Annotated in this window: 51 protein-coding genes and 1 pseudogene (1 of these 52 running past the window's edge); 33 read left to right on the plus strand and 19 right to left on the minus strand. The window is 65.5% G+C overall.

Translation table 11 applies throughout. The annotated features are described in order from the left end of the window. Positions 1-118 precede the first annotated feature (118 nt). Positions 119-922, minus strand: a complete 804-nt coding sequence (locus K5S26_RS09595; RefSeq protein WP_221857770.1) for an SDR family NAD(P)-dependent oxidoreductase — start codon at positions 920-922, stop codon at positions 119-121. Between the two features lie 99 nt (positions 923-1,021). On the opposite strand from K5S26_RS09595, the gene K5S26_RS09600 reads away from it, so the two are divergent. After that, complete coding sequence (locus K5S26_RS09600; protein ID WP_221857771.1) at positions 1,022-1,633, plus strand: TetR/AcrR family transcriptional regulator; 612 nt, start codon at positions 1,022-1,024, stop codon at positions 1,631-1,633. 654 nt (positions 1,634-2,287) lie between these two features. On the opposite strand, the gene K5S26_RS09605 is transcribed toward K5S26_RS09600, so the two are convergent. After that, positions 2,288-2,638, minus strand: coding sequence for a MerR family transcriptional regulator (locus tag K5S26_RS09605; protein ID WP_221857772.1), 351 nt, complete (start codon positions 2,636-2,638; stop codon positions 2,288-2,290). A gap of 93 nt (positions 2,639-2,731) precedes the next feature. Here K5S26_RS09605 and K5S26_RS09610 point away from each other — a divergent pair, with 93 nt between their 5' ends. The 3 genes from K5S26_RS09610 to K5S26_RS09620 all read left to right on the plus strand — a co-directional run bounded on the left by K5S26_RS09610 (position 2,732) and on the right by K5S26_RS09620 (position 4,318). Next, positions 2,732-3,439: an SDR family oxidoreductase gene (locus K5S26_RS09610; RefSeq protein ID WP_221857773.1), complete on the plus strand. Its 708-nt coding sequence runs from the start codon at positions 2,732-2,734 to the stop codon at positions 3,437-3,439. 52 nt (positions 3,440-3,491) lie between these two features. Then, the gene (locus tag K5S26_RS09615; protein WP_221857774.1) at positions 3,492-3,653 is read left to right on the plus strand and encodes a hypothetical protein; all 162 of its coding nucleotides are present in this window, start codon (positions 3,492-3,494) and stop codon (positions 3,651-3,653) included. Between the two features lie 239 nt (positions 3,654-3,892). After that, positions 3,893-4,318, plus strand: a complete 426-nt coding sequence (locus tag K5S26_RS09620) for a site-specific integrase (protein WP_246603863.1) — start codon at positions 3,893-3,895, stop codon at positions 4,316-4,318. Here the strand turns inward: K5S26_RS09620 and K5S26_RS09625 are convergent. Further along, positions 4,287-5,484, minus strand: a pseudogene (locus K5S26_RS09625) (IS3 family transposase). The gene K5S26_RS09620 and the pseudogene K5S26_RS09625 sit on opposite strands and share 32 nt — an antisense overlap. A gap of 295 nt (positions 5,485-5,779) precedes the next feature. Next, positions 5,780-6,562, minus strand: a complete 783-nt coding sequence (locus tag K5S26_RS09630; RefSeq protein ID WP_221857775.1) for an SDR family NAD(P)-dependent oxidoreductase — start codon at positions 6,560-6,562, stop codon at positions 5,780-5,782. A gap of 129 nt (positions 6,563-6,691) precedes the next feature. On the opposite strand from K5S26_RS09630, the gene K5S26_RS09635 reads away from it, so the two are divergent. Continuing rightward, positions 6,692-7,270: a TetR/AcrR family transcriptional regulator gene (locus K5S26_RS09635; RefSeq protein WP_221857776.1), complete on the plus strand. Its 579-nt coding sequence runs from the start codon at positions 6,692-6,694 to the stop codon at positions 7,268-7,270. 598 nt (positions 7,271-7,868) lie between these two features. On the opposite strand, the gene K5S26_RS19300 is transcribed toward K5S26_RS09635, so the two are convergent. Then, positions 7,869-8,237, minus strand: coding sequence for a zinc-binding dehydrogenase (locus K5S26_RS19300; RefSeq protein ID WP_221857777.1), 369 nt, complete (start codon positions 8,235-8,237; stop codon positions 7,869-7,871). Further along, complete coding sequence (locus K5S26_RS09645) at positions 8,131-8,772, minus strand: TetR/AcrR family transcriptional regulator (protein WP_221857778.1); 642 nt, start codon at positions 8,770-8,772, stop codon at positions 8,131-8,133. The genes K5S26_RS19300 and K5S26_RS09645 overlap by 107 nt, the downstream gene beginning before the upstream one ends. A gap of 83 nt (positions 8,773-8,855) precedes the next feature. On the opposite strand from K5S26_RS09645, the gene K5S26_RS09650 reads away from it, so the two are divergent. The 10 genes from K5S26_RS09650 (at position 8,856) to K5S26_RS09695 (ending at position 27,055) form a co-directional block, all read left to right on the plus strand. Further along, a complete protein-coding gene (locus K5S26_RS09650; protein WP_221857779.1) occupies positions 8,856-9,791 on the plus strand; it encodes an ABC transporter ATP-binding protein in 936 nt (311 codons plus the stop codon). After that, a complete protein-coding gene (locus K5S26_RS09655; RefSeq protein ID WP_221857780.1) occupies positions 9,781-10,560 on the plus strand; it encodes an ABC transporter permease in 780 nt (259 codons plus the stop codon). The genes K5S26_RS09650 and K5S26_RS09655 overlap by 11 nt, the downstream gene beginning before the upstream one ends. Before the next feature lie 2 nt (positions 10,561-10,562). After that, positions 10,563-11,297, plus strand: coding sequence for an ABC transporter ATP-binding protein (locus K5S26_RS09660; RefSeq protein ID WP_221857781.1), 735 nt, complete (start codon positions 10,563-10,565; stop codon positions 11,295-11,297). Beyond that, a complete protein-coding gene (locus K5S26_RS09665) occupies positions 11,294-12,001 on the plus strand; it encodes a hypothetical protein (RefSeq protein ID WP_221857782.1) in 708 nt (235 codons plus the stop codon). Before K5S26_RS09660 ends, K5S26_RS09665 begins: the two co-directional genes overlap by 4 nt. Before the next feature lie 734 nt (positions 12,002-12,735). Next, a complete protein-coding gene (locus tag K5S26_RS09670) occupies positions 12,736-14,025 on the plus strand; it encodes a hypothetical protein (protein ID WP_221857783.1) in 1,290 nt (429 codons plus the stop codon). A gap of 666 nt (positions 14,026-14,691) precedes the next feature. Then, positions 14,692-15,267: a hypothetical protein gene (locus K5S26_RS09675; protein WP_221857785.1), complete on the plus strand. Its 576-nt coding sequence runs from the start codon at positions 14,692-14,694 to the stop codon at positions 15,265-15,267. Further along, positions 15,264-16,739, plus strand: a complete 1,476-nt coding sequence (locus tag K5S26_RS09680; RefSeq protein ID WP_221857788.1) for a hypothetical protein — start codon at positions 15,264-15,266, stop codon at positions 16,737-16,739. Before K5S26_RS09675 ends, K5S26_RS09680 begins: the two co-directional genes overlap by 4 nt. A 796-nt stretch (positions 16,740-17,535) precedes the next feature. Next, positions 17,536-20,391 carry a hypothetical protein gene (locus K5S26_RS09685; RefSeq protein ID WP_221857789.1) on the plus strand — a complete coding sequence of 952 codons (2,856 nt, stop codon included), beginning with the start codon at positions 17,536-17,538 and terminating at the stop codon, positions 20,389-20,391. Continuing rightward, positions 20,388-21,473 (plus strand): Druantia-type antiviral defence protein DruD, encoded by a 1,086-nt coding sequence (druD, locus tag K5S26_RS09690; RefSeq protein ID WP_221857790.1) that lies wholly within the window; start codon positions 20,388-20,390, stop codon positions 21,471-21,473. The genes K5S26_RS09685 and druD overlap by 4 nt, the downstream gene beginning before the upstream one ends. After that, complete coding sequence (locus tag K5S26_RS09695) at positions 21,470-27,055, plus strand: DEAD/DEAH box helicase (RefSeq protein WP_221857791.1); 5,586 nt, start codon at positions 21,470-21,472, stop codon at positions 27,053-27,055. The genes druD and K5S26_RS09695 overlap by 4 nt, the downstream gene beginning before the upstream one ends. A gap of 43 nt (positions 27,056-27,098) precedes the next feature. Here K5S26_RS09695 and K5S26_RS09700 read toward each other — a convergent pair whose 3' ends face one another. From K5S26_RS09700 to mobF, 5 genes are all read right to left on the minus strand, one after another. Then, positions 27,099-29,057, minus strand: coding sequence for a Druantia anti-phage system protein DruA (locus K5S26_RS09700; RefSeq protein WP_221857792.1), 1,959 nt, complete (start codon positions 29,055-29,057; stop codon positions 27,099-27,101). After that, entirely contained in the window at positions 29,054-30,511 is a 1,458-nt protein-coding gene (locus K5S26_RS09705) for an ATP-binding protein (RefSeq protein ID WP_221857793.1), read from the minus strand. Before K5S26_RS09705 ends, K5S26_RS09700 begins: the two co-directional genes overlap by 4 nt. A gap of 666 nt (positions 30,512-31,177) precedes the next feature. Further along, positions 31,178-32,149 (minus strand): tyrosine-type recombinase/integrase, encoded by a 972-nt coding sequence (locus tag K5S26_RS09710; protein WP_246603864.1) that lies wholly within the window; start codon positions 32,147-32,149, stop codon positions 31,178-31,180. Between the two features lie 359 nt (positions 32,150-32,508). Continuing rightward, complete coding sequence (locus tag K5S26_RS09715) at positions 32,509-32,862, minus strand: hypothetical protein (RefSeq protein ID WP_221857795.1); 354 nt, start codon at positions 32,860-32,862, stop codon at positions 32,509-32,511. 166 nt (positions 32,863-33,028) lie between these two features. Next, complete coding sequence (mobF, locus tag K5S26_RS09720) at positions 33,029-36,541, minus strand: MobF family relaxase (protein ID WP_246603865.1); 3,513 nt, start codon at positions 36,539-36,541, stop codon at positions 33,029-33,031. Positions 36,542-36,789: 248 nt separating this feature from the next. On the opposite strand from mobF, the gene K5S26_RS09725 reads away from it, so the two are divergent. Further along, positions 36,790-37,674: a serine hydrolase domain-containing protein gene (locus K5S26_RS09725; protein ID WP_221857797.1), complete on the plus strand. Its 885-nt coding sequence runs from the start codon at positions 36,790-36,792 to the stop codon at positions 37,672-37,674. On the opposite strand, the gene K5S26_RS09730 is transcribed toward K5S26_RS09725, so the two are convergent. Then, entirely contained in the window at positions 37,671-38,138 is a 468-nt protein-coding gene (locus K5S26_RS09730; RefSeq protein WP_221857798.1) for a thiol-disulfide oxidoreductase DCC family protein, read from the minus strand. The genes K5S26_RS09725 and K5S26_RS09730 overlap by 4 nt on opposite strands. A gap of 164 nt (positions 38,139-38,302) precedes the next feature. On the opposite strand from K5S26_RS09730, the gene K5S26_RS09735 reads away from it, so the two are divergent. Further along, positions 38,303-38,551 (plus strand): hypothetical protein, encoded by a 249-nt coding sequence (locus tag K5S26_RS09735; protein WP_221857799.1) that lies wholly within the window; start codon positions 38,303-38,305, stop codon positions 38,549-38,551. A 72-nt stretch (positions 38,552-38,623) separates the two neighbouring features. On the opposite strand, the gene K5S26_RS09740 is transcribed toward K5S26_RS09735, so the two are convergent. The 7 genes from K5S26_RS09740 to K5S26_RS09770 form a co-directional block, all read right to left on the minus strand. Continuing rightward, a complete protein-coding gene (locus K5S26_RS09740; RefSeq protein ID WP_221857800.1) occupies positions 38,624-39,223 on the minus strand; it encodes a response regulator transcription factor in 600 nt (199 codons plus the stop codon). Between the two features lie 7 nt (positions 39,224-39,230). Further along, positions 39,231-39,989: a class I SAM-dependent methyltransferase gene (locus K5S26_RS09745; protein WP_221857801.1), complete on the minus strand. Its 759-nt coding sequence runs from the start codon at positions 39,987-39,989 to the stop codon at positions 39,231-39,233. Beyond that, entirely contained in the window at positions 39,986-40,537 is a 552-nt protein-coding gene (locus K5S26_RS09750) for a hypothetical protein (RefSeq protein ID WP_221857802.1), read from the minus strand. Before K5S26_RS09750 ends, K5S26_RS09745 begins: the two co-directional genes overlap by 4 nt. A gap of 3 nt (positions 40,538-40,540) precedes the next feature. Continuing rightward, the gene (locus K5S26_RS09755; RefSeq protein ID WP_308122876.1) at positions 40,541-41,428 is read right to left on the minus strand and encodes an alpha/beta fold hydrolase; all 888 of its coding nucleotides are present in this window, start codon (positions 41,426-41,428) and stop codon (positions 40,541-40,543) included. Between the two features lie 6 nt (positions 41,429-41,434). Further along, positions 41,435-42,238: an HTTM domain-containing protein gene (locus tag K5S26_RS09760; protein ID WP_221857804.1), complete on the minus strand. Its 804-nt coding sequence runs from the start codon at positions 42,236-42,238 to the stop codon at positions 41,435-41,437. A gap of 74 nt (positions 42,239-42,312) precedes the next feature. After that, positions 42,313-42,942 carry an ABC transporter permease gene (locus tag K5S26_RS09765; RefSeq protein ID WP_344779216.1) on the minus strand — a complete coding sequence of 210 codons (630 nt, stop codon included), beginning with the start codon at positions 42,940-42,942 and terminating at the stop codon, positions 42,313-42,315. A gap of 97 nt (positions 42,943-43,039) precedes the next feature. Continuing rightward, on the minus strand, positions 43,040-43,921 hold the full coding sequence (locus K5S26_RS09770; RefSeq protein WP_221857806.1) for an ABC transporter ATP-binding protein: 882 nt from the start codon (positions 43,919-43,921) through the stop codon (positions 43,040-43,042). A gap of 170 nt (positions 43,922-44,091) precedes the next feature. Between K5S26_RS09770 and K5S26_RS09775 the strand changes: the two genes are divergently transcribed. The 16 genes from K5S26_RS09775 to K5S26_RS09850 all read left to right on the plus strand — a co-directional run. Continuing rightward, a complete protein-coding gene (locus K5S26_RS09775; protein WP_221857807.1) occupies positions 44,092-44,340 on the plus strand; it encodes a hypothetical protein in 249 nt (82 codons plus the stop codon). Beyond that, positions 44,337-45,446 carry a sensor histidine kinase gene (locus K5S26_RS09780; RefSeq protein ID WP_221857808.1) on the plus strand — a complete coding sequence of 370 codons (1,110 nt, stop codon included), beginning with the start codon at positions 44,337-44,339 and terminating at the stop codon, positions 45,444-45,446. Before K5S26_RS09775 ends, K5S26_RS09780 begins: the two co-directional genes overlap by 4 nt. Continuing rightward, positions 45,443-46,045 carry a response regulator transcription factor gene (locus K5S26_RS09785; RefSeq protein ID WP_221857809.1) on the plus strand — a complete coding sequence of 201 codons (603 nt, stop codon included), beginning with the start codon at positions 45,443-45,445 and terminating at the stop codon, positions 46,043-46,045. Before K5S26_RS09780 ends, K5S26_RS09785 begins: the two co-directional genes overlap by 4 nt. Positions 46,046-46,912: 867 nt before the next feature. Continuing rightward, complete coding sequence (locus K5S26_RS19305; RefSeq protein ID WP_372454399.1) at positions 46,913-47,413, plus strand: helix-turn-helix transcriptional regulator; 501 nt, start codon at positions 46,913-46,915, stop codon at positions 47,411-47,413. A 275-nt stretch (positions 47,414-47,688) separates the two neighbouring features. Then, complete coding sequence (locus tag K5S26_RS09795; protein ID WP_221857811.1) at positions 47,689-48,765, plus strand: DNA-methyltransferase; 1,077 nt, start codon at positions 47,689-47,691, stop codon at positions 48,763-48,765. A 68-nt stretch (positions 48,766-48,833) separates the two neighbouring features. After that, the gene (locus K5S26_RS09800; RefSeq protein ID WP_221857812.1) at positions 48,834-49,178 is read left to right on the plus strand and encodes a hypothetical protein; all 345 of its coding nucleotides are present in this window, start codon (positions 48,834-48,836) and stop codon (positions 49,176-49,178) included. Further along, positions 49,175-49,321, plus strand: a complete 147-nt coding sequence (locus K5S26_RS09805; protein ID WP_221857813.1) for a hypothetical protein — start codon at positions 49,175-49,177, stop codon at positions 49,319-49,321. Before K5S26_RS09800 ends, K5S26_RS09805 begins: the two co-directional genes overlap by 4 nt. Positions 49,322-49,525: 204 nt before the next feature. Beyond that, positions 49,526-50,881, plus strand: a complete 1,356-nt coding sequence (locus K5S26_RS09810) for a hypothetical protein (protein WP_221857814.1) — start codon at positions 49,526-49,528, stop codon at positions 50,879-50,881. Between the two features lie 249 nt (positions 50,882-51,130). Further along, the gene (locus K5S26_RS09815; RefSeq protein ID WP_221857815.1) at positions 51,131-52,024 is read left to right on the plus strand and encodes a bifunctional DNA primase/polymerase; all 894 of its coding nucleotides are present in this window, start codon (positions 51,131-51,133) and stop codon (positions 52,022-52,024) included. Next, on the plus strand, positions 52,021-52,803 hold the full coding sequence (locus K5S26_RS09820) for a DUF2637 domain-containing protein (protein WP_221857816.1): 783 nt from the start codon (positions 52,021-52,023) through the stop codon (positions 52,801-52,803). Before K5S26_RS09815 ends, K5S26_RS09820 begins: the two co-directional genes overlap by 4 nt. Beyond that, positions 52,796-53,233, plus strand: coding sequence for a hypothetical protein (locus K5S26_RS09825; protein WP_221857817.1), 438 nt, complete (start codon positions 52,796-52,798; stop codon positions 53,231-53,233). Before K5S26_RS09820 ends, K5S26_RS09825 begins: the two co-directional genes overlap by 8 nt. A gap of 251 nt (positions 53,234-53,484) precedes the next feature. After that, complete coding sequence (locus K5S26_RS09830; protein ID WP_221857818.1) at positions 53,485-54,315, plus strand: hypothetical protein; 831 nt, start codon at positions 53,485-53,487, stop codon at positions 54,313-54,315. Continuing rightward, positions 54,312-55,430: a ParB N-terminal domain-containing protein gene (locus K5S26_RS09835; protein ID WP_221857819.1), complete on the plus strand. Its 1,119-nt coding sequence runs from the start codon at positions 54,312-54,314 to the stop codon at positions 55,428-55,430. Before K5S26_RS09830 ends, K5S26_RS09835 begins: the two co-directional genes overlap by 4 nt. Further along, positions 55,417-55,905, plus strand: coding sequence for a hypothetical protein (locus K5S26_RS09840; RefSeq protein WP_221857820.1), 489 nt, complete (start codon positions 55,417-55,419; stop codon positions 55,903-55,905). The genes K5S26_RS09835 and K5S26_RS09840 overlap by 14 nt, the downstream gene beginning before the upstream one ends. Before the next feature lie 39 nt (positions 55,906-55,944). Beyond that, positions 55,945-56,634, plus strand: a complete 690-nt coding sequence (locus K5S26_RS09845; RefSeq protein ID WP_221857821.1) for a hypothetical protein — start codon at positions 55,945-55,947, stop codon at positions 56,632-56,634. 13 nt (positions 56,635-56,647) lie between these two features. Further along, on the plus strand, positions 56,648-57,368 hold the 5' portion of the coding sequence (locus K5S26_RS09850) for a M23 family metallopeptidase (protein WP_308122879.1). The gene runs 443 nt beyond the window's last position; the window shows 721 of its 1,164 coding nt (coding positions 1-721); the start codon lies at positions 56,648-56,650; its stop codon lies beyond the right edge, outside the window.

Below are 57,368 nucleotides of genomic sequence, written 5' to 3' on the forward strand. Positions count from 1 at the left end.
AACCCGACCCGCCGGCACACCGCGCTCGGCAACCTCAGCCCCGTGGAGTTCGAACGACTTCACATCCCCGCCGCAACCGCGGCATGATCAACACAGAGAAACCGTCCGGGAAACCGGGTCACGCTCCCTCTGCCCATTGCTCCCAGGTGGAGATCCGGTCCGCGTAAACGCCCTTGAATCTGTCGAGAACCCAGTCGCCGAGGATGAGGCGCAGCGGCGGCGTCTGTGAGTCGACGACAGCCAGGATCGCCTGAGCGGTGGCGCCGGGGTCGCCGGTGGTGTCCGGACTGAACGACGCGTAGATCGCATCGCGGACGGCGTCGTACTCGGGGCTCTTCGGTGCGGACTTGACGTTCGAACTGAAGTTGGTGCTGTAGCTCCCGGGCTCGATGATCGTGACGTGGATGCCGTGACATGCGACTTCGCCGGCGAGGGATTCGCTGAGCGCTTCGACCGCGAACTTCGACGCGACATAGGCACCCCCGGTCGGGAAGCTCGCGATACCGCCGATGCTCGACACGGTGAGGATGTGCCCGCTCTGTTGGGCGCGGAGGTACGGAAGGGTGGCCTGGATGACCGAGAGGGTGCCGAACACGTTGGTGTCGAAGTTCGCCTTGGCGTCATCGAAGTCAAGCTCTTCGATCGCTCCGGTGTAGCTGTAGCCGGCGTTGCTCAGGATCACATCTAGCCGGCCGAAGCGCTCGTGAGCGGTCTTGACGGTGGCGAAGACGGCAGCACGATCGGTCACATCAAGGCTCGCTGTCGCTACCAGGTCGCCGAAGCGCTCGGTGAGGTCGTCGAGGGCAGAGGCGTTCCTGGCAGTAGCGAAGACCTTGTCGCCGCGGTTCAGGGCGGCCTCGGTCCAGATGCGTCCGAAGCCGCTGGATGCTCCTGTGACGAACCAGGTCTTGTTGTCAGCCATGACAGTCCTTTCAAGTATTTACACTCAGTGCAAGACGCCAATGTCGCACTGGGTGTAATCTTGTCAAGCGCGGGTCACCGGCCCTGCAGGGAAGGCGTCATGAAACAGCCAGAGAGCCGTCGTCAGGCGAAACGTCGTGAGACGCACGACCGCATTGCGGCCGCGGGCCTAAGGCTGTTTCTGGAGCACGGCTACGAGGCCACGACTCTCGATGCGATCGCCGAAGCGGCAGGCATTTCTCGCCGCACATTGTTCTACTACTTCGCGTCCAAGGACGACATCGTGCTGACCTGGAACGGCGCCGGGAAGGTGTCTAGCGCGATCGGTCCAGCCATCCTGAGCCAGTCTCCCGATTCGAACCCGCTCGATGCTGCCCGCACGTGCCTGGTCGACTTGGCCTCGCAGTTCGAAGCGCCGGAATCTCGGGCCGTCGACGCACTCATGCGCTCCAGTGAGGGCCTTCGTCTTCGCAAGGACGCGGTGTTCGTGGCACTGGAATCAACTCTCGTCGAGGCCTTCGCGACGCTGTGGTTAGACCCCGCTAGGCAGACAGAGCTGCGGACCACCGCCATGATCGCCGTCGGTGTCCTCCGGCTCGCCCTCGACGACTGGCGCGACAGTGCCGTCCCTCGGCCACTCGCCGACCACATCTCTGAAGGGTTCGCCGCTCTCGACCAGGTCGACTGGTCCACCACCGCTCGCCGAGCGTGAACATCCGCAGCACGCGATCCTCGCATGCCGACCCGAAGTGGCGGCCTCAGACCGAACTCCTACACCCTCGATTGGGATGAGCCCGTAAACCCCTAGCAATCCTCCCGGAACAACGACGAAGCCCAGGCAAGAAAAATGCTCTCACCTGGGCTTTTCTGTCGGGATGACAGGATTTGAACCTGCGACCCCCTGACCCCCAGGTAGACGGTTCCGGCGAATTCCTCGGTTTTCCGGGCCTCGATGCCCCTCAGATGAGGTCATTTCACGTCATGGATTGCATGGTTGGCATGCATCAGGTCCCGGCCAGGTCCCGGCTCGTGGTCCTATCGGCAGATGCGTGAGGGGTTTATGTGGAGTTTATGGAAGTGTTCCGAGGAGCACCGCACCGTAAAGGTTCGTCCCGCGATCGCGGATCATCATAGGAGTTCGCGGGCGTCGTGGATGCTCGCGACGGCCTCTTCCAAAGAGACCACGCCCCCTAAAGGAGTTGCTGCGCGGCTTTGTGGCTTTGTCACAGTTGACGGTGTAGGTCGGTCCGGATCTCGGCTTGCGCGCCTTTGACGTCGAGGGTTATGCGACTCCCGCGTGCGTGTGGTTGTCGACGACGATCCGCCCCGAAGGATCTTAGGACGCCTGGGCGCAACCGGGGTCCTCCTATGCGTCGGCGTGCTCGTCGCTGATCGCGATGATCTCATCGAGTCGACCAAGCGCGAGGCCGAGCTGATCGATCTTGTTCTGGATACGTTCACGCTCGGCGTGGAGCATCGCACGCTGCCCAGGATTGGTGCGGCCGACATCGATGCATGGCAGCAGCTCGGCGATACGCCGGCTCGGCAGTCCTGCGGCGAACAGGTCCTGGAAGAACGCCACCCGTTCAACGGCGTACTCGGTATAGGTGCGCTGGCCGCCGCTGTTCCGCTCCGGAGACAACAGACCCTGCTCTTCGTAGTACCGGAGCGACCTGACCGATACGCCGGTGCGGTCCGCGAGTTCCCCGATCCTCATTGCCCGCCCTCTCTGTACTCCTCATGATGTTCGGGGCGCGCGGACGCAACCCGGCTTGCACCTGACATTGATGTCAGGTTGCAGTCTAGATCCGTGAACATCAACGAATCCATTGCACTGGTGACCGGCGCGAACCGCGGCCTCGGCCGCGCCATCGCACAAGCGCTGCTCGAGCGCGGCGCGAGCAAGGTCTACGCCGCCGCCCGCAACCCGGAGACCATCGACCTCCCTGGCGTCGAGCCACTGCGACTCGACATCACCGATCCCGAACAGGTGAAGGCCGCAGCCCAGCGAGCCTCCGACACGACGCTCCTGGTCAACAACGCCGGAATCAACACAGTCGGCCCGATCATGTCCGGCCCACTGGACGGTCTTCACGCCGAGCTCGGCACGCAGCTGTTCGGCACGCTCGACATGATGCGTGCGTTCGCTCCCGTACTCGGTCGCAACGGTGGCGGTGCCATTCTCAACGTGCTCTCGGCCATGGCGTGGTTCCCCAACGTCGGCGGCAACGCCTACCACATCAGCAAAGCTGCAGCGTGGGCCGCGACCAACGGAGCGCGCGTGGAGCTCGCTGAGCAGAACACTCTCGTGACGGGTCTCTTCCTCGGTCTCGCGGACACCGACATGGCCGCGTGGTCAGACGCACCCAAGCTGAGCCCTGCACAGGTTGCGACCGCCGCACTCGATGGCATCGAGGCCGGTGCCGCCGAAGTGCTCGCTGATGAGTGGAGCCGCACCGTGAAGCACTATCTCGCCGAGCCGCCGGAGGCGTTCGCCTCGATCGCCATCCCCGATTGAGCGCCGACGTTTCGTACATCCGACTCAATGCGAAGGAAGACCGCTCATACTCTTGATCGCTGGACACGTCTACGTCCCGCCCGCCGACATCGACGAGTTCATCGCCGACGCACAGGCCACCTACCCGGTCGGTGCAGCCAACCCGGGCAACCGCCTGCTGTCGTTCGCCATTCACGACGCCGCGGCAGGTGCCGTGACAGTGCTTGAGAAGTAGGAGTCTCGCGAGGCGCTCGACTACTACCTTGCAACTCCCGAGGTCACCGGCACCTTCACGAAATGGGGTCCCCGCATGCGCAACGAAGTGCGTCTCTACGACGCCTTCAACGAACGCGACCCGAGGGCCTGATTCCGGACGCCGTGCGGTCGCGCCTTGGCGCAGGTGAACCTCACGGACGAGCGTGCGGAAGGGGGCTGAATCTCGGACACCTGCCGCTCTCGCAAATCACCGCCGGGATGATCGACCGCACCATCGACGACTGGGAAAAGGTGCACTCCCCCTCGACGATCAAGAACAGCATCGCACCGCTCGTGCGCGTGCTCGACGAGGCCGTCCGCGACGACGTGCTCGCCAGCAACCCCGCCCGCAACAGGTCCCGGCGCAGCCTCGGCAAATCCGCCCTCATCATCCCGGTCGAACAGACCTCGCCACGCGCGCACGCCCTACCGGATCTCGCGACGCTGAACCGGCTCGCCGAAGCATGCGGGCAGGTGCACCAGAGCTACTCGGACTTCGTCATGCTCAGCGCACTCCTGGCATCCCGGGGTTCCGAGGTCGCCGGGCTCCGTGTGGGCGACGTCGACGCGGAGACGAACATGGGAATGCTGAGCCTTTGGTTGACTCGTTTCCTTATGCCGCCAGGTCGACGGTGGTCTTCATGATTGCTTCGAACTCGATGGGGGTCAACTTCCCGAGTCGTCGTTGACGGCGGCCTCGGTGATACCGGGCTTCGATCCAGTGCACGACCGCGAGGCGCAGCTGCTCGCGGGTCTCCCAGGAGCGCTGGTCGAGGACGTTCTTCTGAAGCAGGCTGAACCAGTTCTCCATGGCCGCGTTGTCCGCGCACGCACCCACTCGGCCCATCGATCCGTGAAGCTTGTGGCGACGCAGAGCACGCCGGTAGCGACGGCTTCGGAACTGGCTGCCCCTATCCGAATGCACGATCACTCCGACCGGGTTATCACGGCGACCCACGGCGTCTTCAAGAGCGTCGACGGCCAGCCGGGCTTCATCCGCTCGCTGATCGAGTAACCCACGATCCGGTTGCTGAACACGTCCTTGACCGCGCACAGATACAGCTTTCCCTCGCCCGTGCGGTGCTCGGTGATGTCTGTCAGCCACAACCGGTTCGGAGCAGTCGCGGTGAAGTCGCGTCTGACGCGGTCGTCGTGGACGGCCGGACCCGGTCGACGATGCTTCCGCTTGCCCTTGCGGCGGTGCGCGGCGGAGAACATGCCCTCCTGCGAGCACACCCGCCACACCCGCCGCTCGGACAGGACCCACCCGTCGTCGATGAGCTCATCGGCGATGAGGCGATACCCCTGGCAGCGGTCCTCGTCCCACACGTCTCTGGCCGCGTTGATCAGATGCGCCTCGTCCCAGTCCCGGTCGCTGACGGGCTTGGCGAGCCATTGGAAGTACGCCTGCTTGGAGAAGCCGAGGACCCTGCACGCCACCGCGACCGACACCCGTGACGGGGTGCCGGCCGCGGCCATCTCACGGACGAGCGGGAACACTATTTTGGGCTGGCGGATCCGATCTTCAGGTTCGCTTGCGACAGATACGCCGCCGCACGCCGGAGCACCTCGTTCTCCATCTCCAACTCGCGGATCCGCTTAAGCATCTTCGCCTGCTCTCGTTGCGCGTCCACGTCTCCCGCGGGCGCGGGTTGGATCCCACGATCCTGCAGCTGACTGTCGCGCACCCACGCCTGGAGCGCGGACTTCGAGATCCCCAGATCCGCGCAGACCTGCTTCTGCGACATCCCTTGCGTGAGGACCAGAGCGACCGCGTCGCGCTTGAACTCACTCGAATACTTCACCGGCATGACTGCCATCCTTTCCCGCCCGATCGATCAGATCAAAGCGGTCTCGGAGTCAACCGAAGCCTCAGCATTCCCCATCCTCACCACCGTCGGCAGCTCTGCCCTGCAGAGCGACGACGAGCCGGCTACCAGAGGTCGCGAGCGTGCCCAGTGATGCAGCGACCGCCTGCAGGCCGGATAGAGTCCTCGACAGGCCGCGGGCGCAAGCGCGGAGTGCACTGTGGTCACGATTCGCGATGATGGACACCATCGAAGTGGCGGACCGCAGCCATGGCGATAGTCGCCTGGGGGCGGAATCTCAGGAATCGGCGGGTCGACTCTCCGCGGCGCGCAGCACCGCGCGCACGGGCAGCACACCGACCAGTCGCCTCATCCAACGGTTCCGCGTTCCGGAGATGACACTGACCGGCGGATTCCTGCGCTGGAGCGCATCCAGCGCGGTAGTGACGACCTGATCCGGCGTCTGGAACCGCACCCCGCTCTCCATGGTCCCTGATGTGCTGTAGAACTCTGTGGCCGTCGGGCCCGGAGAAACGGCCATGACGGTCACACCGGACGCACGAACCTCGTGTGCCAGCGCTTCGGTGAAGCGCACGACGAATGACTTCGCGGCCGCATAGACCGCCATGCCCGGCACCGGCATGTAGCCGGTCAGGCTCCCCACGTTGATCAACGCGCCCACGCCCGACCCGATGAGATGCGGAAGAAAGGCATGTGAGATCTCGACGGTCGCATCGATGTTGACCCGCAACTGCCGCCGCAGCTGATCCTCAGTGGAATCACCGAAAGCCCGCGTCACGCCGACGCCCGCACAGTTCACCACGGTGTCGACCCGCAGCCCCGCCTCAGCAAGCCGTTCGGCCAGCAGGTAGCCCGCGCGCTCCTGGGACAGATCGAAGGGAACGACGTGCACCCGCCGTCCGGTCTCGGCGCGGATGCTTTCCGCGAGCGCTTCGAGCTCCTCGGCCCGGCGGGCCACCACGACGATGTCCGCCCCGCGGCGCGCCAGACGCCGGGCGAACTCCGCACCGATACCCGAGCTCGCCCCCGTGACCAAAGCCGTCGCCGCCTCGTACCGCATCCCGTCTCCTCACCCGTCGAAGCCGCCATCGACAGGCGGCACAAGTCCCCTCATGTGAGAGGCTCACACATCAGAATAGACAGGCAATGTGAGAGACTGCAACATAGGATGCAGGAGGAGGCGCCCACCATGTCTGAACGCGGCTATCACCACGGCGATCTGCGCAATGCTCTGCTGGCGGCGACCACGGAGCTGGTACGCGAGCGCGGGGCCCGCGGGTTCAGCGTCTCGGAAGCCGCCCGACGCGTGGGGGTGTCATCCTCCGCCCCCTATCGGCACTTCGCCGACCGTGATGCCATGCTCGCCGCGGCAGCTCTGACCGGGTTCAGACAGCTGGAAGACCGATTCGCGAACCTTCCCATCCCTCCGACACTTGCCGACGCGGCCTCGCTGATCGCCACCGAGTACCTCCGCTTCGCCCGTGCGGATCCCGCACGGTTCGAGGTGATGTTCACCCACGGAATCGACAAGACCCAGCATCCGGATCTGCTTCAGCAGACCTTTCGAGTCCAGGAACGATTCGAGGCCGTCTTGAGCGCACACCTGCCACCGGCGGAGACGACCCGACGCGCCGCCGAGCTCTGGTCGCTCGCACACGGCACCGCCGCCCTCGCCACCGGCGGCAACATGCAACACATGCTCCCCGACACCCAGATCGCCAACCTCGCAGACTCCACGGCCAGAGCCTGGGCACGCGGCGCGGTCTGACCGACCTGCAGCGAGATCCATGGGCGAGAATCGTCACCCCTGAGGCCACCGAAGGTGGGTTACCACAGCAAGGCAGCTCGGTCATCCCGCCTCGCTCATGCGGCGCTCGAGCGCGAGGTCGTCACCCACCCTGCTTCGCGAGGTGGCCGACGACGCGCGACCGGACCGATCCGCGCCGCGGCACCGAGGAGCGCCACGGCGATCGCAGGAGAACTCCCCCGAGGGCATCGTCCGCTCGCCCGTCGCCCCGCACAAGCGCACGACACGCCACCGTTCCTGTCACACCAGTACTTGCCCCGCGAGTAGACGGTTCGGCTCAGATCCTTGATTTTCCGGGCCTCTCTGGCCTTCAAACGGCCTCATTTCACGTCATGGATTGCATGGCTTGCATGCATCAGGTCCCGGCCAGGTCCCGGCTCTTGGTAGTCGTCCACAATCTTGCCTCGGGTTTACGCGGGGTTTATGGAAGCGTCCTCTTCCTCCCAGTGATGTGCGTGGCGGCTTCCTCCCAGTGATGTGCGTGGCGGCGTAGGCCCCCAGGCAGGCCGAGCGGGGACCCGGGCGCCCGGACCGCGCAGCAGTCCCCGTGCTCGTTCGTTCAGTCCGGGACGATGACGAGCTTGCCGCGCTTGCCCTGCCTGCCCTGTTCGAGGTCGATCAGGGCGGGTATCGCCTGCGAGAGCGAAACGGTGCGGGCGACGGGGAGTCTGAGCTTCCCCGATCGTGCGTCCTGTGCGATCTGTTCGAGGTCTGCGGTGATGGGCTGAGCGATGACGGCGTGGTAGGGACCGGGCAGCAGGCTCTTGACGAGGTTCGCCGGAGAACTCGCGCTGTTCGCGGTGTGGTTCGCCCCTGCCGTGCTACGGCTGCTGGGCGTAGTCTGACTGGTCGCTGGCGTCGTAGAGCGTCTGCGCCAGTGACAGCACAGCCGTTTTGTAGAGCTCTGGCTTGACGTTTTCGGGGTCAAACAGTCCCAGCGCGGACAGCCCCAGGTCCAGGGCGGTCAGGATGCGGAACTGATCGCCAGGAGGGATGCGCGCGAATCTACTGTCGGTCGGGATCGGGGACTCGCCTGCCGAGATGTCACCGGCTGGGGAGATGAACTCGAGGAACCTGGCCGTGAGGTGCTCGTCGCGCAGCGCATAGGGGATGAAGTCGAACAGCAGCCGCGCGTAGCTGGAGCGTTCGCCGCTCTGAGCGGTGAGCACCCAGATGTCGCACCACGCTTCGAGCCGCTCATAGTCGTTGCTGGCACGGTCAAGGATCGCATGGAAGCCCTGCGCCTCCTGCGAGAGCGTCTGCCGGTACCGGATCACCTCCAAGATCAGCTCGCCCTTGCTGCGGAAGTTGGAGTAGACCGCACCCTTGGTCAGCCCGGCCTCCAGCGCCACATCATCGAGAGATGCGCCCGCGACGCCGCGAGCGGCGAAGACGCGCTCGCCCGCCTCAAGCAACAGCACCCTGTTGTGCTGCTGCCGCTGCTCGCGGGTCATCCGTGCCATGAGCCCCATGCTAACCACGGCGATCAGGCACCCCTCGCCCCCCGACCTGTTGATGCGTGTTCAAATACTATTAGTATCTGAGCATGACGAGTGCACCGCCACGTGCCGAGGCGCTCTCGCTGGATCAGGTCACCAAGACCTATGAGCGAGGGGGTGCTGCGGCGAACCGAGCCATCAGCCTGACCTTCCAGCCGGGTGAGCTGATCGCGCTCATCGGGCACAACGGGGCGGGCAAGACCACGCTCCTCAGCCAGATCATCGGGACAGTGAAACCCACCTCCGGGGACATCCGATACGGCCCATCCTCCCTGGTTGCCGCGCCGGACCTCGCTCGCCGGATCGCGTCGATGATGCCCCAGATGTACGCACCGCTGACGGGAGTGACACCACGGCAGGCGATCACATCGATCGCCCGACTGCGGGGCCTTTCCGTAGCGGATGCGAAGCGCGCTGCGCTCGACCTGATCGATGCGCTCGATATCGGCGAGTGGAAGGACACCGGCGGTGAAAAGCTCTCCGGGGGCCTGCGCCGGCTCACGTCCTACGCGATGGCCGTGGTCGCGCCCCCGCCCGTGCTCTTGGTCGACGAACCCACCAACGACGTCGACCCGGTCCGCCGTCCGCTTATCTGGCGGCATCTGCGCCGGCTCGCCGACGACGGCCACACAGTCGTGGTCGTCACTCACAACCTCCTCGAAGTCCAGCGCGCCGCCGACCGGTACGTGCTTCTGCAGAACGGCGCCGTTCTCGTCGACAACACACCGAGACAACTGGCCCAACAGGTACGCACCGCCGCCCTCACTGTGTCTGTACGTCCAGGCGCCGAGATCCCTTTGACACCGCCAGCCGCAGCGCATGCGGTCGAAGACGGACAGCTCACGCTCGACTTGGAACCCGCGCAGATCCCGGCCGCGATCGAGTGGGTCCTCCACCTGGTCGACACAGGTGCAGCGGACAGCTACTCGCTCGCCCCGGCATCGCTCGAAACCCTCTACGAAGGGATCACCAATGGCCGCTGACCTTCTCACCACACCTACACTGGCGGTGCCTCGCAGACGCGCCTGGCCGGTCAGCTGGTGGGGCCTTGTCCGGTGGAGCCTGACGCGGCACAAGTACCTGCTGCCGGCGTTCACCGCCGTACAGGCGCTGTTCGCTCTCGCGATCGTCTACGGCCTCGCGCTGATGATCCCGGACGTCGACCAGGAGGCAGCCCGCTACCTCTCCTCCGGCGCGTGGACGCTGGGGATCATCGCTGTCGGCTGCGTTCTCGCCCCGCAAGTCATGAGCACCTCGAAGCAGGAAGGACTGCTCGACTACCAGAAGACCCTCCCGGTGCCGCGCTCGGCGATCCTTCTTGCCGACGCCGTCGTATGGAGCCTTGCAGCGCTGCCCGGGATCGCGGTCGGAATGCTCGCCGCCTTCCTGCGCTTCGGCCTCGACATCCACACCGACCTCTTCACCGTCGCCGCGATCCTCGGCGCACAGTTCACCGCGGTCAGCATCGGATACGCCATCGCACTCTGGCTGCCCACCGGCGCAACCTCCCTCGCGACCCAAGTCATCATGATCGGCGGTCTACTGTTCTCACCCATCACGTTCCCCGCCGAACGCCTCCCCGAATGGGCCGTCACCCTCCACCAGTTCCTCCCGTTCACACCCCTGGGCGACATCATCCGCGAAGCAACCTTCCGCACCGGCGACAGCCAAGTCCTGAACATCATCGTCGCCGCCGCATGGGCAGGGACGGCATACCTGACCGCGTATCTCGCGCTGCGCAAGAGGAAGTAGCGATGGCGACAGCGCAACCGGCCCTCCACATCAGCCGACTCACCACGACCATCGCCGGTCGGGAGATCCTCACCTCCTGCGACCTCACGGTCGCGCCGGGTGAGATCTGCGCGATCATCGGACCCAACGGTGCCGGGAAGACAACCCTGTTCAAGACCATCGTCGGCTTGGCTTTCCCCACCTCGGGCACGATCACGATCCTCGGGCACACGCTCTCGGACGCCACTCGCGACGGATTGCTCTCACGGATCGGTGCGATCATCGAAGCGCCCGATTTCCACCCCGCGGCCACCGCGCGCACCGCCCTCGCGCTGCACTTCGACCTTGTTGGGATCACCTCTCCCGCTCCTGTGGACGAGCTTCTCGACCGGGTCGGCCTCACCGGTGCCGCCGATACGCCCCTCACCTCGTTCTCCCTGGGCATGAAGCAACGCCTCGCCCTGGCGCGCGCCATCGGGCACCGCCCCGAGCTTGTCGTGCTCGACGAACCTGCCAATGGCCTGGACCCGACCGGCATCGTCGACCTTCGCGAACTGCTCGCGTCCCTCGCGCAGCAGGGCACCACCATCGTGATGGCCAGCCACATCCTCACCGACCTCGAACGCACCGCCCACACCGTCGCCGTGCTCACCGACGGCCGACTCGGCCGGAAGCAGGACATCCGAACCGTCCTGGACGGCATCGACGGCGGGCTCGAAGCCTTCTACCGCGACAGCGTCACAGGAGAGTCCCGATGACAGGATTCCTGCGACTCGAACTCAACCGATACCGCCACACCGCGCTGTACGTCGCCCTGACGGCCGCGGGAACGCTCCTGGCTGCACTCTACTTCTTCGCCGTGGTCGGACGATTCGACGACAGCCCCGACAGCGCCATGCTCCGCAGCTACGATGCCGTCGTCCCACTCGCGCTGACCGTCGCGCTGTGTGTGCTCGTCGTCTACGGAGCCGTCATCTACGCCAGCCGCATCGTCGCCAACTACATCGGGAACCGCCGGATCGCCCTCTACATCTACCCAGGCGGACGCGGCCCCCTCTTCCAAGCCAAGAACACCGCCTACGCCCTCGTCATCGGCACGGCGAGTCTCATCGGATACGGCGCCGCCGTCAGCGTGTTCCTCCTCACCGAGTCCTTCACACCCATCGTCGACGGCGTCCACGACGGCGCGCTTTGGCTGACCGCCCTGCTCTCGACGAGCTGCGTCGTACTCCTCACCGTCAGCATCACCGCCATCGCCGGCACGATCGGAATCTGGCGGCGCTCCACGATCGCCACCATCGTCGCCGCGATCATCCTCATCGCACTCCTCGGCAACGTCCTTGCCGTCTCCCTCAACGGCACCCCCTGGCTCACCTGGCTCGTCACCGGCGCAAGCCTCGCGATCGCCGTCCTCATGCTCGGCATCCAGACACGCAGCATCCGCGTCGACGAAGTCCTCTGAGCCTCTGGAGTCATTCGATGGCTTCGGTCAACAGCAACATTGATCACCCCGGTACCAAGATCGGCGATGCTGCTCCGGGCCCGTCGGGCGCCGGGGCCGACGAAGCAAAGCGAATCGCCCCGGTACGTCCGGAGACGTGATTCCTTGGAAGAAGCCGTCATGTGGGACGTCCCAGTAGGTTCCCGGTCGAGTTGCAGGAGCGCGTGGCCCAGATGGTCGCGGCATAGTCGTGCGCGGATTCTGGTCCACTCCACAGGCACCTTCTGGTGCACTTCACCGGCGACGCGGCCGAACAAGCGTGGTGCACTTCAACGACGGTCGGATCGACCAGATCGAGCGAATGGACCGGCCAGTGACCTACCTTAGGAACGACGAAGCCCAGGTGAGAAATGAACTCTCACCTGGGCTTTTCTGTCGGGATGACAGGATTTGAACCTGCGACCCCTTGACCCCCAGGTACCCGGATCGGGCGTCTCCCTTGATTTTCCGGGCCTCTCTGCTCCGCAGGAGGCCCGTTTTCACGTCACACATTGCATGGTTTGCATGCATCAGGTCCCGGCCAGGTCCCGGCGCTCGGTAGCCGCATTTAGACCCTCGGCGAGAGTTTGTGCGAGGTTAACGACATGCTCGCGAACGTCTTCTTGAGTTGGCGGACGCGGTGGATTCTCCAGACCCAAGCTCTTTGAGCGTCTCCTAGTCATGGCGTCTGTCGACGTGGTCGATATCCTTCGATCATGAGCGAAGAGCCCGACGAACCAGAGGATCGGCGTGCTCCGGCCGACGAGGTCGAGCTGATCAGAGACGGGCAGAACCTTCTAGTCGTCGGGAGCAATAGAGGGGCCGTCGAGCGCTTCATGGGCTCGGCAGGCTTGCTGGAGCGCGCGAAGGAAATCACCTCGCGGCAGTTCGTGCCGATGCTGCGCTCAGCCGCCGAAATCACCCACACGCTCGCAGATACCGTCGCGGAGTCGGCGTTATGGGTCAAGCTCACCGAGGAGTCAGCAGAGGCCATCAAGGAGTTCGGCCTCACCGAAACCGAGGTCCCAGGCGTTGCCTATGCGATGGCAGGTCGCCCCGGCGACATCAAGCAGTGGCTGAAGATCAACACGTCGGCCGGCGCGAAGCTCGCGAGCCCCGGGCTGCTCTCCGGCGTCGCCGGCGGGCTCGCCCAGGCAGCGAGCCAGGCGGAGGCCGAGCAACTGCGCGGGCTCCTCGTGTCGCTCGACGCGAAGATCGACAAGGTGCTCCGCGGCCAGCGGGACGCCATAATCGGCCCGTTGAACGGCGTCGAGCGACACCTCCGCTCCGCCCAGACGTTCCTGCGGGTCCAAGGCGAGGTCGACGCCCAGGAGTGGGACAAGATCACTGGAGCTCCGCAGAGGATCCGTGAAATACAGTCCACGTCCGTGGAAAAGCTCCGCGGGATTGCTGCCGATATGGAGCAACACAAGCGCGTCGGCCAGCTCAGCTCACACCTACCGGAACTCAGAAACCAGGTCGAGCTGTGGGTAGGAGCGATCACCCGGTGCTTCGCCGCTCTGGACGACTTTGCCGCTCTCGAGCTGGAGCACACGGCCGTGATCGCCCCGGACCGGCTCGACGCGAAGCGACAAGCGATCCAGGAGGACCGACTGGAGGCGATCACGGAGCTCTCCGCCGGTGTCGCGGAGCTGATGAGTCAGATGACGGCGAGCGCCGACCGCGCGCAGGCGAACGTACTGCTGCACCGGACGAAGTCGCCCCGGGTGCTCGACATGATCGACAGCTCCCGAGGGGCGATTAAGAAGCTCTACAACGCTCTCGGGCTCGAGATCGACTGGGACTCGGTCACCGCACCGCAGTGGCGCGACGCGCTCCTGGAACTCGAGCAGTGGAAGAACGCACTCGCCGAGGGAGGCGCAATCACCTGGGAGAAAGGGAAGCCGGCACTCAAAGGGCTAGCCATGGCGGGGGCATTGGCGGTCGTCACTGCGCTGGTCAACGGCAAAGGCTCGGGCTCGAGCAGGGGCAGTTCCGAGGCCTGATTCAGCGCCGGGTCGCCGAACACACATCTTGCCGAGCTGCGGTCGAACCGAGGTACTCGACTCATGGGACAACATGCTCATTAGACGCTGAAGCTGGAGAGGCTCGATGTCCAGAAGATGCTCGACCGGATCGGCATCCACACGTTCGCCGGGGGTTGCTGAGGAAAGGTGTATCTAAGCTGATGCGGAGCAACACTTGTCTGCTCCTGCCCCGCAAATCGAAGCACGTCATGGAGGTAGAACACGTGGCGGTGGACAGTGGCGCACGATCTCGAGGGACCGCAGCTCTGGCCTGCCCCCTCGAGCCTGAGCAGACCGGGCAGGCCTTCATCGGCATGTACTCATGCACCGGTTGGGAAGCCGTCTCTGAGCAGTTCGCGAACCCGAGCCCTCGCTGCACCCGAGCGAGGGGTCGGGTTCGCCGACCAGTCAAACCGACTGCGTGTCATCGCTGTTCTCCTCTGCTCGTACACGCGCTCCCCTGAGCGGATCTGGTGGCCTCTATCCAGTCACTAGCGATCATCAGGGGGGCACGCCATCGGACGGGCAAGCGCTGCGGCGCGTGATGATGCGCGAAACGACGAGAGGACCAACGCGAGACGACAAGGAACACACGCACCGGTCGGCCGAACCGATGGTTGGGGACCGCCACGATAGGATCCGAGCATGCCGGAGGATATCCAAGAGCTCGGCCGCGAAGGCGCGGCGACACTCAAGCGTTGGCTAGAGGCGACGACATATATGGAGCTTCCTTTCGACGCGTACAACAACAAGATCGACTGCACGATTGGCACGACGAGCGGAAAACAGAAGCAGCTCGACCTCGCTGGCTACATGCTCATTGGGAAGAAAGCTCCTGTGTTCGTGGAATGCAAGAGGTATACGACGGCAGGGAGACAGTACACGGAGTTCGTCAAGTTTCTGGCAATCGCGTACGGGCACACAGCTCAGGAGCTCGCGGACCATAATACGACCCGCGAATCTCAGTATTACTGGGTCACGTTCCATCCCTTCAATCTCGACAACTGGTCAAAATTGGAGACCTATGAGCACTTGAAGAAAGCTCTTGAGACTCATCCCGAGTATCTGGGTGGCGATGCTCTCAACGAGTCCTTGGCACATGAAGTCGCCAGCCGAGTAACCGTCCTCGTGTTCAACCCCAAGCAGGAGGACCTCTCGCTCACCAGAGATGAGCTCGAACAGATCCGCCCCATTCTGAAGAGGAAAGTGAAGACGCTATGAGCGACCTGGTCGAGGCGCTGCACGCCGCTCGCGAATCGTACGTCAGGGAGGACTATGCTTCCAGAGTCAAGCAGGTGTTCCGTGAACATCTCGAGATGCTCGAGCCTGATGCCGAGATCGAGGACACTCTCTACTTCAATCACAGCGCGATTCCCGACTTCAAACTCACGTGGGGACGCGGCGCGAAGGGCAAATCGTCGCGGGACGTCTTCCTCCGCTCCTCCTACGCCGCTGTGGTCGCGGGCAACGAGACAGTCCAAATCACCAGCGGTGACCCGATCTTCCTGTCGATCAGCGCGGATCAGGTCGTAGAAGAGCCTGGCTTCGCGATGACCAAGGCCGACGTGTCGCACGCCGCCAGCCAGGCCCGCTACTCCTTGCTGACCGACGTGGAAGCGTTCAAGGAGATCGCAGCTCCGGTGAAGGACGACAACCCGCTGAGCTCCGCGGTGCGCTCGAATTTCCTCCGGGGAGGACGCGGGCTCGTCGACGAGCCCGTCGCAGAGCGCCTTCTGCTGTCCGGGAGCGATACTGGCGAGAGCGTCACCGACCTCATCAGAGAGACTTTCTTCGAGGACGCCGTCGTCCGCATGGAGCGCACTGCGCTCCTGGTGCATTGGGCGATGTCACCGAACGAGGCCATCGACGGGCTGGCGAAGCTCGACGGCGTGATGTCGACCGATGAACTCCGCAGCGTCTTGCCCTGGCTACTGAGCAGAGCCACCGCTCCGAAGAGAGACGGCTTCTGGGCAGCACTCGGATCGCTCTTCAGCTTTGAGCAACTCGAAAGTCTTGCTTCGGAGCTCAACGGCATGGATCTTACCGGACTGGTGCAGGCCAATCTGCGGACGTGGTCGGCCAAGCGCGCGTATGTGGGACTCAACGTTGACGTTGAGGGGAACCCCGTGTCGTCTGCCGCTGCAGCATCTGACGGCTCAATCGAGTCAGCTGACCCGGATCAGGAGTCGGACACGGGTTCCAGTGGTTGGCGGTTCAACTCGGGTACACTAGGCCTCGCGCTCGGCTCGACGATGATCCGCGTGAGCAACTCGGGCTACAAACTGAAAGCTCGTCCCGGTTCGTCAACTCCGAAGTGGTCCGCAACCGTCGGCCGCCTCGACGGCTACTCTCTCCGTTCGGCGTCGATCTCGGGGATCGAACGGGCCTTCCGCATTGACGCACGGGAAAGCGGGAATGTCAGGAGGGACGTCGAAACCGTCGTGCACTCCGTCGAGGACAGCTACTTCGTGAGCCATGTCGAAGTGATGCTCCCCGGCCCTGACCTCGGCGATGAGGACACCGGAGCGGAATCGGCGTCGGTCGACTTCGCCGGCGGGATCGTCGTCGCGGATCGTGCCGTACAGCTCGGCGCGCTTACTCGTGCCGCTGCGAACATCCTGGCGAACCAAGGGTTAGACGAGCAACTGCATCCGTCGGATCCTCACGAGCCCGTCGAGCAGGTTGACCCGTAGGGTCGAGGCCATGGAGCTGAGCGGTCGCGACGACCACCAGCCATTGTGGCGGCAGATCCGCCACGCGGTCCGCACGGACATTATCTCGCCACGATCGGCGGCCTCGTCTACGAGGCACCGGTGCCCAAACTCGGGGTCGTCGTGCGCGTCGAACAGCGCGTTCGCGCGATACGCCTCCGCCAACTCGGCGTTCGTTATGGGGTGGGCGAGTCAGCGGTAGTAGGGCTGGCGAGCGAGCCTGAGAACCCCGCACGTCAACGTGACGGGGATCCCGTCAGTGGTAGCTCTTGCACGAGCGGGTAGAGCCTCCCTGGCATATGCGCCTGCGACAAATACACAGTTGCTGGAAGCAACACCTCGACCTCCTGCTTGAGTCGCCGATTGCGCTGCCGCAACTCCCGTCGCTCGGCGTCACGGTCTTCGGCCGACGGGGAGCCGGTCTCGGCGGGCCTTCTCAGCGGCGCGAAAGCGGGCGAGCCGCTTCGTGAGGGTCATCGAGCGAGACTCCGAAGTCTTTCGCGATCTGCTCGACGCTGACTCAGGGCTCACGGTTCTCCGCGACGCGGATGACGTCCTCGCGGATCTCCTTCGGATACGGTTTGGGCAGGATGGCCTCCGTCCAGGCCAGCACTCTCGGGTAGCCACGTTTGATGTCCTTAAGGCAGATCCTGTTGGATTTCCGAATGAGTTCGTCTTGGCCAACACACATGCTCTCGCCGCGTCGAGTGTCGGTGCGCTCAGGCAGACTTAGGAACATCATCATGCGGGCTAGTGACTCGAGTAGTAGGGGGCGATCGTGTTGGAGGACATTGCTCACGCAAGCCCGATCGAGTTGATGGAGCACCTGCATGCGGATCTTGACGCTCACTTCACCAGGTTGGCTGCTTACCGCCAGAGTCTTGAGCCAGCAGCGCCTGTCTTCGCGCTCGAACACGGCCTCAGCCCCGACGACCGCGAGCTCTTGACGAAAGCAGTAGGCGACGCGCATCGACTGGGCTTGATGCCAACTGCGAGCCGAGACTGGTGGCTCCCCTTCGTGGTGCACGCCGCGGAGGTGGGATATGTCTACGACGGAGTCGAGTACTGGCCGATCTACGCCTCGATGACTCCCCACTGGTCCGATAGCGACTATGAACGAGATCGTGTTCGCAACTGGTTCGTCAAGTTCTCGCGGCAGTACGGAGGCGCAATCCCGCAGGGTGCTTGGGCGCGCACCTTCCGCAAGATTGCGTGGCCGATCACCCATGCAGTCCTCCCCCGGTATCTGCAAGTGCAGCTCGCGAGAATGCTGTCCGACTACCGAACGAGTTGGCCGAGTTTGCTCGACGACCCCGCGGCCCTGGGCACCCGACTCCATGCATGGTCTCGGTACTACAGCGACCGCCTCGAGAAGTTCTGCCAGAACACAGAGATCGTTGGGCGCCTCGGCGTTGCCCTGCTCATCACCGACGAACACGCAGACTCGCCACTGATCGAGTCGACTGCCCTCGCGCGCATTGTCGATAGCCTCAATTCGGAGCGCCAGTCACGGCGGTGGCTGTTAGAAGCTCGGCGCTCCGCCAGCAGCATCCGCACCCATAACTTCAGACCTCCGGAAGGCCAGGACGACCGGGCTCGTCCTCGACCTCCGCGTCCGGCAGTAACTGATCCGCAACTTCAACTGCGCGAAGACGCTGGCGGCGCCTGGCGAGCATTCGCGATCCTGCCGGATCTCAGACCCCTGCAGCATGCCATGCCCCAGCTGTACGAGGCGCTACGCAATTCACGCGCGATTGTTACGGGCGCTCGTCAGGAGATCCCCACCAGTGGACTCCTCTACGCCACGCCACCGATCGAACTCACCCGCTGGCCCGCACCGCCCCAGCCTTTCCTGCAGCTGCGACGCGCGTCGGACGAGGTCAACCTCCTGCTCGCGGAGCAATGCCGGATCACCCAGGGGCCATGGTGGGTCTTTCGCCAGAAGCCAGGAGCACCCGCGGGCGAGGTGAAGGGCAAGTTCGTTCGGCCCGGAGCCAGCTACTTCATCCTCGGCGATCAAGCACTTTCCCCGCCGCGGCTTGACTGGTGCGTCAAGGTGGATATCGCCCTTGAAGGCATGAGCGCCTACGTCATGAGCGTGCCCGCCACACTCAGTGAGGCGGACTCCACGGCGCTGGTCGAAGCTGGCATCTCGGTCGTCTCCGACGTGCGCGTACGCCCAGTCGGGGTAGTGGCGGGCCGCTGGGATGGCGACGGCGTCGCCGAGTGGCTGTCAGGCGAGCCGGTGCTGATCGCGATCCATGCCGAACACTCCCCCAAGAAGCTCGGCCTACGGATCAACGGAGATCCCTACTTCCTGGACTGGCCGGAGGGTGAGTCCGAGCTGTTTCTCTCGCTTGGGGAGTTGCCCGCGGGGACACACGAGATCGTTGTGTCAGTTGACTCGAACGGCGAGAACTCCAAGACTGAGGGGTCCCTGCTCGCCATCATCCGTGATCCGGATGTGCACAACGAAACTGGCCTCGCAGGCGAAGGTATTCGGCTGCGCAGCTTCCCCGCACAGCCGAGCCTTCCCGAGCTCTGGGATGGTCGAGCGCTCCTGGAGATCGATGGGCCCAGCGACGCAGGCGCCGAACTCGCGCTCACCCTTCGCGATAGCAGCGGCGCCCAGCTGGCAATCCACCACCAGAATCTCCGGGTCCCGGTCACGAGCAGTGACTGGCAATCTATCGTTGCTCGGCTGCGCGAGCAGCCTCAGATTGCCCGTCACTACGACGCAGCGGACACGGCTGAGCTGGCCGTCAGTAAGGCGGGCGTGGGGTTCGCCACCCTCCGATGTGAGCGCGGCTTTCAGGGGCTGCGGTGGGTTGTCTCAACGCGCCATCGCGACAACGGCTACATCGCGCGTCTCATCGACCGCACCGATGGCGACCCGGTCGAAGTCGTCTTCTATCCAGTCGAACGCCCGCTCGACGGCCAGCCACAGCCGGCCGACCAGGAGTTCTCAGGCCCGCCACGCGGCGGCCTGCTCGTGGCCAGCAACGAGCAGGATCAAGCTGCGCAGATCATCCCCCCTGACGCGAACCAACTGATTGGCACTGGTAACGCAACGCCTTCCATCCCTACCACCCAGAAGTCACTCGTCGAATGCACGAGACTCATGAAGGGTCACCAGTTGTGGAAGAGCGCCCAACTCCCTGCCCATCCATTTGGAGTACGCGAGCGTCGTCGGGTCCTCGACGCGATCACTGGAGCGCTTGTGGGACTGCTCACGCCTGGCAAATGGGCGAGCTTTGAGGGTCAGATCGCGACGCAGGCGGCGGCGGATGTCGATCTCGACCGAGCCCAGGCACTTGTCGGTGAGAGTCCTGCCCATCGTGTCGCCGCGGAAGCGATCGCGAACCACCTGTGGGAGTGGGACACCCGCGCGCTTCTCATCGAAGGATTCAGCGAGGCGGCGGGGGCGCTCATCTCGTCATCGGGCATGCCGAACAAACTCAAGGGTGCGCGGTTCCTCCTCCAGCTCGCCAGTTCCCCGAGCGAGCTTCTCGAGTGGGAGACGGCCGAACGCAATGTGTACCTCCGCGCGGTGATGACTGACCCCGTGCTCGTGCGCGCTGCGCGATTCGCCGTGCTCGGTACCGTCGAAGAAGTCGCAGGAGGCGTCGGATGAGCATTCAGCGACTGACTCCGACAGACCTCGAGGCAACGGCGGTCGAGTTGCTCGATCTCAACCACGAAGCGACCGGGCTGCTCTCCGTAGAGGGACTGTGCGCGTCCATCCGCCGCGCAGCGTCGTTGCTGTGTCCCGCGACGCCGCGTCAACTCGTCGACGCCGTGCTCGAAGTGCTTCGTCCGCTCTCACCGGACCTGAAGCGCGACGTAGTCGCCGAAGCACTCGATCTGGTTGTCGGCGTTGGCGATCTTCTCGAACTGCGATCAGCGGAATCAGGCGCGCGCCAGCTCTACCTCGCCCCACCTTCGTATGTGACGGTTCGACCGGGCCGGCACCTGCTGCTCGGCGTCAGGCCAAACGCAAGTCCGATCGTCGACGAATCCATCATCGGCGCCCCGGTGGAGCACGAAGCCCACACGCGGTTCCTGACACTCGAGACGGACAACGCCGCAGCTTCACTGGCGGCCGCAGGGCTTCATCGAATGACCGCCGAGCAATGGGCACGCGTCCCTCGCGAAGAGCCTGCCTCAGCGCTCATTGAGCGAACGGCCCGCCTACTAAGCCAGCACCAGATGCCCGGCGAGATACAGGGTCTTGAGATCATCGATCCAACGACACAGGTGCAGTACTACACCGGCCGCTGGCGAGAACTCACCTCCCGCGATGAAGGCATGCTCGTTGGCCGGCGCCCGCAGGCATATGGCGCACCAGTGTGGTGCGTCCTCGATGTCGCGGCCGGGATTCCGCGCGCTGTTCTCGACTTCCCGGTTGACTCGTTAGTTATGCCGGGGTGGGACGAGGCTCGCCATCTCCAAGCAGCTATCGACCATCATCGAGGCCAACCACAGGTCTTCAGGGTCCGCTCGACCGGAATGCCCGACGGCAATCGACTCCTCGACCTCTTCGCTCCGCTACCGTCATGGGCAGAGCGATACATCACGCTTGTCGGAATTCCGATGGGCCGGTTAAAAGGTGCGCTCCTCACGTATCGGGTTCCGTTCGATGCTGAGGATTCGCTCACGGGGTTTCTCTCGCAATCGCTGTGGATGACGGGAATCAAGGAAGTACAGGGACGATGACACGACGATCACTCACAATCGCCCAGACGACGGACGAAATCAGGAACGCCCTTCGCGAGTACATCGAAGCCACGTATCACGTCGGCCATCCGTCGTTGATCCGTCAGCGGCAGGTGCTCCTCGATCAGCAAGGCAACACCTTCCAGACTCCGTTCCTTGAGAGCACACCCCGCTACACCCCGGGCAGGCGGTTCGCCGAGCTCACGCTCGACCAGGCCGCACTGGAGTTGTTCGCTCGACTGACGTCAACGGCGCACGACCACGCGCCGCTGCTCTTCGATCCTCCGTACACGCACCAGGCGGCCGCGCTCGAGGCTGCGGCGTCCGGGCGGAGTCTCGTGGTCACGACCGGTACCGGCTCCGGCAAGACAGAGACCTTCTTACTCCCGATGCTGGCGAAGCTTGCCGAGGAAGCCGCCAACCGGCCACAGTCGTTCGCGGCGCCCGGAGTCCGCGCCCTCGTGCTCTACCCCATGAACGCGCTCGTAAACGACCAGCTTGGCCGCCTTCGCCTGCTTCTCGGCGACGAGCGAGTAACGAGCCAGTTCACAACGTGGGCTGATCGACCCGCACGCTTCGCGCGCTACACCAGTAGAACCCTGTATCCCGGCGTGCGAACAGCTGAGAAGGACAGAACCAGACTCAAATCGCTTGAGAAGTACTACATCGCCCTCCTCGACGAAGCAGCGAAGCCGGCTTCCCCCCGGCAGAAGCGCGCAGCGCAGCTCATCGGAGAACTAAAGGCGCGCGGCAAGTGGCCGGCGAAGCCGGACTTGAAGGCCTGGTACGGGTCGAGCGGACAACACTGGGTGGACTCGAAGACCGGTGCCTTCCAGCGCGCGGTCATGCTCCCGGGCGACGCCGAACTCCTCACGCGCCACGAGGTGCTAGCATCGCCGCCCGATGTCCTCATCACCAACTACTCAATGCTCGAGTACATGCTGATGCGGCCACTCGAGCGTCCCATCTTCGATGCGACGCGGCAGTGGCTACGGGATAACCCGGAAGAGAAGTTCCTCCTGATCATCGATGAGGCACACCTCTACCGCGGCGCGGCAGGCGCCGAAGTTGCGCTCCTGATGCGACGTCTGCGAGCCAGACTCGATATCCCCGCCGATCGCCTTCAGGTCATCGCCACCAGTGCAAGCTTCTCGGGAGCCGAGAAGGCCCAGGCGTTCGCCGCGCAGCTGACCGGCAAGGACGTGAGCGACTTTGACGCGGTCACGGGCACGCTCGACCTGCGGGATCCAGCAGCACCTGGCTCGCTTGAAGACGCTGAAGTGCTGGCCGAAGTTCCCATGGACGCCTACTACAAAGCGGAGACGGACAACGCGCGAGCACAGGCGCTGGCTCCCCTCCTGAAGTACCGCGGAGTCGCTCACGACGCCGAAACCTCTTCAAGCGCCCTGCTGTACCGCGCGCTGAATGGATACGCCCCACTCGGCCTCCTGGTCAACAAGACAATGAAGCAAGCGCTGCCTGTCCACACGCTGGGCGCGCACACGTTCCCGGGAATCGACCCAACACTGGCGGAGCGCGCCGCCTCCACTTTGATCGCGCTCGCGAGCGCCGCTCGCCTCAAGTCTGACGATGCCGGGCTGCTCCCATGCCGCGTACATGCCTTCTTCCGCGGCCTTCCTGGCATCTGGGTGTGCCTCGATGAGAACTGCTCGGTAGACCGCGGCGAAATCCCGAAGGGTCCAGTCGGTGCGCTGTATGGCCAGCCCCGAAGCACCTGCGACTGCGGTGCGCGTGTCTTTGAGCTCTTCACGTGTCGCGAATGCGGCGCCACGTATGCACGGGCGTACACGGACGACCTCGCCAACCCATCGTTCTTGTGGCAGGAACCGGGCGGTGCCTTCCAGACAGCCTCGGGTCCCATCGCGGCGCTCCAACCGATCGATCTGCTGCTTGAAGAACCGTCCGACGATGTCGGCAACGCAGTCCTCAAGGAACTGGACCTCGTCACCGGTCGCCTCAACCCGCACGATCCCGGTGATCGCTGGCGCAAGGTCTGGGTGCGACTCCAGCAGGACGACGAGCACAAACAAGATAACGACTCGACGGGCGGACAGAAGCAACCCGGAGAGTTCAACCCATGTGGCGTATGCGGCGATCACGCACTGTTCGGCCGCACCAGCGTCCAAGACCACCAAACCAAGGGTGACGAGCCCTTCCGAGCACTCGTAAGTCGCCAGATCGAGGTGCAGCCCCCCGGGCCGAAGCCAGCCGACGACTTCGCTCCGCTCCGAGGCCGCAAGGTGCTCGCCTTCTCCGACTCGCGACAGGTAGCCGCTCGCCTCGCACCAAATGTCCAGGAGTACTCACTTCGCGACGCCGTGCGACCGATCATCCTCAAGGGCTGGAGCGAGCTATCGAAGCACCCTGTCGCGCCGACCATGAGCCTGGAGGATCTCTATCTAGTCGCGATGGTGGGGGCCAAGCTGCTGGGGGTTCGACTTCGCCCTGAGCTCACCGGCACAGAGAATTTCGAGGCATTCACGCAGGTCTCGGAGTCGCTCGAGCGCGGCGCCCTGAGCGATCCAGCGGAGTTCATGCAGCTCTACGCCATCAAGGATCCGCCACCGCAGTCGCTTCTGCGCAGCCTGGTCCCCGCGCTCACGAGCCGCTACTACGGATTCACATCCCTCGGCCTCGCTTCCCTCCGCGAGCGGGGCAACCTGAAGAACTCCGTGCTCGCCGAACTGGTCGACATTCCCGGTATCGCGACAACCGAGGATGAAAAGCTCGCGCTGGTCCGGATGTGGCTATCGCTCTGGATGCGCCCCGGCATCTGGTTCTCCGCGATGAGTGCGGACTGGAAGGGCACCAAAGTCCAAGCCGTGAGCGGCAAGTTCACCAAGTTGACGACCTGGCTCGGCACCCGTGAGGCTCGGCGCATCTTCGATGCCGAATGGCTGCCCATTCTGCAGAGCAAGTTCTGCCAGAAGGTCGGTGACAAGTATCAGCTCGCCGCGCGCACGGTGGCACTCGACCTCGACACCGCCTGGGGCTACTGCGAGCGGTGCCGCTCCACCCAGCGCCACTTCCCCGGTCGAATCACCTGCATCTCCTGTGGTGCCGACAAGGTGAGGTCACTCGATCCTGAGACGGACGAAGTCTTCCAAGCTCGCAAGGGCTACTACCGCGCAAGTTCGCGCCGCGCCCTCGCGACGCCACCGGGCGAGGTGATGAGCGTCGTCGCAGCTGAGCACACCGCCCAGCTGAACTCGTCTCAGAGCGACGACGTGTTCTCGAAGGCAGAGATGTACGAGCTTCTGTTCCAGGACGTGAACATCGCGATGCCTGCACCAGGAGAGCAACCAGAGGTCGCAATCGACCTCCTGTCTTGCACCACCACGATGGAGGTCGGCATCGACATCGGGTCGCTGAGCGGGGTCGCACTCCGCAACATGCCCCCATCACGAGCCAACTATCAGCAGCGTGCCGGCCGGGCGGGGCGCCGTGGGAACGCGGTGGCAACCGTGATCGCGTTCGGCAGCGCCGACACTCACGACGACCACTACTTCCGTGAGCCAGCCGAGATGGTCAGCGGCGAAGTCGCCGACCCAATCCTCACTGTCGACAACGTGGAGATCGCCAAGCGCCACATCACCGCCTTCCTGCTGCAGCGATATCACCAAGACCGAGTCCCACACATCGACCCGACCACGATGCCCGCCAACCTCTTCGAAGTGCTTGGCTCGGTTGGCGACTTCCTGTCAAATTCGGCGACGCTCAACCGGACAGATTTCGAGAGTTGGCTTCTGACCAACGAAGCCACACTTCGTGGCGAAGTCGACGACTGGCTTCCAAGCGAGATCAGCGGTGACCATCGAGACGAGGTACTGGCCGGCCTGGTCACCTCAACTCTCCACGGCATCGATGATGCGCTCGACATCCGACCCGCACCGGCAATCGCCGAGCCCACGCCCGACCAGACCCCCCCAGCCGATGACGCCGAACCTTCAGCGAACGAGGGCACGGAAGCGGCAGAAGCGAACTCAACGGATCAATCTGCTGCTGAGGACAATGGCGAGGAGCTGAGCTCCCAGCGCGCCCGAGACAAGCTTCTCGACCGTCTGCTCTATAAGGGGGTGCTTCCGCGCTACGCCTTCCCGACCGATGTCGTCAGCTTCCACGTATTCGACGAGGATCGGTCTACCCCGTACCGTCCGGCATTCCAGTACGCGCCAAGCCAGGGCCTCACCGTCGCCCTGAGCCAGTACGCGCCCGGCAAAGTGGTGTGGGTCGACAAGCGTGAGTGGACTTCGGGCGCCCTCTACTCCCCGATGCGCAAGGAGCTCTCGGAGGCCTGGAACGATCGTCGCATCTACTTCGAGTGCCAGGACTGCCACTACGCAACCCACCTCCCGTGGGAACAGGTGGATCGCGGTCGCACGGGCGTCTGCCCTGCCTGCGAGGGCGACCGTTTCGGCCCTGGCATGAACTGGCTACGTCCGCCAGGATTCGCGCATCGAATCGGCCAGCCGCCGGGCACGAGCCCTGACGACGCACCAGCCGTTAGCTACGCGACCCGCGCCAAACTCATCGCCGACGGCCCCGGGAATGCCCAACTCTGGGAGCAGGTGAACGATCGTATTCAACTCAACTTCGATCACCAGAAGCTTCTGGTGTCCAACACCGGTCCGAACAACGAGGGCTACACGTTTTGCACATGGTGCGGGCTCATTGAACCGACCGCGATGCCAACGCCACTGCTCGCGGGAACGCATGCCAAACCGTTCCCTGACAAGGATCCAATGTGTCCAGGTGGTCGAGTCTCCCGAGATCTGGTACTCGGCACGGACTTCTTCTCAGATGTCTTGCTGATCCGCCTGACGGTCTCCGATCCGGTGACACTCCGACCGTCGTATCTGTCCTCCCAAGTCGCGCTCCGCACCGTCGCGGAAGCTCTCACCATCGCGGCAGCGAAACACCTCCAGATCGAGGCCAGCGAACTGCAAGCGGAGTTTCGGCCCGCGCTCACGCAATGGGGCGGACACGGGCGTGAAGCCGAAATCTACCTCTACGACACCCTGTCCGGCGGCGCTGGCTTCACTCAGCAGGTGAGCCAGCTGGGACGGAAGATCTTCGAGCTCGCGCTGGAGCGACTGGTCGAGTGCCCAGCTCAGTGCGAGGAATCCTGCTACAGGTGCCTTCGGAGCTTCCGCAACCGATTCGAGCACACACAACTCGACCGCCATGTCGGCGCCAGCCTGCTGCGCTACCTACTCGACGGCACGCTCCCCGAGCTTTCGCCCGCACGTGTCGACCGCTCCGTGCAACGTCTCTTCGAAGACCTCCACCGGTCGGGAGCGGATGACGTTCACTTCGAACGCGATGCCCAGATCGACATCGATGGCGTCGGTCCAGTGGTCGTCCCCATCCTTGCGACGAAGACGAGCGGAGAACGAGCGCTGATCGGTGTCCATGGCCCCATGACCCCCAATGTGGCTCCCACACAGGAACTGCACCGTGTCGCAGAAGAGACCTCCGAGCATGTCAAGTTCATAGACGACCTGATTATCGCCCGCAGCCTCCCGAACGCCTCTCGCGAGGTGTTGGACTTCGTCCAGTGACAGCACCTCGACGGCCTGCGAGTGGTAACCGCTTCGCGCAAAGTCACCGCGCACTTCCGGCCGACAGCGGCAAGTCGTCTTCCTCGGGAGGGAGAGGCACTCGCGCACCATGCATGACGGGACGTGTCATTCGGTGGCGCGCCATAGCCTCGCGAATTTCGGGCTGGCCCGCCCGGCGCAGTGCCCAGCGGTCCAGCCACCATTCAGAAATTCGCTGGTCGCCGTCCGGCAGGGACGGGTCAAGGATGTAGTCGGGATCATCGTCAATCCCGAGCGAGTAGTCGCGAAGGTTTCGGACGAGCGGCACGCCGTAGAGGATTCGCTGACGACCGTGCTTCAGGAGTTCATTCGTCGGCCAGCCGAGCGCAGCCAGACCGATTCGCACCTTTCGGAGCCGTGGACTGACTCCCTCCCCGAACAGACTGTTCACACGCACGGACGAGTCGCGCAGCGACGAAAGCCGCAGCAATGCTTCGACCGTCTCGTCCGTGAAGTGCGACGTTCCAAAAGATCGCGACCTTCCGAGTTCGTGAAAGCCCATGCGCGCGCCGGCGTCACCGCCCACAACCTCAGCCGGCCAGAACAGCCGGTTATACTGACTCGACCCCGTTCCATAGAGCGACGTGGTGCTGATGAGAGACAGACGGGCCTCGCGCACGACGGGTCGACCCGCCATGGCAGACGCGATCTCGCTTGGCCGGTTGTACTTCTCCTCATAGGCGGCCAGCACAGCCGGTGATACCGCAAGCGCTCCAACGAGCTTGCCCGCCGTGAGGCCGTTATACGGTGCGACCGCACCACAGACCGTGAGGTCAGCGATGACCGTTCCGACCCGCTCGCCGCGCGCACGGCGGATCAGCCGACGAAGTTGGGCATGGGCCCGCCGATCTTCAAATGCCGCGGCGAGCCCTTCGGCTGACGGCTCAGGACGAAGGTATGAGCCCAGCCACATCTGAATGTCGAGCGCTTCAGCCAGGGCGGCCGATCGCTTGCTCCGAAAAAGATCGGTCTCCGCGCGGGCCACCCAGGCATCACGCCCGATGTTGCGAACCTCGCGAATAGTGGCCGAGCGGTGATGACGCTGCCGATATCGTTCCGCGTCGGCCTTCAGTCGCCCGACGACTTCCTGTGTTGGCTTGGCGATGTCTGTGGGTTGCAGCACGCCAGCCCGGAGTAGATCTTCGATATAGATCGCGTCGATCTGAGCGGAGACCCGTCGGTCAACCCACCGCGCAAGCGCATCAGTGGGCTCCTCCCGGATCGATTGGAGGAACTCATCTGTCTCCCAGCCCATCCAACTGTCGCGTTCGGCAATCTGAACGACGGGGCTCGAGATGGCTGCCAGCCCAATCACGGCGTGATGAGGAGTGGCCGCGTCACGAACGAGGATCGGCATCGAGCGACCCGGCACCGTCGCGTAGGCATTCGACCATGTGTGGCGAAAGTACCGCCATATGTCATGGAGACGGAAGCCAGTCAAAGAGCAGACCGAGTCATCAACCACCTGCACGTACGGCTGGATCGCGGTCCGACCGGTCGGGTCGCGGTCGAGTGCGTCTGCGAGTTCTCGCCCATCGCGCATCAGATCGAAAACCGAGACCAGCGAATCGCCGAACTGGTGTGGTCTCTCCATACCCTGCACGAAGCGCCGCACGCTTGGCCGCAGCAGTTGTTCATCGCGCCTGAGATGCTCCTGGGCACGGATGCGCGACTTCTCAGCTTCACGGTCTCCTCGGACGGCGGGCGGTGAAAACAACGGGCCGAGTCGGTCGACCTGAACAACCCACCCCTGATCCACAAGATCGATCGCGGTGTGCGCCGCGGCGGCGAGCACTGGCTGGGCATAGATGTCCCCCAGGCCTGCGCGCTCCAGCCACTGCGCGTGCGTCGACCCAGAGGCAGACGATTCAGATAGCGCACGGCAGAGCCGGAGGAACTTCGCCCGCTCGGCGCGACTTGATCCGACAGGAAGGTTGAGCGGCAGAAACGTCGACTCAGTCATGCTTTCTGAAGCATCCGTCCGAAGGTCGAACCCCACTGGGACAGGAGTTGGTTGGTCCCTTCGCCGCTGGCGAGGCTTGCTCGCGCCATCGAGAGAAGGAGCAATTCGACTGCGGTGCGCAGTTGAGCGCCCGCACCATCGGACAACGCCTGCAGCGGCGCGTAGAGCGCAGCAAAAGCGGGGTGATCGACGTTGAGTTGTACCTCAAGGGTACCCGCGTGGAGCGACGTCGCGAAGAGCAGATCGGGCGTGAGCTGCGCGGTGCTGATCCGATATGCGAGCGGGCCTCGCCCATGCCCGCGGCCATCCCTCACCACAGGAAGGTCCGGATCAGCGGTCGCGGCCACTCGGCAGGCGATCTCGGCGGCGGCCTCGAACTTTACGTCATCGAACGATTGCCGGACGCGGGAGTTGAGCATGCGGGCGATCGATTCGAGTTCAGGTTCGAGTGCTTCGCGTAGTTCAGTCGAGGGCCGTATGCCTTGCTTGTTGATAGTGATTCCAAAGTGGTCGTCGAGTGTCGGCTCGAACTCAATCTCGCAGCGCCACCAATCATCGTAGTTCTCTCGGCGCTTGCCTCCCATCAGGTGCCAGCCGTGAGCAATCTCGCGTCCTGCGCGAAGTACCGAGACGCCACCACCGCCAACTATCCCAAAGCGTCGCTTCGTCAAGTTGTCGAGATGATGCCAGCGGTGCACCGGAAGGCTAGCAAAGCGGACGTGCACCCAACCGGAGCCGCCATCAGGCGTCCGAAGCTCATATGCGAGCGGTGCGAAGGCAAGCGTTGCTGCCTCGCCGTTAATGCGCGTCGACATCATCATCGGATCCTCAGGCTCGAGCAACCGCTCATTGAGCGAAACCTCCAATCCCTCGAACAAATGTCGCCGATACATACGTCCGAGATCACGGCGGAGCGAACGCTCTAGCCATCCAAGGCGCCGGTATTCGATACGATCACAGGTCCGCCACGTGACCCGGCAGCCAGATGGTGTTGACCGAGAGGTCGTGGGCCTTGCTCTCAGGGCTGGAGGCTCTCCAGCGACGATCGCATCCACATCGATGGTCACCGCGAGGGCGCGGCCGCTGTCTTGCCACGCGACGACCTCGACTTGACGTGCCTGGCTGAGGGATGCGGCAGGCAGCCCCATCCCGAAACGACCAAATGATTCACGCCGGTCGAAACGAGATGAGCCGCCAAACTTTAGGCAGAGTTCAAGTTCTCGACGACTCATTCCGACCCCGTTGTCGAGCACCTCGATCTCCGGGTGCTGTGCCCCATCTGGTCGGGTGATGGTGATGTCGATCGTAGTCGCCCCTGCTTGGATGGAGTTGTCGATGAGTTCCGCGAGCGCCGTGGCTAGGCTGATGTAGCCGGATTCGCGCACGGCCCGGATGAAATTCGACGATACGACGAGTTCGTCCGACCGCCGGGTGGTGTTGGTTCTGCCACTCATCGAAGCCCTCTCACTGGATACCGGGGTATCTCCAGAGTAGCTCGGCGAAGCCACCATGACGAGCAAGCAGCGGCACCGATTCTTCGGCGTTCGCCACGCCGAAGCCGACAGAATCCGAGGGTTCAAGGAAGCCCCATCGTCGCTGCTTCCTAGGCGCCATCACGGATCGGGCCATCGGTGACGGACCCGGGCCACCTCGCCAGGTCGCGCTCGGGTGGGACTAGCAGCCGCGCACGACGCGAAAAGCGTCCACGAATGGAAGAGGATTGCATTGTTACCCTGCCCGATCAGGCATTTCTTGTCGCTCCACTGCCCCGATCACCCCCAGTAGTCATCGCGCAGCTCCCATCGTCGGCACGCTGATATCGACTTCGGGGCCCTGCGAGGGGATCCAGCGTCCCGGGTTCGGATGCGCGCGACGATGCGAGGCCTATCGGACCGAGGAGCATGAACTTCAGCGGGAAGGCGGCTCCGGATAGCGCGCTTTTCGAACACGCTTGTTCGCACGGGCGGGCGCACGTGCAGGTCAGCAGGCCGCTTGCGGCTGCGTCCCACAGCGAATCGTGAGGACGATCGAACAACGGCCGCGCGCGCAGCAATGGCGTCCCTCCCAGTGACGGCCAGCTGTTCTTCCTCACTGTAGGCAGCCGCACCACGGCGGGCCCGTCAGCTCGCTCTCCCAAAGGCTTGCTCGAGGAAGTCGGCGGTGGCGGGGTTCACAGTCTCGTTGCGGCGGATGTAGTGCTCGCGGGTGATTGCGGGGTCGCTGTGACCGAGGAGCTCAGAGGCGAGCTGGAGTCCCCCGATGTCGTTGATGGCGGTGACGGCGGTGCGGCGGAACCGGTGCGGTGTGACGTCTTCGATGTCGGCTTGGTCCATGACGTCGCGGAGCTGGCGGCGGACGTTGTTCGTCGTGTGTGGTGTCCCGACACGGGTGGCGAACAGCAACGTCTCCGGGCCGACGAATCGAAGGCTGCGGACTCGGGCGCGGACGGCACGCAACGCGAATCCGGGAAGCGCGACGCGACGCACCGACCGCGCGGTTTTCGGATGGTCCTGTCGATGTGTGGGCTCGCCCTTGCGGCTGATGATCGTCCCTGCGATGCGGACCATCGGCACGGCCGCGTCAAGGTCGAGGTCGGCAACGCGAATCGCTAGGACTTCGCCGATGCGGGCGGATGTGCCGAGCATGACCTCGACGATCTGACCGAGCTGTCCATCGGGACGAGGACCGGCGAGGATGGGCCGCTTCTCCCAGTCGCGGATCGCGGCGCGGATGTCTGTGATCTCGTTCCAGGTGAACACGTCGGGGCTGCGCGTCGGTCTGCGCAGGCGCGAGACGTGGTCCATGGGATTGCGCGGGAGGATCTCGTGCCGGACGGCGAGTCCGAGGGCGAGACGGAGAACGACGCGGGCTTGGCGGGCACGGTTATAGCTCTGCTTCGCGAGTTGTTTGAGGAAGTAGTCGCAGCGGGCCACTCCGATCTCCCGGAGGGTGACGTCCTGGAAGAACGGCAGCACGAGCGTGCGCATGTTCCGCTCGTACAGTTGCCGGGTCGTGCGGGAGAGCCGGTCTTCGAGTTCCATGTCCTCCAGCCAGTAGTCGACCAAGGCGGTGAACGCGCTGTCGGCGCTCATCCCGGTGAACCCGGGGTGGAACAGCGAACGCTCGGCGAGCTTCTTCTTCAGCTCACGCTCCGCCGCTGGCCTCGTGGCGGCGGTGCATTGGACCTCTCGGCTCTTTCCGTCCCAGTCGCGGTAGCGGGTGCGCGCCGCGTACCGGCCGCTGGGCTGGCGGCGGATGGAGATGGTGCCGTACGTGCCGATCGGGGTGCGAGGTCTAGCCACGAAGCCTCCGCGCCCCCGTTTCGGCGAGAACGCGGGTCAGGTTCGGCGGGGCTACGAAGCTGTGGCAGCGACTGCGCTGTTGAGAGGGCATCCCTCCAGTCTGCCGATCATCGACGCTCGCGACTCATGCACTCGATGCTCCGCTCGAGCTACGCGGCCACTGCATCCGCGGAAGAGCGCTGAAGATCACGCTTCGCACGGTGTTCGCGGACGCGTGCCCTTGCGAGAAGCGGCAGGCTGATCAGGCCGAAGAGAAGGAACTTCAGCGCGTTCCACAGGCACAAGGCGAAGACGATGTAGAGCCCCTGCGACCAGCCTCCGTCGATAAGCGTGATGCTTCCCGCGGCGATGAGCAGGTAGACGAGGCCGAGTCCCATCGCGGGGACTCCCCACTTGAGGCCGCGTCGAGTCCGGAGGCTGTCGAGCAGGATGTTGGTGGGCATCCATCGGCGCAGGAGGGCGCGGTCGCGGACGCTGAGGGTCCAGAGGGGGCGGATGAGCATCAGGGGTCCTCGCTGTCAGGCCAACACGGTTGGTGCGGCGTGGTCCTGAGCTTTGAGGTCCCCGAGGGGTCTGCGTCGCCCGCCGGAACGGGGTCGGCCAACGATTGTCCTGCCGCTGCGCCCAGGTTACGCTCGTCGGCCGTCGAGCGGAAGGGAACGCAGACCGTCAGCGGGCGTCCCGGGAGACACCCCGGTGTAGGGACTGCTGTACAGTGTCGGGCTGTGCGTCTCGCGCGTTGCGTAGAACTACGAGTGCAGTGCGGGCGCGTTCGTAGTCCACGCGTTGCGCGTCGGCGTCCGGGACGGGGCCGAGTGGGTCTTGGCCGGTGACCGCGTACCGGTCGCGGTAGGCGGCGGCGACCGTCAACTGCTGGAGGACGTCATCCGACAGTGGGCGGACGCTGGACGGAAGTGTGAGCGTCGCCCAGGAGCCGCTCTCCCCCGCGGCCCGGCGAGCGAGCGCGACCGCACGTTGCGTGATGAGCTGCTCGCGCTCGGCGAGTGCTCGTGCCATCTCGGGTTCCATGTCTCCGCTTGCTTTAGGGATGATGCCGGCGATGAGCTGGCGACGCCGAATCGTCGGAGTGAACCGGGTTGCGACTCTCTGCATCCGGTATCGCAGAAGCGAGCCGAGGTCGTCGATGTCCTCCAGGTTTCCGGCCGAGACGACTCGGGGCAACAGGGCGTCGACATCGTGCCCTTCGGCGTCGAGGCGGCGCAGTTCGGTGCTGAGGATGCCGTACGTGTCGGTGGTGACGAGCTCATCGATGGTGGTCTCGTCGAGTCCGCCTGCGCGGAGGAGTCCGAGCCATCGGTCGTGTTGCGCGGATTGTGCGATGGTCTCGTATTCGGCGGCGAGCTGTCGGATCGATGTCCGTTCGTCCTGCTCCGCGGTGATTGTCTCGCGGGCGGACAGTTCGGCGCCGGTGTGCTGGAGGATCCCGTACAGGATGGAGCGGGCGCCGTGCTGCAGGTCGTCGCGGTGCTGGTGCTGTTCGAGGTGGTGCTGGTCGGTCACGACGTATGCCGTGTTCGCTTCGCGCCCTCGGGTCATCGCGACGTAGAGCGCCTCGCGGGTCATCTCGGGGCTGGCGACGACCGCGTGAGCGGTGTCGACGGTCGCGCCTTGCGCCCGGTGCGCCGTGATCGCGTAGCCAAGATCGACGTGCTCGGCGACGTAGGCAGCGGGCAGGGTGATCGTGCTGCGCCAGCGAGACTTCTCACGCCGGACGGTGAGCGACCCGTCCTCGTGCGCGCCTGTGACGTGCCACCGGTCGTTGTTCTTCACCCATCCGCGGCCGAGGGCGAGGCGGCGGTCGTTCTGTCTGGTGATCACGACATCACCGGCGGATGCCCGGGTGCCGTCGTGCAGGCGCACTCCTCCGTCGATAACGACCCCCGCGAGGATCAGGTCCGATCGTGCCCGTTCGTTGAGGTCGGCGACCGTCTCGATGGTCTCTGCGATCAGCACTGACACCTTCCCGGCCGTCTGATCCCGCATCCATGCCTGGTAGGCGGCGTCGAGCATCTGGTCACGATCGCCGCCCGCGACTCGCCCATGGTCCATATACGTGTCGATCACGGCGGCGTCACCCAGACGCAGCTGGAGCGAGGCATGCTTCTCCCAGTCGTGGCGGAACCTGCGCACATCGAAGAGCTCCGGTGCGTCATCTCGATCTCGGACGAGCATCCCGAACGCTCCGCCCGCGTCCACCGCCTGCAGCTGAGCGTGATCGCCAACCAGCAGCGCCTTCGCCCCGACCTGAGCAGCGTGCGCGGTGATGCGGTCCAGCGCGAAGGTGCCGGCCAGCGAAGCCTCATCGATGATCACGAGTTGCCCGGCGCGCAGATCCCATCGGCCCCGGTCGTGCTCGTACAACCACTTCGCCGTGTTCTCCGTCTGCACGTCGAGCTCTTCACCCAGGACCACCGCTGCCGCCGCCGACGGGGCAAGCCCCACCACGGAGTCCTTGCCGTGGCGGGTCTCCCATGCGCGTCGTAACGCCAGCATCGTGGTGGTCTTCCCGGTGCCAGCCGGTCCGACGAGCACGTCGAGAGTGCGGCCGGAGACACCGATCTTCGAGATCGCCTGCTTCTGATCCGCCGACAGCGTGTGCCCGTCGCGGTTCTTCGTGCGCGCGGCGTGCTCGATCCAGGTCAACGGCACGGTCGGTGCTTCCCGATGCTGGGCGGCGTCGAGGAGGCGGTCTTCGGCGGCGAGGACCCGCTCGGAGGAGTACACCGTCGCGTCTTTCGGGCAGAACACGCTCCACCCATCGGCACGCTGGAACACCGGAGGGCTGGACGCGAGCTCTGGCGGTGTCAGCCGCAATGACGCCGCCTCGGCCGCGTCGACGATCTGCTTCGTGATGACGTCACGGTCGGTGGCCGTGGCGAAGCGGATGCCCATGGTCTGGCGGACTGCTTCGGCGTGTAAATTCCAGCGCTTCCACGTTGCCCGCCGATCACCCACCCGTGCGACGACGACCTCCGCAACCCTCTGCAGCTCCTCGAGCGGGATGTCGTCGGCCCGCAGCAGCGGGTCCGCCTCAGCTCTGGCGACCAGGGCAGTCGCCCACGTCGGTGCATCCACGCCCAGTAGTCGAGTCGCGCGGTCGCGCCACTGCGCGGTCAACTCGCTCAACGAGTGCCGCTGCTTCGGGGGCCTGGTCTCCAGCGTGGCCTGCTGACGGAACTGCCACAACAGCTTCGGCGACGGCTGGCGCCCATGCTTCTCGACGTACTCCGCGACCAGGCGGTCCTTGGCCTGCTCAATATCGCGGGTGCGGGAGGAGAACTCATCCATCAGCTCCTGCGGCACCCCGGTGATCTCCCACGCCGTCGACCGGCCCGGCCCCCGCTCGCGTGCTTCCCAGCCGATGCCGAGCATCAGGGTGAGGTGATCGGCGAGGACCGCGTTGTAGTGCTCAGACAAGCCCGTCACCGCGGAGTGCAAGGCCCGTGAATCCAGAGTGCGCCACTTCCCGTCCCGGGCAGCCTGCACCCGGTTGGCGACCACGACATGGGTATGCAGTTGAGGGTCCGAGGACCGAGAATCGTAATGGTCATACGACGCGGCCACCACGCCCCGCACCGGCACCTGCGCGACCGCACCACGGGGGCCCTTCGCACCGACACGCGTGGCGGCCACTTCCCGCTCCAGCAGGGCGAGGACGTCCTGGAGCGCAGCATGATGCGCTTGCGCGATGAGAGCTTGCGCGCCGCCGTCGCTAATGGCCCAGAGCGTCGATACCGACTTTGGCACTGAGAACGTCAGATCGAACCCCGCCACCGGCGCCCCTGTCGGCTTCGATGCCTCCTCCGCCTCGATCGACGCCACCTGCGTGGCCCGCTCATCCACTGGCATGTCGTCCCGGAGAGCGTCGAGGCGACGCTTCACCCGGTCCGCCGCGGAAGCGAAGGTCCGGTACGGGCGGCCGAGCTGCTCACCGGTGCTCGGGTCCTCCCCAAGGGACATCAACCGCCGCAGCTGCTCCACACTGACCGGACGCCCCATGGAGATGTCACCGGCGAGTCCGACCAGGCCTGTACCGTTCCAGGAGCCCGGCGGCGTTCCTGCCTCGGCGTAGTACCGGGTCAGCGCCGACTCCGCATCCCGATCACCATCGCCGGCCGCAACCGAGTTCAACAGGTACCGGAACCCGTCACCGGCCGTCATCACCCTGATCGACACTGTCACATGAGAGAGGTGCTCTTCGCGCTCGTGACTTCCACACTCCACCCGACCCTTGCTGAACAGCGGGGGTGTCGCGATCCTGTAGGTGCCGAGACCTACCCTGCGATACAGGTGACGAGTACGCGCTCGCAGCGCTCGCCTTGCTTCGGATGACCCGGTGATTCGGCGGGCTCCTTGCACACCGTAGCTGCGTGGTGGATCCATAAGACGGTGGATGACATGAGAGTTTCGTGGTCGGTAGGTTCCTGCTCGTGGGGAACGGATCGAGACCACCCGCAGAGCTGAGGCGCTCTCGCGGCATCGTCGTGATCGACGGAGAGCGTTCGGATTGGCGCGACGATCGCTTCTACGATGACGGGAGGTTGCTCGAGTGGTCTTCTCTCACGAAGACAGTGACTGCGCGCCTTCTCGTAGAACTGGAACGGGCCCGCATAGTCGATCCAGCCACACTGGTATCGGAACTTCTTCCGTACCTCGATCTGAGCGGCGCCACGCTGAGGGACTTGAGTTCGCATCGGGCCGGGCTTCCTGTGATGCATCCGGGCGCCGAGAACGGAGTTTTCGGTGACCCGTGTCGGGGAGCTGAAAATGTGGAGTTCCTCGCCGACCGCGCCGGGGCAGTGGCGTCTTCTCAGAGCCGGCTCGGAGAGTACCGCTACTCAAATTTGGGCTACGCGATTCTCGGCGCGGCCATGGAGGCCGCCACAGGGAAGCAGTGGTTCGATCTCGTCCGCGAGTGGGTGCTACCGACGGAGCAGTTCCCATCCGTCACGGTCGCGCCGGACGCTAATCGTCGTGCCTTGCCACGACTTCTCGGCTTCCGTAGGGAGCCGTGGTCGATATCGGACGGGGTCTATCGAGCGGCAGGAGGGCTTTGGTCATCATTCGAGGATCTCGCCGGTTACGCAGAAAGGTGCATGCGGCGGGGGCACCGTAGCGGATGGTTCATGCTGCGTAACGCCGTCTACTACCACACAGGGCAAGCGCGAGATACCGGGGTATGCGTCATCATCGCTCCTGAGGCGGAGCGCTTCGGCGTCGCACACGCGATGCTTCGCGGACCGAACGCAACGAAGGCGCTGCTAGAAAACCTGATGTTCGACAACTACCGCTAATCGGCGCAGCGGGAAGCACCTCCGTTCGCGTTCGGTAGCGAGCATGTCGCTCCTTCCACCGCGAGTTCGCAGTCATCCGGATGCTGACTGCACCAAGGGGCGACGCCTCGCAGAAGATAGCGATGCTCCGAGACCCAGCGGTATGCGTACTCCTGCGCCCAATGCATCCCCGGCAGGCCGTGCAGCGCCGAGAAGACGCGCGTACCGAGTGCCGCATCGAGGGCGAGGTTGATGGCCCCCGCCCCCGCACTCCGTTGGCCGGCGATGAAAGCCCAGGCTGCGAGCCGACTCTCGTCTTCCGTGAGACCGAACCGGTCTCGGACGTGGCGGCGCTGGGAGGGGTGCAGATGCACGCGTGAGTGCCGGTCAAGGCGCTTGATCCAGTTGACGGAGCGGGTACAGAACCCGCACTGGCCATCGAAGATGAGGTCCACCCTGACGTCTTTCACACCTGCTCGTTTCATCCACAACGCTCTCGAACTTCCCTCGAAGTTACGCGAGGTGCCGGTTCACTGGATCCATATTTCTGTGGATCCCAGGCCGCCGGGCGCTTCGTAGCCTGGCCCTGTCGGACGCTCGGTCCGATGAGTTGGCGGTCCATTCCCACACTTCGAGCAAGGAGAGAACGATGCAGAACCTGATTACCCAGTTTGCCGATGAGGCGAACCTCGTCGAACCCGGCCGCGTGTATGGCGCGAGTGAGCCGGTGCTCGCGACGATCATCACCACCGTGACGACGGCCACCACCTCGGCCACCTCGATCACGTCGCTGTTCGGCTACCACGACGCCAAGCGCGTCGACGTGATGGCCGACATGGACGCCGATGCGTCGGTCGACGAGATGCTGGCGGCTCGCGCGGACGTCATGAGCGCCTGATCGACCGCTCGTCCACAAGGGGCCGGGCACCCCGGCACAGTACATGTGAGGGGGTGCCCGGCTCTTGTATGGTCACGTGTGCGGGGAGAACGGCGCGATGATTCCGTGCTCAATGGCGAGCACGACCGCGTGGGTGCGATTGCGGGCCCCGAGCTTGTGCCGCAGGTTCAGGATGTGCGTATGTACCGTCGCTGGCGACAAGAAAAGAGAATCCGCGATCTGAGCGTCTGACAGGCCGGCAGCAAGGTGGGTGAGGACGTCAACCTCTCGCTCAGAGAGTACGTGCGTCGCCTGCCTGTCAGAGTCAGATTGGGCAAGCAGCGCGGCTATCACCCGCCGCGAAAGGTAGCGTCCCGGGGCGATCAGCGCGTAGATGGCGCTGATCAACTCGGCCGTGTCAATCGGGAGCGCAATGACGGCGCTCGCGCCCCGATCGAGCATGTTGGTGCATACGCGCGGTTCCCGGGTGGCCACGATGACAGGTGTGCGTCGTTCGCTGTCGTCCGTGGAGTATCGGGCGAACTCCTCTTCGTTCATGAGCAAGACGTCGGCGTGCAGGCGTTCGCCCGAGTTGCGGAAGCTCAGGCGGACGCTGCCTCCAACGAGCTGTTGGAGAGGAGGGGCAAAGTTCTCGTCGCTGGGCCACGCGCCGACGATGGCAACGCGGTGCATCGCCGATTCACCGATCCGGTCCGCTGCGGGCCGCGTACACGGAGACGATGTTTCCCGCATCGGGAGTAATCGGGTGGCGTTCGAAATCGCTGTACCGCTCGGTGCGCTTCAGCCCCACGCTTTCGGCGAGCAGATCGAGCTCGCGCGTGGTGAGCCAGTAGCTGTGCTCCACGATGGTGTCGATGGTGCCTGGTCTGCAGATGGCGTGCACTTGGGTGACCTTCTGGGCGGCTCGGTCGACGATTACCGTGTCGGTCAGCAGAGTTGATGGCGCCAGAGGGAGAGTGACGGAGAAGGGCGATGGTCTGTCCAGGTACACGTGAGGGTCGTACGTTTCGACGATGAGATGGCCGCCCGATGCAAGTCGCTCGGATGCGCGCGCGAGGGTCTGCCGCTGTCCTTCGAGTGAGTCGACCATGAACAGCGTGTTGGTGGCGATGAGCACCAGGTCGAACTCTCCAGTTGCCACCGGCTGCTGGAAGTCGCCCTGCAATGCAGTGATTGTCAGGCCGCGGGCGCGCTCGTGCAGCATCGCAATCATGGTGCCGGATGCTTCAATGCCGGTGACCTGAAAGCCGGCCTTTGCGAGCGGGATCGCAAGGCGGCCACTGCCGATCCCGAACTCAAGGATGCTCGGCGTCTCGGGGCGCAGCGCTCTGCAGAACGCAGGCAGGTGGAGTACGTCGGGGCGGCCGGCATACATGAGGTCATACACGTCGGCGAGGTCGTCGCCGTACACGCCGTCGGCGGCCGTGGCATCTTTCATCGCACGTTCTCCAGGCGGTGCAGCTCAGACATGAACATCGGATCGGGGATCAGGCTCGGCTCGTACTCGGCGGCGCGGATCACAAGGAATTGCGTCCGACGCGCCTGCGAGGGGTGATCGACATGATGCGTCACCACGTTGAGCAGGGCGAGGTAGGAGGTGCTGAGCCGAATGATTCGCATGTCGTCCGTGGAGTCGGTGACGCGGAGCAACTCGCTGGTGGCATCGAACAGTCCCTTCTCCATGCGGCGGTGCGGTGCCCACACGAGGTGGATCAACCGTCGGTGCTGCCCGAAGTTCACTTCCTGCCAGGGCGTTGTCGTCCCGTCCGCGAGTTCGTCGCGGTACAGCAGGTGGTATTCGTGTTCAGCGGGGAACGGGGCGAAGAAACGCCAGTCGGGAACGATCAATCCGGTGGGGTCGCAGGATCGGATGATCTTTCCTCCGCGCCCGAGCTGGGTGACGATCGTGGCAAGGCCCCACAGGGTGAGCGGGATAGCGACCAACGCGCTCCCCGTCTGACGGCGGAGCAAGGTCGGCAACGGCATGAGTTACCCCTTTCGGACGAGATTGATGATCTCTGAGGCGACGCGCGCTGCATGCTCCGGCCGCATCACGAGGCCTTGGTGCGTCGCGTCATCGATGACCACGTGACGAGCGCTGCGGCTGAGGGCGGCGAGTTCGCGTTGGAGCACCCCATGGGCAGGATCGCGGTGTACGACGTCTCCTGCGGTGATGACCGTGAGCGGCAGGTCTTCGAGGCTCACGACGTATGCAGCATCGGGAGCCCATAGCGCCTGCCAGGCCTCGAACTCGCGGAGGGTCGCACGCGTCCCGGTGTGGCTTGTCGCTGCGCTGTGGGTGAGTCGTCCGAGGGGCGTGGGCAGATGGACGACATCTCCGTCGAACGGAACCGGTGGGCGTCGACGCCGAGCACGGTGGAGCTGCTGTCGCAGCCCGCGAAGACCTTCCCGTTGCCGAGAAGAGCGGACGTGCTGTTCGGGGTGGGAGGAGTCGACCAACAGCAGGGCGGCGACCCTCTCGGGGTGCGCCTGCCAGAACAAGAGGGAAAGAAGCCCCCCGACCGAGTGCCCGACGAGCACCACATTCTGCGGCGTGAGCTGCCGGACTAATGAGAAGAGGCGGTCAGCATGTTCGCGGGAGTGAGAGGGCTGAGGCGTCTCGGGGGACCAGCCGATGCCGGGCCGGTCGTACGCGACGGAGCGGATCCCCTCGGCGGCCAGTTCCCGTTGCACGTGGGCCCACTCCGTGCACGGGCAACCAAGTGCGGACTCAAAGACGACGGCGAAATCCGCGTCAGCCGAGCCATCGAGCATTGCGTGCACCCGGTCGCCGTCGACCGTGAGGAACAACCCAGGTGCGGGCGGCAAGCCGCTCTCTGTCGGGCTGCGGTGCAGACCAGTGGACCAAGACGGCATGGTGCCTTACCTCTTCTTCCGAATCAGCCGCTGGAGCGCATCGGCACGCTCGTCCACGACGGGGTAGGTGCCGAGGAAGGCCCAGAAGAAGCGATTGAGTCCCATGTATCGCGCGTTGCCGACATGGAAGATCGCAGCCAGCCCGAGCAGCGCGCGTCGGGGTACCGGAGGCAGGATCAGCACGACGGGGAAGGCTGTCTCAGCGATGATCACGGCCCAGGCGAGGCCCTTCGCCGCCCACGGCCGGTTGCGGATGAACTTATAGAGGCCTTCATCGCCATAGGTCTTGGTGCGGAAGATCCCGGTGACAGCCGATCCGTCGCGCCACGCGGGAGAACGCAGCTTTGCGACGCCTGCGGCAAAGTACGAAAGGGTGCTCTGAAACGCGAGAAACCCGGAGAACATGCCGCGTTGCGTCGGGCTGAGCGTCGGTAGCGACGCTGCGCTGGCGAGCGTGGTCGTGATGAACGACATCTGGTCCGAGCCATCGGAGCCGTAGGTCGAGCGGTAGCTCTTGGCGACCATCAGTCCACTGAGCCCGAACAGCGCGGCCTTGCGTGCTCTCGACGTCCCGGGCAGCAGCAGGACGGCGGTGGCAGCGAGGGTTCGAAGGCCGACGATCTTCTGGTAACGCGGGTGCTCGAAGTTCCGAAGTATCGGGGTGAGCTTCCTGTTGCTGAGGACACGGAGTCCTGTCCGACGGACGGGCCATGAGAACAGGCCACGGTCGTGCATATCGTCCGGACGCGACAGTTCTTCCAACGAGCCGACAAGCGCACCGAACGCCGTGATTCGCGCCGCCGTGATCATGCGCTGATCCGTGATAGCGGACCGGCTGACCCTGGGCGGGGTCGCTCGGTCGGGCGGTGTCCTCGGCCCGCGAGTCATCGCCGTGGTTCCCAACGGAAGAGCTGGCTGGCTACCACGAACGCCACGAACACCCAGGCCAACGTGGGTAGGACCAGCGGCACGATGTCCACCGGGTCAATGCCGTTCCATGCCTCGATGGCGAGTTCGGTGGCGGCGCCTCCCGGGATGAGTCGCTTGACGAAAGCGAGCTCCTCGCTGCCGGTGAATGCGATCCAGATGGCGGCGCCAAAGGCGCTGAAGAAGACCGGGAGCGTGGTCACCTGCGCGTGATCCGGGGAGTTGGTCAGCCCGGAGGTAGCGAGGGCGAACCCGAGGAACATCGCCTCGAGCAGCACGATGGCGAGAGCCACCACTGGTGCGTTCTGGGGCACGTCGCCGACGATCGCGAGGAAGACCAGGATGATCGCGATCTGGACGATGTTGATCACGACCAGCGGCGCGATCAAGCCCGTGATGATCGCCGAGTCGCTCACGGCAGTGGACCGGAGTCGTTTGAGGAAGAGGTTCTGGCGGCGTGAGGCGAGGGTGGTGGTGATGGTGATGTAAGTGCCCATCGCGGCGACCGTCATGCTGATGAGCGCTGCCACGATGGCGGAGCCGCCGAAGTTGTCCTGCGTGGCGATCAGCACGCCGGCGAACAGCACCGGTACGAGGATTGAGGTCACGGCGACGAGGCGATTGCGGAAGAGCTGAGTGAGCTCGCTGAGAGCGATAGCGCGCATCGAGAATGTCCTTTCGTCGTCAGCGGCTGAGGGTTCGGAAGACGTCGTCCAGGCTGGTCGGGCCAGCGGACAGGTCGGTCAGTTCGACGTCCTGCTCTTCGGCCCACCGCAGCAGCGTCAGGAGATCCCGTTGCAGGCTCTGCGTCTCGATGAGTAAGACGCCGTGCTCGTCGACCCGGCCGTGCACCGAGGCAGGCAAGGGACGGTCGGGGCGGGTAAGACGAATCGTCGCGGGCAACGCCGCAGTGAGTTCGGTGACCGTGCCCTCCAACCGGATCAGTCCCTGGTGCATGAGAGCGATTCGATCGGCACGCTGCTGCGCTTCTTCGAGGTAGTGGGTGGTGAGCACGATCGTGGTGCCACCGTTACGGAGTTCGTCGACCGCCGCCCACAACGCGTCTCGCGCCTGGATATCAAGACCGGTGGTGGGCTCGTCGAGGAACACCAGATCGGGGCTACCGAAGATGGCCGTTGCGAAGTCGAGCCGTCGCTTCTCCCCACCGGAGAGCTGAGCAACCTTGGTGGACCGCTTGTCAGTGAGATTCGCGACGGCGAGCACGCGATCGACATCGTCCCTGCGACCGCTGAGCTTTCCGATGAGGGTGACCGTCTCTCGCACGGTCAGATCCGGGGCGAAGCCGCTTTCCTGGAGCATGATGCCCGTGCGGGGACGCACGGTCTTGCGGTCCAGCGGGTTGTGTCCGAACACGCGCGCCCGCCCGCCGGTGGCGCTCCGATGACCCTCGACCGTTTCCAACGTGGAGGTCTTCCCTGCCCCGTTTGTCCCCAGCAGAGCGTAGAGCTCTCCACGGTTGACGGCGAACGACACGCCCCTGACGGCCTGATAGTCGCCGTAGTCGACGGTCAGGTCCGTCACCTCGATGATCGGTTCTTCTGCCATGCCACTCATCCCATCTAGAACAGCGCGACAGTGGCAGTGCCGCCGCGTCACCCCTTTGGAGTGACGCGAGCAGCCCGATCCTGTGACGCTACGTCACTGTCGAGGCACGGGTGGGCGAGAGAACATGAACGTACGCATGTCTGAGGACGAATGAGAGGAACTCCGGAGCGATGAGAGCTGTCCAGTACCTGTTCATCGCGGTGATCATCGCCGCGGGCATCCTCGGTGTGATCTGTGCGCTGGAGTACATGCCCATTGACCAGACCATCCTCCCGGCATGGGTGACCGGGTGGCTGCCGCCGCTGGGAAGTGCCGCGGCAGGGTGGCTGATCTTCGCGGTCGTCGCCACCTTGGTCGTCGCACCGCTCGCTGTCGCCGCGATCCACCGTGCCATCGAGCGGCGCAGCCCCACGGCATGAGTCAGGGGACGGAGGCAGCCCCGCTACGGCGGATGCGGGTCACAGCGACGCTGACCTTCATCGTCGTGCTGGGCATCTACGCCGGGGGGGCGCTGGTCATCGCATCAACGCCGTGGTGGCACGTGATTGTCCTGGCACCGAGCATGATCGCCGCCCTGTGGACGGCGACACGATGGCACACCCCCGCGCCGCCCCTGGCTATCGCCGGCGCCCTCGTCCTTGGTGAAGCGACCTGGGCTGTGGCAGCGACGCTTGCGATCAGTCCGGCCGCCGCGTTCGGTATCTCCGTCACCGGAGCTGTCACCGTCTCCAAGCTATCCCGGAAAAAAGGTGTGGCGGCCGCTGTGCTCGTCTCGATCGTCCTCGCGACCGGCTTGCTGGTGCTGATCCGGTATCCGGAGCAAGCCCCCGGGTACCTGCTGGTCGCCCCGATCGTGACGGTCGTCTTTGTCGCCGTGTTCTGGGTGAACCACACGGCGTGGCAGCTCTTTGCCGAGCTGGACTCGACGCGCCGCGCTGAAACAGAACTGGCGCTGGTCAAGGAGCGCTTCCGTTTCGCCGCAGATCTCCACGATATCCAGGGTCATACGCTCCATGTCGTCAAGCTCAAAGCCGCCCTCGCCGAGCGGCTGCTGCGCACCGACCCGGCTTCCGCCGAGGACGAGCTTCGCCAGGTTCAGGATCTGATCGCCGAGACCATTGTCCAAACCCGGTCGATCGCGTACGGGCAGCAGAAGATCACCGTCGCTGGGGAACTGGAGAACGCGAAGAACCTCTTCGAAGCGGCCGGCATCAACGTGCGCGTCACCAGCGACGGAGACCCCGCCGCCGCCATCGATGAGTACGTCAGCCTGGTGCTCCGCGAGGCGACAACCAACATCCTTCGGCACGCACAGGCAACACACGTCGCGATCATCGTCGCCCCGAACGGCATCAGCATCAGCAACGACGGTATCCCGACGGGCCCTCTTCCTGACCTCCACGGGCTCGCGGTACTGGACCAGCGGATCACCGGAGCCGGTGGCGCGCTCGAAGTGGTCAAGACCGCCAACCAGTTCGTCACAGCCGTGACCTTCGACCTCCCAAATCACCAGGAACACCCATGACCTCGATCGTGCTCGCCGACGATGAGACCTTGCTACGCAAAGCCCTTGCCGCGATCCTCCCGCTGGAGGCTGGGATCACTGTCGTCGCCGAAGCCGCTGACGGACACGAAGCCGTCGCCGCGACCCTTGAACACCACCCCGACGTGCTCGTCCTCGATCTAGAGATGCCTGGCCTCGACGGGCTCAGCGTGATCGAGCACGTCCGCGAGGTCCGCCCCGAACAGGCCATCCTCATGCTCACGCGCCACGCCCGCCCCGGCGTCCTCCGCACAGCGCTGACCCTGGGAGTAAGGGGCTTCGTCAGCAAAGCCGCAGAGCCCTCGCACATCGCCTCCGTCATCCAGACCCTGCACAGCGGTCAGCGGTGGATCGATCCCGACATCTCTATCCTCGCCGTTATCGACGACTGCCCCCTCACCGAACGCGAGATCGACGTCCTTCGTATCACCAGCGAGGGATATTCCGTCGCCGCGATCGCATCGAAGCTCCATCTCACCGAAGGCACCGTCCGCAACTACCTCTCGCACGCGATGCAGAAGACCCAGACAACCACGAGGCACGACGCCGCCAGATACGCCCGCGAACACGACTGGCTCTGACCACGACGAGAAGGCAACACGATGAATCTCTTCGAACTCACGCTCCAGGTCGTCCCTCTCATCTTCATTGCGCTCTTCCTCGACCTCCTCGCAAGACGACCGACGATGGCGCGGCGAAGGCGCCCGATACACGGATCGAGACCGGCTTCGACGTTGTCGTCGCTATCCTCGGGCTGCTCGCATTCATGGTCTCGCTCTATGCGATCGGCTCAGAGGCGACGACGCCCGAGCCGTGGATGCGGGTCATCGTGATTAGCGCCCTCAGTTTCGCGATGGCCGCCCTATCACCACAGGCCCTACTCCGCATCGTCCGTAATGCCAAGCGCCGGTGATGTATCCCGAGGCCTGTCCAGTTCGCAGCCGGTTTACGCCAGTAGGACGCTTCACAAGCCGATCGACGCTGGGGATGAACAGGATTCGAACGCACTGCGGCGGACTGACCTCCAAGTACGGAATTGTCCAGTCGACGAAGAGAACCCGCAGGCCGGGCAACCACAATCACGATCGAGACCCGAAGAAACGTCGAAAAGGCCCTTCTTCTTGAATGAGCGAACCATCCTCGCACCTTCGTCGGATGGGCCTAACGAGTGGACACGCATCGTCTTTGCGCTCGAAGGATGGGCAAGTATAAGCAGCTCGGAGCAGCGGGAGTCTCTCACCCGAGGCAGCGTAGTGACCATCCCTAACGGAACTGTGCCGAGACTGCAGCCATGCGGGCTATTACGTATCGTGACCGTTCATATCGAGCCTGGTTATCTTGCCAACCAGTTGAGGTGGCTACCCAGCCGGCACCCCCTGGTGCATCAGTTGCGCCGCGGCGCACATGATATGTCATCGCTCGGCAGACTGCAGCTGCATTCGCACGCCATGCGCGCGCTAACACCTGTGTTACTACACGCCGTTCGCCTGTCGCCGTTGAGCGGGCAGGAGTTCGCACTACTGGCCTCGACGTCGGAAGCTTTCGATATCGTCGGACAGGCCAGCGGGAACGAAGCGTTCACAGGCTACGGTGACAGACGACTACCACGGCGAGAGGTGGTCTTGGCCCGCAGCCAGCTCGAACTTCATCCAGATCATGCCTGGACAGTGGACGAGCTTGCCCGACGGGTACTCATCTCCCCGTCACAGCTCACGCGGATTTTTCGTGCCGATTTGGGATTGTCCCCCTCCGCATATCTGCGACAGGTCAGATCGGATCGGATGGCAGAACTCTTGAGCACGACGAGAATCGGAGTCAGCGAGGCTGCGCGACAGGCGGGATGGTCAAACTCGACCGTGGCGAGCAGAGCCTTCAAGAAGCGCTATGGAGTGAGCCCCCGAAGCTTTGCCGTCATGTATCCCGAGACGGAGTACGAGAGCGTCCCATAGCTCAGTTGCAACGCCGGAGGGGTCGCCCGACTAATTGGCGTCCGGCATCCTTATACCGCTGATTGCCGGTCGTGTGTGGGTGAAGTTTGGCGCTGGAAGGCAACGACGCGAAGCCGACCGGCTCGAGGGCAAGGACGCGGGAATCGCGCCCGGGTAGGAGCCTCCCACGCGGGCTCGTACGGGCGCGCGGCGGGCTGGGTGGCCGTACCTGCTGGGTGATCCTGTTCGTCGCACACGGGGGCGGACAGGGCCCGAACAGCAGGGAGCCCTCCCCCATGTCCGATCCGTCATCACCGAAACGTCGCCGTCTGAGCGAGCTTCCGGTTCCGGTGTTCACCCACGACCGCGCGACCGTCTACCTCGGCGATGCCGTCGAGCTCCTCCCGCTCCTGCCCGCGGGGAGCATCGACGCGCTGGTGACCGACCCGCCCTACGGGCTGAGCTTCAACGGGCACGCGTGGGACGACGCGACAGGGTTCCGGGAATCACTGCACGATGTCGACACCAGCGCGATGAGTGCACCGGAGGTGTTCGAGGCGTGGTGCACGGCGTGGGCTGCAGGAGCACTGCACGCGTTGAAGCCCGGTGCGCACGTTGCAGCGTTCGGGGGTGCACGCACGTGGCATCGCATGGTGCGCGGCATCGAGAATGCAGGGTTCGATATCCGTGACCAGATCGCGTGGCTGCACACCACCGGGATGCCGAAGAGCATGGACCTTTCGCACGCGATCGACAAGCTCCACGGTGTGCACCGCGCCGACCGCACCGTGCACACCGATGACCGCGACGGCGTGCTCGGTGCGACTCGCACGGTCGTCTCGAAGGGCACCCCGGTGACAGAGGACGCGCAGCGGTGGGAGGGATGGGGGACAGCGTTGCGGCCGGCGTTCGAGCCGATCGTGATCGCCCGCAAACCTCCGAAAGGCAACTCGGTCCGCAACGTCCTTGCCCACGGCGTCGGCGGGATCAACATCGACGGGGCCCGGTTCGCTGATGATCGGTGGCCGACGAACGTCGCCTTCGATCCGGTGCAGGCGGATGCGCTGGATGTGCTAACGGGGACGTGGCAGGGCGAGTCGTTGTCTCGGAAGTTCCCGATCTTCCGGTTCGAGCACAAGCCCGACGCGAGCGAGCGACCCCGCGCGTTCGGTGTGTCGCATTCGACGGTGAAGCCGCTCGGACTGATGCGCTGGCTGGTCACGTTGCTCACCCCCGCGGGTGGTGTCGTGCTCGAGCCGTTCGCGGGCTCCGGGGCAACGGTCGAGGCCGCGATGCGCGCGGGCTTCGAGGTCGTGGCGGTGGAGAAGGACCCGCGCTATGTGCCGTTGATCCGTTCTCGGTTGGAGCGGTGAACCGTTCTCCTACCTACTGAGCATGCTGTGCGATCCCGCACGGTCGTCTCGAACCGGAAGGACCGCCCATGGATACCGAGCCCACTCCCGAATCGCCTCACTCGCGGCTGCGGAGCCATCTGCGCGATCGTGCGGCAGGGTCGTTGAGTTTCGCGGTGATCGTGTGGTCGGACGACCCCGAGGCCCAGCCGACCGTCATCGCGGATCGCAGCCCCGTCGTGGTCGCGCGGGCGACGGTGCTGGCCACCCACGAGATGATCACCGACCCGTACTTGTATGCGGGCGCGACGGACTTCGTCGAAACGCAGAACCCCCACAGGACTGGCGAACCCCGGAGGATGTCGACGCGTGGCTCGATGCGCTGCAGCAATCGACGCCGTACCCGGCGTTCTCATTCTACCGCGTCCCGATGACGGGTAGCACGGGCGGGCTGAACGGTCTGATGATCGACCAGCACCTCCAACACGTCCTGCAGCAGCGGGAACGCGCCGTCCTGTCGGACGACCCGAGCCACCAGCCCAGCAGCGCGTCCTACCCGCCGGGACTCGAGCGATGAACCGCAGACTCGGCAGTCGGCAGGCGACGATTCGACGCAGATCTGTGACTCCAGCGCGCATCCTCACCGGAGTCCCTTTCCCATCCACCCGTCCTGCGGGTAACCCAGGTTCCGACCGTTCGTCGCTGCCCGGGTCGCACACCCGCACCGAGCCCTCCGCCCCGCGAATGAGGCCTCACCCGCCGATAGAAAGAGCCCACTGCCATGCCTGCTGACGAGACCGCTCCACCCCTGGGCTACACGCCGGAGCCGCTCGAGCCGCGACGCGTGGTGATCGAGTTCGATGTTCTCGCCCGCTCCGACGCCGAAGCCGAGCATCTGGTCAATGAGGTGCTGATCGAAGAGCTCACCGGCTCACCGGACCAGCTGCGCGCCGACGGCGACCGCGTCTACGGGGAGGACTTCGGCGACGATGTCTCGCACATCCGCTCCTGGACCCCGCGACCTGCCTCCGTTCACAGCGCGACCGCGATGGTGGTGCCGTCGGTGGAGTGGTCGGCGTTCGAGGAGTCCGGGATCCCGGAGATCGTCGCCGGGATGTTCCCGCCCGAACCAGCCGAGGATGACTTCCGCGTCGAGGACGGGACGGTGGATTTCGATCGTCTTGAGGATGCCCGCGACCGGTGGCGAGACGAGCGCCTCGCCCTCGCCATGGCCGCCTCGCGCCTGCCAGAGACGCTCGCGCGACTCAACCGCGCCGAGCGGGTGCACGGCGGGCTGATCGATCTGGTGGAGCGGGAGCCGCTGCCGGTGGAGCCGCGGAAAGAGGATTACCTGGTCACCGTGTCCCCGAGCTACGAGGGCGAGTACGAGGACGCCCGCTACCGGTGGGATCACGTGCAGTGGGAAGCGGACTTCAAGGCCGCTTCCCGTCGTCGGGAGAGCGCCCTGCAGGATCTCCTCGACGATGACGGGTCGCGGACGTCGTCTTTGCGTGAGCGGCTCCGTCAGGTGCGGGTATCGGATCTGGTCGCGATCCAGACCCTGCGCGAGGTCGTCGAGCGGGACAGGACGGGCTCCGGTGAGCGGCTGCTGGACGGGTCGGTGCGGGAGCATCTGGAGGAGATGCTGTTCGCTGCGGACCCGGACGTGCAGGTGACGGATCCGGATGACCCGGTGGGGCCGCCGATCTACGAGGGGCCGGCATCGGAGGCGCATGCGTGGATCGTCCCGGGCGTGTACGCGGCGACCGGGTTGGACGGGCATGGCGAGTTCCGGCTCGTCGTCGGCCCTGTCCCTTTCGGGCACGAGCGGACGGCGTCGGCGGCGTTCCCTCCGGCGGAGCGCGACAGCACGGTCGTGAACGAGATCGCCCGCATCCTCGAACAGCACACCGAGAGCCATACCCCGGACGAGGTGCTCGCACAGATCAACCAGGCGGTCCTCCGCACCGGCCGCACCGGCATGCTGACCCCTGGGCCGGTGGAGCCGCCGACGCTGCTCGAGCGCGGTGGACTGCTCAGCGAGCTCCTCGCCGAACGGGAACGTGACCTCAGCGCAGGCCCCGACGGTCTGGAGCCTCCCGAGACGGGACGAGGGACACCCGGGCGTCGATTCTGAGCGGCGTCGGGGTCGGTCGGGAGTTGACGATTTCCCGCATGTTCCCGACGTTCCCGCGCATCCTGCCGGGATCCGCTCGCGCCTCAAGGTGCGCGTCGGGTAGGGGTTGAGGTCTCTCGTCTGGCGGGAATGCTCGTGAGCCGACAGCATCCGGCCAGGGTCGGTAGCACTGCCACCGCACCTTTCCGGTGACACGGCGCACGAGCATTCCGCCCCTCGTGCGCCGTGTCCCGGAAGGAGGTGCCGCTCATGACCGGTCCCGACCCTACCGGCTGGACCCTGCCCGCCGCACTCCCCGGAACGCTCGTCGATGCGGCGCTCGCCTACGCGGCGGCGGGCGTGGCGGTGTTCCCGTGCGCGCCGGGTGCGAAGACCCCGCTGACGAAGCGCGGGTTCCACGATGCGACGACCGATCCGAGGCGGATCCGGTCGTGGTGGTCGTGGATGCCGGAGGCGAACATCGCCCTGCTCACCGGCACCCGGGTGGATGTCGTCGACGTGGACGTGCACGGGGTGGGCAACGGGTTCCCGGTGCTGCGGGCGCTGCAGCGCGACGGGCTGATCGACGGATGGGGTATGGCGGTCCGTTCCCCGTCCGGTGGCGTGCACCTCTACTACCCGGCCGCCCCCGACCGCCCGCAGAGCTCGTGGTCGCGCGGGGCCGCGCATGTGGACTTCCGTGGCACCGGCGGCTACATCATCGCCCCGCCCTCCACCATCCGGGGCCTGGACGGCACGACCTCGGCATACGAGGTGATCGCGCGCGGGCGGCGGCCGCGGCCGGTCGATGCCGACACGCTCCGCGACATCCTCACCCCGACACCACCACCCACCCCACAGCGACAGATCCGCGCCGACGACGTCGATGAACGACTGACCGAGCGCTTGTCGGGATGGGTGGCGCGGCTGCCGGAGGGCAACCGGAACGCCGGGCTGTTCTGGGCCGCGTGCCGCCTCGCCGAAGCCGGGCTCAGCGAAGACGAAATGACCACCGCCCTGGAGCCCGCGGCGGTGTCGACGGGGCTGGAGGTGCCGGAGACGCGCGCGACGATCCACTCCGCCCACCGCACCATCACCGGCAGCAACGGCGGCCCCGTCTCCTCCTCCCGAAGGACGACCGCCGGGCTGGAGGCTGGGCGATGACGTCCCCCGGACAGCAGCCGACCGAGCAGAGCCCCGTCCCCGCGACGGGCGGATTCGGCGGTGGAGTGACCCGGGGCGTGGTGGTGCTCGCGGTCGGCGGGACGGTGCTGCTGGCGTTGGGGGCGTTCTGGCTGTCGTTCACGACCCTCCGGGATCTCGCCGTGCTCTCCGGGATCCCGGTCGGGCAGGCGTGGGTGTGGCCGTTGATCGTTGACGGAGTGATCCTCGAGGCGACGATCAGCGTCGTCGCGCTGCGCACCTCTGCCCGCCGCGCGCGCCGGTTCGCGTGGCTGCTGCTCGCCGCCGGCGCCGGGGTGTCGGTCGCCGCGAACATCACCCACGCCATCGTCGCCGCCCACACCCAGGTCCCGGCGCTGATCGCGTCGCTGGTCGCGTCCGTGCCGCCGCTGGTGCTGCTGGCGATGACCCACCTCACCGTTGAACTCACCCGCAACAGCACGCAGAGGACGGAGCCCGTGCGGGCACGCCCGGACCGCGTGCTGCCCATCTCGCGCGGCGACGAACACGATCAGGATCGTGCCCTGCTCGCGGACACGAGCGCAGACAGCTCGGCCGTGCTCGTTGATTCGCCGGAGGATTCCGAGCCGGTTACGTCGGGGAAGCCGGGGCGACGTCATCTGCAGGAGCGGGCACGGGAGTTGCGGGCGCGGGGGGTGTCGCGTCGTGCGGTGGCGGCGGAGCTCGGGGTGCATCCGACGACGGTCGGCCGGTGGGAGCACGCACCTGAGAGTCAACTGGACGGAGCAGACCATGACTGACCCCACCACAACCAACCAGCCCGATCCGCGCGACCCGGTCCTCGACCGCACGACAGACGAACGCCGCGATCCGGACGACGTCGAGCACACGTCGGAGCGTGATCCGGAGCGGGCGTCGGCGTTCGCGACGCGCGGCGACCCCAGCACCACGACCACCGACGTCCCGGAGGTGGCGCAGCGCTCCGGGGTGCGGTGGGTGCGTCCGACCGACCTCGCAGCCCAGGCCGGCGCAGCCGTGCTCGCCCGGGGTGCCGCCGCGAACCAGCAGTTGCATGACGCGGTCGCGGAGGGGCTGCGGGAGCTGCGGGAGCTGCGCGCGAACCTCGCGGACCGGCTCGCCCGCCGACAAGCGCAGCTCGAGCCAGAAGCCACGACGATGGGCCCGGCGACGCAGGAGCGGTCGCTCGGGAGGACGGGGGTGAGCCGGTGACCTCTCCTTGTCCTGGCAGCACCCGACTGCCGGAGCACATCCGCCACCCGTAACCACACCAACCGCCGCCTGGTGCTCACTGTCGCACCGGCCGGCACCACGCACAGACCACCGTAGCCAGGGTCGGTCTGACAGTCCTCCCTGCCCTCCCGTAGCCGCCCCGCGCTGCGCGAGGTCGGGGCAGGGGTCGTGTCGGGACGGGTGTCGTACCTCACAGATACCGACGGATTCTTCATCTTCAGGGAGTCACGATGAACCCCACACCATCGGGCCCAGATACCGGCCCGGATTTCACGAGCAGCGAGGGCCTGCGCGCGCTGCTGCGGGAACTGAACGAGCACGACGCGTGGGCGACCAGCCCAGTCGCGGCGGAGCTGATGGCCTACGCCACCCGCAAGTACGAGCCGATCGCAAAGGCCTGGCATCGCAGCCCGGAGGACGCCGCGTACGAGGCGTTCATCGCGATGCGCAAGCGCACCACCGTGAAAGCGGATGACCCGTGGGCGGTGATCACCCGCGCGGTCGCGCTCGGGATCGCCGCGGAAGTCCACGCCGACCGGAACATGACCAGCCAGGACAAGGCCCGCCGCCCCGAGAGGCGCCCCGATGAGGAACCGGTGCGTGCCGGGCACTACGAGGAGTTCTTCTACGACATCCACCCCCACAACGAGCCCGCCGCGGATGCGGCGGAGGGGGATCATTCGGTGGACCGGGTGATCCGCGCGACCTGCGTGTTCCTCGTCCTCACCGACTGGCCCGCCCGTCCCGTCGAGCAGGCCGTGGACTACATCGCCCACCGCGTCACCGACCTGTCCTCCGGCGACTCCGCCGTGGACGTCGTCTCCCGCGACCTGCACATCGCCCTCCGTCTCGGCTACACCCCTGAAGCGTGGGCGGCGCTCGTGCGGCTGGTCGTCGGCACGAAGACCGGCCGCCGCCGCACCGGCCACTACGGACTGTTCGCCCGCGTGCTCCTCGGCGACGACGTCGCCGACCTGCTCCGCGACGACGACCTCGTTTCAGCGTCCCGCCGGAGCGCGCACGTACCTGACAGGTCGGAGCGGAATGGAGACGCGTCATGAGTCGTGGGCATCTGGTGATGGAGCATGCGATCGATCAGATCCGGGAAGGCCACTCCTACCGTCGCGACCTCGGGGACTTGGAGGAGCTGACGGAGTCGGTCCGCCGGTTCGGGCTGCTCTCACCGATCGTGATCACCACCGGCAACGTCCTCATCTCCGGCAACCGTCGCCTAGCCGTCATGCGCACCCTCGGGCACCGCACCGTGCCCGTGTGGATCGTCCCCGGGGTGTCGGACAAGCTGTCGATGGTCCTGGCGATCCAGGACGAGAACACCCTCCACAAGATGCTCGCCCCGCTCGAGCAAGCGGAGCTCTACGCCGAGCTGAAAGAGCTGTACGCGGAAGAGAACGCCCGCAAGCAGGAAGCCACCCAGTTCGGCGCGACCACGCCGTCCGAATCGGCCAGCAATGGCGGGCCCGCACCCGGCGACTCGGGTGGGGGTGACGGTGGTGTCGATTCGACACCACCGCAGCCGAAGGGTGAGGGGCAGAAGACGCGGGTGCAGGCGGCGAGGGCCGTGACAGGCCGTGACTCGCACGGGATGCTCGACCAGGTCGTCGAGCTGAAGCAGATCGCCGCGTCCGAGGCGGAGCATCCGGAGGTGCGGCAGGCGGCCGCCGAGGCGCTGCTGGAGCTGAACGCGGACGGGAAGGTCAATGGCCGGTTCCTGCGCGTGAAGCTGCTGCAGGCGGTCCACACGCTGCGTCGGTGGGCGACGCACCCGGACGAGCCCGACCCCGTCCGCGCGGCGGCGGCGTCCGAGCTCGCGCTGGTGGAGACGCAGGAGCATCCGAAGGACGCGTTGAAGGAAGCCACCCGCGCGATCGGCCGGCTCACCCAGCTGCGCGCCGACGCCGCCGCCGCTGCGGGACCGGCCGGGTGGAAGGATGCGGATCCGCTGCTGCGCCAGAAGCACGCGATCCGCAAGCTCGTCGACCTGCTGCGCCGTGAGCACGGCTGGTGGGACCGTTACGACCCCGCCGACTTCGGGAAGTACGCCGACGAGGAGCAGTGGGAGCTCGTCGAGACCTTCATCACGGAGGCCGCGGGCTTCCTCGACCATGCCCGCGCCGCACGCGAGGACAGAGAGAAGGCGTCTGATGCCGACGTATGAGAACCCGCAGCAGGATTCGGACGAACTCGAGGAGGCCGCCCGCGCTCTGGCGTATGCGACCCGCGTCATCGACGTCCCCGACAGCACCTATCACGTCCTCGGCTCCGTGCACCTGACGCTGTCACGGATCCAGCAGAGCCTGTCGCAGCTCGCGACCTGGCATCAGCAGCACAGTGGTTTCGCGGCGACCGACGACGGGGACCGCGAAGCGGGGAATGACAGTGCCCAGAGGGCGGCGGGCTGGTTGCTGATGGCGGCAGCCGGCGCCGGGCAGATCGCCGACCTGGTCATGGCGGCGCAGGCCGAGAACGGGACCATCGCGTGGCAGCAGGCCGCGGACCCCATCGGCATGATCGCGCAGCGAGAAGCCGCGCTGACGCCGGAGCAGGCTCCCAGCGAGGAAGGCCCTGGCAGCGGGGCGGCATGTCGAGGTGAGCGAGGGACCTGCGTGAGGGGTGGCGCACCTATCGGGTGACCAGCGCCCCTTACGTCGTTCCCGGGAAGGAACCCCGTCATGTCGTCACCTCTCGCCGATGACCGCCTGCGCCGCCGGCGTCGACTGATCATCACCCTCACCGCGACCGCCCTGGTCGTCCTCACCCTCGCCGGCATCGGCATCTACGGCCTCGTCGCCCGCCCCGACCAGACCCCAGCACCGACGTTCACGAGTACCGTGCCCGCGCCTCCCGTGCCGAGCTCGATCGGCCAGCCCACCGTCGAGGCGCTCGCGGGGCTGCCCGAGACGGATGACCCGGAGGAGTATGCGGAGGCGGTCGCGCATGCCCTCTTCGACTGGGACACCTTCACCCTCTACACCCCGGCCGACCACCGCGGCGTGCTCATCGACGACGCCGATCCATCCAGCACCGAGACACCCGGCCTGGTCACCGACCTCGACGGGTACTTCCCCACGAGCGAGACCTGGCGAGACCTCGCCGAGTACCGCACCCGGCAGTCCCTTGTGATCGATCGGGTCTTCGTGCCGGAGCAGTGGGACGAGGCGGTCGCGGCGGCGAACGGTCAGATCGCAGACGGCACGATCGCGTACACGATCGAGGGCACCCGGAACCGGGAAGGCGTCTGGTACGACGACCCCGTCGAAAGCCGCCACGAGGTCGCGTTCACCGTGTTCGTTGCGTGCGAGCCCGTGTTCGACCGGTGTCATCTGCTGCGCCTGTCCCAGCTCGACAACCCCCTCCGCTGAGAAGGGCGCTGACGTGAAGAAGTTCCTCGCACTGGGGATCGTCGGGGTCTTGCTCGCCCCGATGTTGGGTCTGCTCACCGTCGGCGTGGTCATGAACCCCGCGGTGACGAGTCAGGCGGCGTGTGTCGTGTCGGATGTGCATGTCGGGCCGGTGCCGGACGAGCTCGAGGTCACCACCGCCGGCGGCGACACGTTCACGCTGAACCACACGCAGCTCACCCACGCCGCCACCATCATCACCACGGGAGCGGCAACACCCGGGGTGGGGCGGGACGGGATCCTCATCGCGCTGATGGCGGCGCTGACGGAGTCGACACTGCGGCATCTGGCGAACGCCGGCACCTACCCGGAGTCCGACGACTACCCCAACGATGGCAACGGCTCCGACCACGACAGCCTCGGACTGTTCCAGATGCGCCCGCAGTCAGGGTGGGGCACCGTCGAGGAGCTGATGGACGCCACCTATCAAGCTGAGGCGTTCTACGGCGGCCCCGACGGCCCGAACCGGGGTTCCCCCCGGGGCCTGCTCGATATTCCCGGGTGGGAACAACTGGGTAAGGGCGAGGCCGCGCAGTCCGTCGAGGTCTCCGCGCACCCGGACCGGTACGACAACTACGAGCCCGTCGCCCGAACGATCCTCGATGCCCTCACCACCAGCGCCGGAACCGGCGGCGGTAACGACGAGCGCGGTATCCCCGAGACCAGCGGCCTGGTCTTCCCTCTCCCCACCGGCA

This window comes from Microbacterium marinilacus (genome assembly GCF_019753765.1).
GTDB lineage: Bacteria > Actinomycetota > Actinomycetes > Actinomycetales > Microbacteriaceae > Microbacterium > Microbacterium marinilacus.

Excerpts from the sequence above, each read along its gene's own strand:
- K5S26_RS09595 (WP_221857770.1), bottom strand. The coding sequence starts at position 922 with ATGGCTGACAACAAGACCTGGTTCGTCACAGGAGCATCCAGCGGCTTC.
- K5S26_RS09600 (WP_221857771.1), top strand. The coding sequence starts at position 1,022 with ATGAAACAGCCAGAGAGCCGTCGTCAGGCGAAACGTCGTGAGACGCAC.
- K5S26_RS09605 (WP_221857772.1), bottom strand. The coding sequence starts at position 2,638 with ATGAGGATCGGGGAACTCGCGGACCGCACCGGCGTATCGGTCAGGTCG.
- K5S26_RS09620 (WP_246603863.1), top strand. The coding sequence starts at position 3,893 with ATGATCGACCGCACCATCGACGACTGGGAAAAGGTGCACTCCCCCTCG.
- K5S26_RS09630 (WP_221857775.1), bottom strand. The coding sequence starts at position 6,562 with ATGCGGTACGAGGCGGCGACGGCTTTGGTCACGGGGGCGAGCTCGGGT.
- K5S26_RS09635 (WP_221857776.1), top strand. The coding sequence starts at position 6,692 with ATGTCTGAACGCGGCTATCACCACGGCGATCTGCGCAATGCTCTGCTG.
- K5S26_RS09645 (WP_221857778.1), bottom strand. The coding sequence starts at position 8,772 with ATGGCACGGATGACCCGCGAGCAGCGGCAGCAGCACAACAGGGTGCTG.
- K5S26_RS09650 (WP_221857779.1), top strand. The coding sequence starts at position 8,856 with ATGACGAGTGCACCGCCACGTGCCGAGGCGCTCTCGCTGGATCAGGTC.
- K5S26_RS09655 (WP_221857780.1), top strand. The coding sequence starts at position 9,781 with ATGGCCGCTGACCTTCTCACCACACCTACACTGGCGGTGCCTCGCAGA.
- K5S26_RS09660 (WP_221857781.1), top strand. The coding sequence starts at position 10,563 with ATGGCGACAGCGCAACCGGCCCTCCACATCAGCCGACTCACCACGACC.
- K5S26_RS09665 (WP_221857782.1), top strand. The coding sequence starts at position 11,294 with ATGACAGGATTCCTGCGACTCGAACTCAACCGATACCGCCACACCGCG.
- K5S26_RS09670 (WP_221857783.1), top strand. The coding sequence starts at position 12,736 with ATGAGCGAAGAGCCCGACGAACCAGAGGATCGGCGTGCTCCGGCCGAC.
- K5S26_RS09675 (WP_221857785.1), top strand. The coding sequence starts at position 14,692 with ATGCCGGAGGATATCCAAGAGCTCGGCCGCGAAGGCGCGGCGACACTC.
- K5S26_RS09680 (WP_221857788.1), top strand. The coding sequence starts at position 15,264 with ATGAGCGACCTGGTCGAGGCGCTGCACGCCGCTCGCGAATCGTACGTC.
- druD (WP_221857790.1), top strand. The coding sequence starts at position 20,388 with ATGAGCATTCAGCGACTGACTCCGACAGACCTCGAGGCAACGGCGGTC.
- K5S26_RS09695 (WP_221857791.1), top strand. The coding sequence starts at position 21,470 with ATGACACGACGATCACTCACAATCGCCCAGACGACGGACGAAATCAGG.
- K5S26_RS09700 (WP_221857792.1), bottom strand. The coding sequence starts at position 29,057 with ATGACTGAGTCGACGTTTCTGCCGCTCAACCTTCCTGTCGGATCAAGT.
- K5S26_RS09705 (WP_221857793.1), bottom strand. The coding sequence starts at position 30,511 with ATGAGTGGCAGAACCAACACCACCCGGCGGTCGGACGAACTCGTCGTA.
- K5S26_RS09710 (WP_246603864.1), bottom strand. The coding sequence starts at position 32,149 with ATGAGCGCCGACAGCGCGTTCACCGCCTTGGTCGACTACTGGCTGGAG.
- K5S26_RS09715 (WP_221857795.1), bottom strand. The coding sequence starts at position 32,862 with ATGCTCATCCGCCCCCTCTGGACCCTCAGCGTCCGCGACCGCGCCCTC.
- mobF (WP_246603865.1), bottom strand. The coding sequence starts at position 36,541 with ATGACGGCCGGTGACGGGTTCCGGTACCTGTTGAACTCGGTTGCGGCC.
- K5S26_RS09730 (WP_221857798.1), bottom strand. The coding sequence starts at position 38,138 with ATGAAACGAGCAGGTGTGAAAGACGTCAGGGTGGACCTCATCTTCGAT.
- K5S26_RS09735 (WP_221857799.1), top strand. The coding sequence starts at position 38,303 with ATGCAGAACCTGATTACCCAGTTTGCCGATGAGGCGAACCTCGTCGAA.
- K5S26_RS09740 (WP_221857800.1), bottom strand. The coding sequence starts at position 39,223 with ATGCACCGCGTTGCCATCGTCGGCGCGTGGCCCAGCGACGAGAACTTT.
- K5S26_RS09745 (WP_221857801.1), bottom strand. The coding sequence starts at position 39,989 with ATGAAAGATGCCACGGCCGCCGACGGCGTGTACGGCGACGACCTCGCC.
- K5S26_RS09750 (WP_221857802.1), bottom strand. The coding sequence starts at position 40,537 with ATGCCGTTGCCGACCTTGCTCCGCCGTCAGACGGGGAGCGCGTTGGTC.
- K5S26_RS09755 (WP_308122876.1), bottom strand. The coding sequence starts at position 41,428 with ATGCCGTCTTGGTCCACTGGTCTGCACCGCAGCCCGACAGAGAGCGGC.
- K5S26_RS09760 (WP_221857804.1), bottom strand. The coding sequence starts at position 42,238 with ATGATCACGGCGGCGCGAATCACGGCGTTCGGTGCGCTTGTCGGCTCG.
- K5S26_RS09770 (WP_221857806.1), bottom strand. The coding sequence starts at position 43,921 with ATGGCAGAAGAACCGATCATCGAGGTGACGGACCTGACCGTCGACTAC.
- K5S26_RS09775 (WP_221857807.1), top strand. The coding sequence starts at position 44,092 with ATGAGAGCTGTCCAGTACCTGTTCATCGCGGTGATCATCGCCGCGGGC.
- K5S26_RS09780 (WP_221857808.1), top strand. The coding sequence starts at position 44,337 with ATGAGTCAGGGGACGGAGGCAGCCCCGCTACGGCGGATGCGGGTCACA.
- K5S26_RS09785 (WP_221857809.1), top strand. The coding sequence starts at position 45,443 with ATGACCTCGATCGTGCTCGCCGACGATGAGACCTTGCTACGCAAAGCC.
- K5S26_RS19305 (WP_372454399.1), top strand. The coding sequence starts at position 46,913 with ATGCGCGCGCTAACACCTGTGTTACTACACGCCGTTCGCCTGTCGCCG.
- K5S26_RS09795 (WP_221857811.1), top strand. The coding sequence starts at position 47,689 with ATGTCCGATCCGTCATCACCGAAACGTCGCCGTCTGAGCGAGCTTCCG.
- K5S26_RS09800 (WP_221857812.1), top strand. The coding sequence starts at position 48,834 with ATGGATACCGAGCCCACTCCCGAATCGCCTCACTCGCGGCTGCGGAGC.
- K5S26_RS09805 (WP_221857813.1), top strand. The coding sequence starts at position 49,175 with ATGACGGGTAGCACGGGCGGGCTGAACGGTCTGATGATCGACCAGCAC.
- K5S26_RS09810 (WP_221857814.1), top strand. The coding sequence starts at position 49,526 with ATGCCTGCTGACGAGACCGCTCCACCCCTGGGCTACACGCCGGAGCCG.
- K5S26_RS09815 (WP_221857815.1), top strand. The coding sequence starts at position 51,131 with ATGACCGGTCCCGACCCTACCGGCTGGACCCTGCCCGCCGCACTCCCC.
- K5S26_RS09820 (WP_221857816.1), top strand. The coding sequence starts at position 52,021 with ATGACGTCCCCCGGACAGCAGCCGACCGAGCAGAGCCCCGTCCCCGCG.
- K5S26_RS09825 (WP_221857817.1), top strand. The coding sequence starts at position 52,796 with ATGACTGACCCCACCACAACCAACCAGCCCGATCCGCGCGACCCGGTC.
- K5S26_RS09830 (WP_221857818.1), top strand. The coding sequence starts at position 53,485 with ATGAACCCCACACCATCGGGCCCAGATACCGGCCCGGATTTCACGAGC.
- K5S26_RS09835 (WP_221857819.1), top strand. The coding sequence starts at position 54,312 with ATGAGTCGTGGGCATCTGGTGATGGAGCATGCGATCGATCAGATCCGG.
- K5S26_RS09840 (WP_221857820.1), top strand. The coding sequence starts at position 55,417 with ATGCCGACGTATGAGAACCCGCAGCAGGATTCGGACGAACTCGAGGAG.
- K5S26_RS09845 (WP_221857821.1), top strand. The coding sequence starts at position 55,945 with ATGTCGTCACCTCTCGCCGATGACCGCCTGCGCCGCCGGCGTCGACTG.